This window comes from Rhodoferax sp., from assembly GCF_013297935.1.
Lineage (GTDB): Bacteria > Pseudomonadota > Gammaproteobacteria > Burkholderiales > Burkholderiaceae_C > Allorhodoferax.
In genome coordinates, this window is the sequence record NZ_JAAFIX010000014.1 from 1 (window position 1) to 56,182 (window position 56,182).

Annotated in this window: 55 protein-coding genes (1 of these 55 cut by a window edge); 22 read left to right on the top strand and 33 right to left on the bottom strand. The window is 62.2% G+C overall.

The features are described from left to right. A partial coding sequence (locus QZW03_RS15515) for a methyl-accepting chemotaxis protein (protein WP_296510918.1) occupies window positions 1-736 on the top strand: 736 nt, incomplete at its 5' end. Here the strand turns inward: QZW03_RS15515 and gph are convergent. Genes gph through rpe form a run of 3 tightly spaced genes read right to left on the bottom strand, consistent with a single transcriptional unit; the run spans window position 733 to window position 4,939 of the window. After that, window positions 733-1,440, bottom strand: a complete 708-nt coding sequence (gene gph, locus QZW03_RS15520) for a phosphoglycolate phosphatase (protein ID WP_296510919.1) — start codon at window positions 1,438-1,440, stop codon at window positions 733-735. The two genes, QZW03_RS15515 and gph, sit on opposite strands and share 4 nt — an antisense overlap. Next, the gene (locus QZW03_RS15525) at window positions 1,434-4,232 is read right to left on the bottom strand and encodes a bifunctional diguanylate cyclase/phosphodiesterase (RefSeq protein ID WP_296510920.1); all 2,799 of its coding nucleotides are present in this window, start codon (window positions 4,230-4,232) and stop codon (window positions 1,434-1,436) included. The genes gph and QZW03_RS15525 overlap by 7 nt, the downstream gene beginning before the upstream one ends. Before the next feature lie 32 nt (window positions 4,233-4,264). Beyond that, a complete protein-coding gene (rpe, locus tag QZW03_RS15530) occupies window positions 4,265-4,939 on the bottom strand; it encodes a ribulose-phosphate 3-epimerase (RefSeq protein ID WP_296510921.1) in 675 nt (224 codons plus the stop codon). Window positions 4,940-5,016: 77 nt separating this feature from the next. On the opposite strand from rpe, the gene apaG reads away from it, so the two are divergent. From apaG to QZW03_RS15550, 4 genes are all read left to right on the top strand, one after another. Then, window positions 5,017-5,409: a Co2+/Mg2+ efflux protein ApaG gene (apaG, locus tag QZW03_RS15535; protein ID WP_296510922.1), complete on the top strand. Its 393-nt coding sequence runs from the start codon at window positions 5,017-5,019 to the stop codon at window positions 5,407-5,409. A gap of 1 nt (window position 5,410) precedes the next feature. Then, window positions 5,411-7,396, top strand: a complete 1,986-nt coding sequence (locus QZW03_RS15540) for a site-specific recombinase (protein WP_296510923.1) — start codon at window positions 5,411-5,413, stop codon at window positions 7,394-7,396. Then, window positions 7,393-8,424, top strand: coding sequence for a thiamine-phosphate kinase (gene thiL / locus QZW03_RS15545; protein ID WP_296510924.1), 1,032 nt, complete (start codon window positions 7,393-7,395; stop codon window positions 8,422-8,424). The genes QZW03_RS15540 and thiL overlap by 4 nt, the downstream gene beginning before the upstream one ends. A gap of 101 nt (window positions 8,425-8,525) precedes the next feature. Then, a complete protein-coding gene (locus QZW03_RS15550) occupies window positions 8,526-9,320 on the top strand; it encodes a Crp/Fnr family transcriptional regulator (RefSeq protein WP_296510925.1) in 795 nt (264 codons plus the stop codon). Window positions 9,321-9,385: 65 nt separating this feature from the next. Here the strand turns inward: QZW03_RS15550 and QZW03_RS15555 are convergent, their stop codons facing one another. Further along, window positions 9,386-10,300: an EAL domain-containing protein gene (locus QZW03_RS15555; protein ID WP_296510926.1), complete on the bottom strand. Its 915-nt coding sequence runs from the start codon at window positions 10,298-10,300 to the stop codon at window positions 9,386-9,388. Window positions 10,301-10,436: 136 nt separating this feature from the next. Here QZW03_RS15555 and QZW03_RS15560 point away from each other — a divergent pair, with 136 nt between their 5' ends. From QZW03_RS15560 to QZW03_RS15575, 4 genes are all read left to right on the top strand, one after another. Then, window positions 10,437-10,664: an HNH endonuclease signature motif containing protein gene (locus QZW03_RS15560; protein WP_296510927.1), complete on the top strand. Its 228-nt coding sequence runs from the start codon at window positions 10,437-10,439 to the stop codon at window positions 10,662-10,664. A gap of 123 nt (window positions 10,665-10,787) precedes the next feature. Then, window positions 10,788-11,204 (top strand): PilZ domain-containing protein, encoded by a 417-nt coding sequence (locus QZW03_RS15565; protein WP_296510928.1) that lies wholly within the window; start codon window positions 10,788-10,790, stop codon window positions 11,202-11,204. 303 nt (window positions 11,205-11,507) lie between these two features. Continuing rightward, a complete protein-coding gene (locus QZW03_RS15570; RefSeq protein WP_296510982.1) occupies window positions 11,508-12,002 on the top strand; it encodes a phosphatidylglycerophosphatase A in 495 nt (164 codons plus the stop codon). 74 nt (window positions 12,003-12,076) lie between these two features. Then, on the top strand, window positions 12,077-12,523 hold the full coding sequence (locus tag QZW03_RS15575; RefSeq protein ID WP_296510929.1) for a CinA family protein: 447 nt from the start codon (window positions 12,077-12,079) through the stop codon (window positions 12,521-12,523). A 9-nt stretch (window positions 12,524-12,532) separates the two neighbouring features. On the opposite strand, the gene QZW03_RS15580 is transcribed toward QZW03_RS15575, so the two are convergent. Continuing rightward, on the bottom strand, window positions 12,533-13,384 hold the full coding sequence (locus tag QZW03_RS15580; protein WP_296510930.1) for a transporter substrate-binding domain-containing protein: 852 nt from the start codon (window positions 13,382-13,384) through the stop codon (window positions 12,533-12,535). 121 nt (window positions 13,385-13,505) lie between these two features. Here QZW03_RS15580 and QZW03_RS15585 point away from each other — a divergent pair, with 121 nt between their 5' ends. Beyond that, on the top strand, window positions 13,506-14,417 hold the full coding sequence (locus QZW03_RS15585) for an alpha/beta hydrolase (RefSeq protein ID WP_296510932.1): 912 nt from the start codon (window positions 13,506-13,508) through the stop codon (window positions 14,415-14,417). Beyond that, the gene (locus QZW03_RS15590) at window positions 14,410-15,132 is read left to right on the top strand and encodes an SDR family NAD(P)-dependent oxidoreductase (protein ID WP_296510934.1); all 723 of its coding nucleotides are present in this window, start codon (window positions 14,410-14,412) and stop codon (window positions 15,130-15,132) included. Before QZW03_RS15585 ends, QZW03_RS15590 begins: the two co-directional genes overlap by 8 nt. Window positions 15,133-15,142: 10 nt before the next feature. On the opposite strand, the gene QZW03_RS15595 is transcribed toward QZW03_RS15590, so the two are convergent. Continuing rightward, window positions 15,143-15,964 (bottom strand): UPF0149 family protein, encoded by an 822-nt coding sequence (locus tag QZW03_RS15595; RefSeq protein ID WP_296510936.1) that lies wholly within the window; start codon window positions 15,962-15,964, stop codon window positions 15,143-15,145. 55 nt (window positions 15,965-16,019) lie between these two features. Here QZW03_RS15595 and QZW03_RS15600 point away from each other — a divergent pair, with 55 nt between their 5' ends. Further along, entirely contained in the window at window positions 16,020-17,645 is a 1,626-nt protein-coding gene (locus tag QZW03_RS15600) for an FMN-binding glutamate synthase family protein (RefSeq protein WP_296510937.1), read from the top strand. Between the two features lie 2 nt (window positions 17,646-17,647). Further along, on the top strand, window positions 17,648-20,419 hold the full coding sequence (locus QZW03_RS15605) for a PAS domain S-box protein (RefSeq protein WP_296510938.1): 2,772 nt from the start codon (window positions 17,648-17,650) through the stop codon (window positions 20,417-20,419). Here QZW03_RS15605 and QZW03_RS15610 read toward each other — a convergent pair. From QZW03_RS15610 to argS, 9 genes are all read right to left on the bottom strand, one after another. After that, entirely contained in the window at window positions 20,412-20,828 is a 417-nt protein-coding gene (locus tag QZW03_RS15610) for a putative toxin-antitoxin system toxin component, PIN family (protein ID WP_296510940.1), read from the bottom strand. The genes QZW03_RS15605 and QZW03_RS15610 overlap by 8 nt on opposite strands. Beyond that, window positions 20,821-22,095, bottom strand: a complete 1,275-nt coding sequence (locus tag QZW03_RS15615; protein ID WP_296510942.1) for a THUMP domain-containing protein — start codon at window positions 22,093-22,095, stop codon at window positions 20,821-20,823. The genes QZW03_RS15610 and QZW03_RS15615 overlap by 8 nt, the downstream gene beginning before the upstream one ends. Next, a complete protein-coding gene (rpoN, locus tag QZW03_RS15620) occupies window positions 22,092-23,693 on the bottom strand; it encodes an RNA polymerase factor sigma-54 (protein ID WP_296510944.1) in 1,602 nt (533 codons plus the stop codon). The genes QZW03_RS15615 and rpoN overlap by 4 nt, the downstream gene beginning before the upstream one ends. Next, window positions 23,694-24,470: an LPS export ABC transporter ATP-binding protein gene (lptB, locus tag QZW03_RS15625; protein ID WP_296510945.1), complete on the bottom strand. Its 777-nt coding sequence runs from the start codon at window positions 24,468-24,470 to the stop codon at window positions 23,694-23,696. After that, a complete protein-coding gene (lptA, locus tag QZW03_RS15630; protein ID WP_296510946.1) occupies window positions 24,467-25,075 on the bottom strand; it encodes a lipopolysaccharide transport periplasmic protein LptA in 609 nt (202 codons plus the stop codon). The genes lptB and lptA overlap by 4 nt, the downstream gene beginning before the upstream one ends. Before the next feature lie 72 nt (window positions 25,076-25,147). Continuing rightward, window positions 25,148-26,080: an exopolyphosphatase gene (locus QZW03_RS15635; protein WP_296510947.1), complete on the bottom strand. Its 933-nt coding sequence runs from the start codon at window positions 26,078-26,080 to the stop codon at window positions 25,148-25,150. Between the two features lie 100 nt (window positions 26,081-26,180). Beyond that, a complete protein-coding gene (locus QZW03_RS15640; protein ID WP_296510948.1) occupies window positions 26,181-26,837 on the bottom strand; it encodes a thiol:disulfide interchange protein DsbA/DsbL in 657 nt (218 codons plus the stop codon). Between the two features lie 63 nt (window positions 26,838-26,900). Beyond that, window positions 26,901-27,617 (bottom strand): SPOR domain-containing protein, encoded by a 717-nt coding sequence (locus QZW03_RS15645; RefSeq protein ID WP_296510949.1) that lies wholly within the window; start codon window positions 27,615-27,617, stop codon window positions 26,901-26,903. A gap of 22 nt (window positions 27,618-27,639) precedes the next feature. Continuing rightward, window positions 27,640-29,337, bottom strand: coding sequence for an arginine--tRNA ligase (gene argS / locus QZW03_RS15650; protein WP_296510950.1), 1,698 nt, complete (start codon window positions 29,335-29,337; stop codon window positions 27,640-27,642). Between the two features lie 144 nt (window positions 29,338-29,481). Here argS and QZW03_RS15655 point away from each other — a divergent pair, with 144 nt between their 5' ends. Beyond that, complete coding sequence (locus tag QZW03_RS15655) at window positions 29,482-29,799, top strand: PsiF family protein (protein ID WP_296510951.1); 318 nt, start codon at window positions 29,482-29,484, stop codon at window positions 29,797-29,799. A gap of 47 nt (window positions 29,800-29,846) precedes the next feature. Here QZW03_RS15655 and ubiA read toward each other — a convergent pair whose 3' ends face one another. From ubiA to recG, 5 genes are all read right to left on the bottom strand, one after another. Then, window positions 29,847-30,704 (bottom strand): 4-hydroxybenzoate octaprenyltransferase, encoded by an 858-nt coding sequence (gene ubiA / locus QZW03_RS15660; protein ID WP_296510952.1) that lies wholly within the window; start codon window positions 30,702-30,704, stop codon window positions 29,847-29,849. Window positions 30,705-30,773: 69 nt separating this feature from the next. Beyond that, complete coding sequence (locus QZW03_RS15665; RefSeq protein WP_296510953.1) at window positions 30,774-31,745, bottom strand: hydrogen peroxide-inducible genes activator; 972 nt, start codon at window positions 31,743-31,745, stop codon at window positions 30,774-30,776. Between the two features lie 62 nt (window positions 31,746-31,807). Continuing rightward, window positions 31,808-32,698 carry a DMT family transporter gene (locus tag QZW03_RS15670; protein WP_296510954.1) on the bottom strand — a complete coding sequence of 297 codons (891 nt, stop codon included), beginning with the start codon at window positions 32,696-32,698 and terminating at the stop codon, window positions 31,808-31,810. Between the two features lie 26 nt (window positions 32,699-32,724). Continuing rightward, on the bottom strand, window positions 32,725-33,678 hold the full coding sequence (locus QZW03_RS15675) for a hypothetical protein (RefSeq protein ID WP_296510955.1): 954 nt from the start codon (window positions 33,676-33,678) through the stop codon (window positions 32,725-32,727). Window positions 33,679-33,715: 37 nt separating this feature from the next. After that, entirely contained in the window at window positions 33,716-35,917 is a 2,202-nt protein-coding gene (recG, locus tag QZW03_RS15680; RefSeq protein WP_296510956.1) for an ATP-dependent DNA helicase RecG, read from the bottom strand. A 69-nt stretch (window positions 35,918-35,986) separates the two neighbouring features. On the opposite strand from recG, the gene QZW03_RS15685 reads away from it, so the two are divergent. The 3 genes from QZW03_RS15685 (at window position 35,987) to tgt (ending at window position 39,394) form a co-directional block, all read left to right on the top strand. After that, window positions 35,987-36,970 carry a tripartite tricarboxylate transporter substrate binding protein gene (locus QZW03_RS15685; RefSeq protein WP_296510957.1) on the top strand — a complete coding sequence of 328 codons (984 nt, stop codon included), beginning with the start codon at window positions 35,987-35,989 and terminating at the stop codon, window positions 36,968-36,970. A gap of 84 nt (window positions 36,971-37,054) precedes the next feature. Then, window positions 37,055-38,137 carry a tRNA preQ1(34) S-adenosylmethionine ribosyltransferase-isomerase QueA gene (queA, locus tag QZW03_RS15690; RefSeq protein ID WP_296510958.1) on the top strand — a complete coding sequence of 361 codons (1,083 nt, stop codon included), beginning with the start codon at window positions 37,055-37,057 and terminating at the stop codon, window positions 38,135-38,137. A gap of 27 nt (window positions 38,138-38,164) precedes the next feature. Then, a complete protein-coding gene (gene tgt / locus QZW03_RS15695) occupies window positions 38,165-39,394 on the top strand; it encodes a tRNA guanosine(34) transglycosylase Tgt (RefSeq protein ID WP_296510959.1) in 1,230 nt (409 codons plus the stop codon). Between the two features lie 113 nt (window positions 39,395-39,507). Here the strand turns inward: tgt and QZW03_RS15700 are convergent, their stop codons facing one another. The 10 genes from QZW03_RS15700 to QZW03_RS15745 all read right to left on the bottom strand — a co-directional run bounded on the left by QZW03_RS15700 (window position 39,508) and on the right by QZW03_RS15745 (window position 49,225). Then, on the bottom strand, window positions 39,508-41,088 hold the full coding sequence (locus tag QZW03_RS15700) for a methyl-accepting chemotaxis protein (RefSeq protein ID WP_296510960.1): 1,581 nt from the start codon (window positions 41,086-41,088) through the stop codon (window positions 39,508-39,510). Between the two features lie 98 nt (window positions 41,089-41,186). After that, window positions 41,187-42,962 (bottom strand): methyl-accepting chemotaxis protein, encoded by a 1,776-nt coding sequence (locus tag QZW03_RS15705; protein WP_296510961.1) that lies wholly within the window; start codon window positions 42,960-42,962, stop codon window positions 41,187-41,189. A gap of 73 nt (window positions 42,963-43,035) precedes the next feature. Beyond that, window positions 43,036-44,298 (bottom strand): FIST N-terminal domain-containing protein, encoded by a 1,263-nt coding sequence (locus QZW03_RS15710; RefSeq protein ID WP_296510962.1) that lies wholly within the window; start codon window positions 44,296-44,298, stop codon window positions 43,036-43,038. Between the two features lie 34 nt (window positions 44,299-44,332). Continuing rightward, window positions 44,333-45,001, bottom strand: a complete 669-nt coding sequence (locus QZW03_RS15715) for a PhaM family polyhydroxyalkanoate granule multifunctional regulatory protein (RefSeq protein ID WP_296510963.1) — start codon at window positions 44,999-45,001, stop codon at window positions 44,333-44,335. Window positions 45,002-45,084: 83 nt separating this feature from the next. Further along, window positions 45,085-45,723: a helix-turn-helix domain-containing protein gene (locus QZW03_RS15720; RefSeq protein WP_296510964.1), complete on the bottom strand. Its 639-nt coding sequence runs from the start codon at window positions 45,721-45,723 to the stop codon at window positions 45,085-45,087. A 9-nt stretch (window positions 45,724-45,732) separates the two neighbouring features. Further along, window positions 45,733-47,139: a PepSY domain-containing protein gene (locus QZW03_RS15725; protein ID WP_296510965.1), complete on the bottom strand. Its 1,407-nt coding sequence runs from the start codon at window positions 47,137-47,139 to the stop codon at window positions 45,733-45,735. Between the two features lie 96 nt (window positions 47,140-47,235). Further along, entirely contained in the window at window positions 47,236-47,649 is a 414-nt protein-coding gene (locus QZW03_RS15730) for a DUF2946 family protein (protein ID WP_296510966.1), read from the bottom strand. Between the two features lie 26 nt (window positions 47,650-47,675). Further along, the gene (locus QZW03_RS15735; protein WP_296510984.1) at window positions 47,676-48,119 is read right to left on the bottom strand and encodes a copper chaperone PCu(A)C; all 444 of its coding nucleotides are present in this window, start codon (window positions 48,117-48,119) and stop codon (window positions 47,676-47,678) included. 63 nt (window positions 48,120-48,182) lie between these two features. Next, window positions 48,183-48,731: a YcnI family protein gene (locus QZW03_RS15740; RefSeq protein ID WP_296510967.1), complete on the bottom strand. Its 549-nt coding sequence runs from the start codon at window positions 48,729-48,731 to the stop codon at window positions 48,183-48,185. Between the two features lie 122 nt (window positions 48,732-48,853). Next, entirely contained in the window at window positions 48,854-49,225 is a 372-nt protein-coding gene (locus QZW03_RS15745; RefSeq protein WP_296510968.1) for a DUF2946 family protein, read from the bottom strand. Between the two features lie 103 nt (window positions 49,226-49,328). Between QZW03_RS15745 and QZW03_RS15750 the strand changes: the two genes are divergently transcribed. After that, window positions 49,329-49,934 carry a MarC family protein gene (locus QZW03_RS15750; protein WP_296510985.1) on the top strand — a complete coding sequence of 202 codons (606 nt, stop codon included), beginning with the start codon at window positions 49,329-49,331 and terminating at the stop codon, window positions 49,932-49,934. A 3-nt stretch (window positions 49,935-49,937) separates the two neighbouring features. Here QZW03_RS15750 and fghA read toward each other — a convergent pair whose 3' ends face one another. From fghA to QZW03_RS15765, 3 genes are read right to left on the bottom strand one after another with little or no spacing between them, the layout of a single operon-like run. Beyond that, on the bottom strand, window positions 49,938-50,798 hold the full coding sequence (gene fghA / locus QZW03_RS15755; RefSeq protein ID WP_296510969.1) for an S-formylglutathione hydrolase: 861 nt from the start codon (window positions 50,796-50,798) through the stop codon (window positions 49,938-49,940). Window positions 50,799-50,858: 60 nt separating this feature from the next. Further along, a complete protein-coding gene (locus QZW03_RS15760) occupies window positions 50,859-51,977 on the bottom strand; it encodes an S-(hydroxymethyl)glutathione dehydrogenase/class III alcohol dehydrogenase (protein WP_296510970.1) in 1,119 nt (372 codons plus the stop codon). Further along, a complete protein-coding gene (locus QZW03_RS15765; RefSeq protein WP_296510971.1) occupies window positions 51,974-53,125 on the bottom strand; it encodes a fumarylacetoacetate hydrolase family protein in 1,152 nt (383 codons plus the stop codon). Before QZW03_RS15765 ends, QZW03_RS15760 begins: the two co-directional genes overlap by 4 nt. Window positions 53,126-53,203: 78 nt before the next feature. On the opposite strand from QZW03_RS15765, the gene QZW03_RS15770 reads away from it, so the two are divergent. The 4 genes from QZW03_RS15770 to purU form a co-directional block, all read left to right on the top strand. Further along, window positions 53,204-54,331 carry a DUF3108 domain-containing protein gene (locus QZW03_RS15770; RefSeq protein ID WP_296510973.1) on the top strand — a complete coding sequence of 376 codons (1,128 nt, stop codon included), beginning with the start codon at window positions 53,204-53,206 and terminating at the stop codon, window positions 54,329-54,331. A gap of 20 nt (window positions 54,332-54,351) precedes the next feature. Continuing rightward, on the top strand, window positions 54,352-55,110 hold the full coding sequence (locus QZW03_RS15775) for a DUF3108 domain-containing protein (RefSeq protein ID WP_296510974.1): 759 nt from the start codon (window positions 54,352-54,354) through the stop codon (window positions 55,108-55,110). A gap of 85 nt (window positions 55,111-55,195) precedes the next feature. Beyond that, window positions 55,196-55,498: a DUF3567 domain-containing protein gene (locus QZW03_RS15780; RefSeq protein ID WP_296510975.1), complete on the top strand. Its 303-nt coding sequence runs from the start codon at window positions 55,196-55,198 to the stop codon at window positions 55,496-55,498. A gap of 56 nt (window positions 55,499-55,554) precedes the next feature. After that, window positions 55,555-56,182: the 5' portion of a formyltetrahydrofolate deformylase gene (gene purU / locus QZW03_RS15785; RefSeq protein WP_296510976.1), read on the top strand. It continues 221 nt past the right edge of the window; 628 of the gene's 849 nt are visible here — the first part of the coding sequence; it begins with the start codon at window positions 55,555-55,557; its stop codon lies off the right edge, out of view.

Here is a 56,182-nt window from a genome sequence, read left to right on the forward strand (position 1 = left end):
CGGCATCGCCTTCCAAACCAACATCCTGGCCCTGAACGCAGCCGTAGAAGCCGCTAGAGCCGGAGAACAAGGCCGTGGCTTTGCCGTAGTAGCTTCTGAGGTGCGCTCACTGGCCGGGCGATCTGCCGAAGCCGCCAAAGAAATCAAAATCCTGATCAACGCCAGCGTAGAGCGGGTCGAGCAAGGCAGCAACCTAGTCGACAAAGCCGGCGAGACCATGACCGAAGTGGTCAGCAGCATCCGCAGAGTGACCGACATCATGGGAGAAATCAGCGCGGCCAGCTCGGAGCAAAGTGCGGGAGTCTCCCAAGTGGGAGAAGCCGTCACCCAGATGGACCAAGCCACGCAACAAAACGCTGCGCTGGTAGAAGAAATGGCAGCCGCTGCAAGCAGCCTGAAAAGTCAGGCCAATGACCTGGTGCAGGTGGTGGCGGTGTTTAAGTTGGGGAATGAAAGCCACAGCAGCACCTACACCGGCGCCAGCCACCTGTCGGCACCTGCTGCACCTGCCGCGGTGCGCAGCCAATCACCGGCCAAGAAAACATTCGCAGGCACCGAGCGCAGAGCCGCCGCGCAGACACTCCCCAAGCCCAGCGCCGCCAAACCGGCAAGCACTACGGCTAAGCCGCCTGCGGGCAAGGCACCACCGGTGCTGGTAGCCCATGCGCCGACTCCGCCCAAAACCAGCTTCAAGGCCACGCCCGCAGGTGGTGATGATGACTGGGAGACTTTTTAAACCCAGTGCAGCTGGGCTAGAAAGTCCAGCACACCATCGGCATCCACACGGTCGACCGGCTCGCCGTGGTTGTAGCCGTAGCTGACCAAAATGACCGGGCAACCGGCAGCGCGCGCGGCCAGGGCGTCGTTGCTGGAGTCGCCCACCATCAAGGTCCGGGCCGGCACCGTCTGCAACTGTGCGCAGGCGTGCAGCAAGGGCATGGGGTCCGGTTTTTTGCGGGCCACCGCGTCACCACCAATGACTGCACTGAAGTAAACCGCCAACTGCTTTTCAGCCAACAAAGCCTGCGCAAATGCAGTGGGCTTGTTGGTCACACAAACAAGCTTCAGACCCGCCTGCTGCCACTGTGCAAGCGCCTCCCGCACGCCGGGGTACACCGCGGAATAGTGCCCGTTGACCTCCGGGTAGTGGCGTTGGTAGGCCTGCCATGCCGCCTCGAACAATGCTACGTTTTTTGTAGCTACTTGCGCAGTATCTATATGGGCCAGAAGGCTTTTTATTAAGTGTTCGGAGCCTTTGCCGACCAGCCGCTCCACCAGCGCCTGTTCGACCACAAAGCTCTGAAAAGGCTCCGGCAATTCTGCGAGCATGCGCTGCAAGGCTTGGACAAAGTCGCCCAAGGTATCGACCATCGTTCCGTCGAGGTCGACGATGACCGCATCCGTGGCTGCCAAGGGTAGTTGTATCGGGTCTCTCACCATAGGTGTTCCTGCTTGGGGCGCCCTTGTATCCAGGACACCAATTCATTCAAAGGCATGGGGCGCGCGATCCAATAACCCTGCGCCTTTTCGCAGCCCAAGTCAGCCATCTGCCGGGCTTGGGCTTCTGTTTCAATACCCTCCGCCACCGTGCCGAGTTGCAAAGTGGCCGCCACCTTGAGGGTCGCCTCGATGAGCACACGGTGGTATTCACTCTGGTCGAGCAAGCTCACAAACGAGCGGTCGATTTTGATGGAGTGGACCGGAAGCTCATGCAAGCAGGCCAGTGAGGAATACCCGGTGCCGAAGTCGTCCAATGACAGAGCCACCCCCATGGCGCGCAGCGCCTGCAAGGTGCTTTGCACCAACGCGTCCTGGGCCGCCAGGCTCTCGGTGACCTCCAGGACCAGCTGGTGGGGCTCCATGTGAGCGTTGCGCAAGGCGTCGCGCACCAACTCCACCAAACCGGGCTCACGCAACTGCGCCCGCGACAGGTTGACCGAGACACTGGGGGGCGCTTCCGGCCCGAGCACCCGCTGCAGCTTTTCAAATGCCAGGCAGGACTCTTCCAACACAAATTGGCCCAAGGCTGCAATCAGCCCGCACGACTCTGCCAAAGGAATAAAGTCGACTGGCGACACCGGCCCGCGCACCGGGTGCCGCCAGCGGACCAGAGCCTCCATACCCGCAAGCTCATACCCGGGCAGGCGCACCAGCGGCTGGTACACCACCGACATTTCGTGCTTGCCCAGCGCCTCACGAAGATCGTTTTCCAGGGCCACGGAGTCACTCAGCTCAGAGCGCATGGCAGGGTCAAACACCACATAGCGTGCGCGCCCGGTGCGCTTGGCCTCGTACATGGCAATGTCTGCATCGCGCAGCACGCTGTCCGCGTCGGCTTGCGCATGGAGGCTGGTCACGATGCCGATGCTCACCGTCGAGGTCACCCGGTGCCCTTCCACCTGGTAGGGCACGGCCAGCACATCCAGCAAACGCCCGGCGACGTGGATGGCGTCCAGGTCCCCCCGGATGTCGTCCAGCAACACCACGAACTCATCGCCCCCGATCCGGGCGGCGACTTTCTCAAAATCGTCGGCTTGCACAAACGCATCGCCGGGGCGCAAGCTCTCCTCCAGGCGGCGCGCAATCTGGCGCAACAAAGCGTCTCCCACGGTGTGGCCCAAGGTGTCGTTGACTTGTTTGAAACGGTCAAAGTCCATGAACAGCACTGCGAAGTGGTAGCCGGGCTCCTGGCGGCGGCGCTCAATGGCGGCGCGGATCATCTCCACCATCTCGGTGCGGTTGGGCAGCGCGGTCAGGTCGTCGGTACGGGCGGCGGTGCGCAGTTGCTGCTCCAGCGCTTTCTGCGCGTTCACGTCCATGGCAACCCCCGCGATCCGGAGCACACGCCCTTGGACCGTGCGGTCGGCAGCCCGCCCTGCAAACAATATCCAGACCCACCGTCCGGAGTAGTGGCGCAGGCGCACCGACAGGCGGTGCTCGCGGGATTCATCCTGCAGGTGCATGCGCACCGACTGCTCCCAGGCGGACAAATCTTCGGGGTGGATCAGGCTGCGCCAAGTCGAGGCGTGGGGCACCAACACCCCGTCGGGGTAGCCCAATATCTGCTGCATGCGCCGGTTCCAGCCCACACTCTGGTCCACCAGATCCCAATGCCAGATACCCAGGCCTGCGCCTGATACTGCCAGCGACAAAATTTCCTGCTGTGAGCGCACCTCGCTCAGGTCCGTTGCGACCATGACCCAGCCGGACACAGCCCCGTCCGGCTCCGAGATCGGCTGCATGTCCAGCAACACCCAGCCGAGCTCCCCTTTCTTGGTCACGATGCGCACCTCGCGCTTGATGCCGCGCCCCCGTATCAGCGACTCGGTGAACTCGGTGAAATGGGTGGGGTCAGCACTGCGCCCTTTGAGCAGCGTGCCGATACGGCGACCACAGGCCTGCTCGTCGCTGTGGCCGGTCAGGGCGCTAAAGGCCTGATTCACCCACACCACTCGCAAGCCCGCATCCGTAATGGCGATCGCGTTGGAACTGATCTCCGCCACAGTCGCCATCCGCTTCAGCCGCTCTGCCTGACGGGTCAGCTCCTGGTATTGGCGACGCACTGCCCGCGCCGTTGGCTCCACGACCAACATCGCAAGCGTCAGTGCGAGGATAAGAATCCCGGTGGCAATCGCCCAGACCGTTCCGATAAGGCGACGACTGCGCTGCGCGGTCTCGGCGGTCAACTCCCGGGCTAGCCCATACAGCGCACTCTCCGCACGCTGCAAGGCCTGGCGCAACTCGGCGACTTCGACAGTCTGCACGCTTGCCCCAGGAATCTGTACAGCGTCCAGTGGCACCCACAAGGCCCGGCGAACCGATGCCCATTCGCGGAACGCCGCCAGCACCTCGGCGGACTCCAGCGGCGCGGTTGCAGTCTGGGTCTGCAACAGCGCCTCGGCGACCTCGGTTTCGTTGCGCAGCCGCGCGCTGCTCAAACGCAGGTCTTGGCGTTGTCCTTCAGAGACCTCGTGCGATCCATCAGGCAACAGCAGACTCAAGCGCCCCACCAACACCCGCTGCTCTGCCACGGTTTGGAGCAGCTGCAAATCAACCTGACGGTCGGCCTGCCACTGCAAGGACAAGACCGCCCGGAACATGCCCAGCAACAGCAAGAGCAGCAAGACCCCATACATCGCCACCCGTACCCGGATGTGTGCATGCCGCCCGCCCACCAACAAGTGGCCCAGGGACTCCCGGACGCGAACTGCGATGCGTGTGAGCGTGTTCAAAAGGAGGGTGCCGGGCTAGGCGGCGACGTGCATCAGGCCAGCGCCAGACGCATCGCGTCCACCACGGCCTTGTAGTCCGGCTTGCCGAAAATCGCACTGCCGGCCACAAAGGTATCGGCACCGGCATCGGCCACGCGGCGGATGTTGTCGGTCTTGATGCCGCCGTCCACTTCCAGGCGGATGTCCTTGCCACTGGCGTCGATGCGCTTGCGCACCGCCTCAATCTTGCGCAGGGCGGAGTCGATGAAGCTTTGGCCCCCAAAGCCGGGGTTCACGCTCATGATGAGGATAAGGTCAATGTCGTCAATCACCCAGTCCAGCACATCCAGCGGCTCGGCAGGGTTGAACACCAGGCCCGCCTTCACGCCCTTGCTTTTGATAGCCTGCACGCTGCGGTGCACGTGGCCGGAAGCGTCGGGGTGGAAACTGATGTAATCCGCGCCCGCCTCGGCAAAGCTGGCCGCCAGCGCATCCACCGGCGAAATCATGAGGTGCACATCGATCGGCACGGCCACACCCGCCGCCGTATTGGCGTGGGGTTTGAGGGCGCTGCAGATCATGGGGCCGAAGGTCAGGTTGGGCACATAGTGGTTGTCCATCACATCAAAGTGAATCCAGTCCGCACCGGCAGCGATCACGTTGGCCACTTCTTCGCCCAGGCGGGCGAAGTCGGCAGAGAGGATGGAAGGGGCAATGCGAAAGGTCATGACAACGACGTCCAGAGAGTGGTTTCGGGATTGTGGGGGTATTTCAAGCTGCCTATTTTCGCAGGTAGCATTGCCGGATGGCCAAATATGCTTTTCTGGTGGAAGTCAAACCCCAATACCTCGCAGATCAATCGGCGCCGGACGAGGACTTGTACGTCTTCGCCTACACCATCACCATTGTCAACATCGGTGAAGTGAGCGCCCAACTGATTTCCCGCACCTGGAACGTGAACGACGCCAACGGGCACACCGAGCGGGTCAAAGGCCTGGGGGTGGTGGGGCAACAACCCTTGCTCAAACCCGGGCAGGCCTTCGAGTACACCAGCGGCACCCGCCTGCGCACCCCGACCGGCACCATGCACGGGAGCTTTTTTTGCGTGGCCGAAGACGGCGAAAAATTCGACACCGACATCCCGATGTTTGTACTCGATGCCTTGAGTGACTCAGGCGGCCCGCGCACCCTGCACTGATATGGCAAAAGCTCAAGACGACCTCTCGACCCTGCTGGAGCAGCTGGAACACCCGGCCACGGCGGTGGAGCGGCATATCTGGCTGATCCGCTTGGTGACCTGGGTGCGCGGCACCGAAGAAGCCCCGGAGGCACCGGCAGCCCGTGTGGAACTGCTCCTGGACGTGCTGGCCGCACGCCCCCACACCACCAAGCATTTGCGAAACTGGTGGGCCGAACTGCTGGGCACTGTGGATGGCAGCACCCTGCTCTCGGACTACGGCTTCGGCTCCCGCAACGCCTTTGTGAGCGAGCTGGTGGAGCGCTTGAATCGCAAGCTACTGCCCGCCACGCCCGAAACGCAGGACGCCTCGGAATTGTTTGCCCTGGTGTTGCACCACCCGCGCGATGCCCTCTGGATTGCCGCCCTGCCGGCCCCAACACTGGCTCGCCTCGCTGCGCTGCTCACGCTGACCGCCCCTGCCGAAAGCTTGCCCCGCGCATTGCGCCCTGTCAGCATGTGGCAGCACACCCTGGTCAACGCCTTGACTTTTTGCGTCAGCCAGATCCGGGCCACCGGTTTTTCGCAGGAAATGCGCCTGCGCATGAGCAGCCCGGTCCGCGATGGCAGCCCCTTTCACAGTCTCGCGGCAGATCTGGACCAGGTCATTGATGCCTGGCTGGGCGGCGCCAACACAGACCCGGCCGCGCACCATTTCCGCAACCAGCTCGACGCCTGCCGGCAAGCCGCCTCCACGGTCTACACCCACCTGGATGCGCACGGCATCTCGGTGGACCTGGTGTTTCGCCTGCGGCAATTGCGTGAGCGGGTGCTGCGGGTGCGGGCGCTGCTGGATTGCCTGCTCGACGACACCGGCCACACCAGCGCCGCGCGGCTGCTCTCGCACCTGGCCAGCGTCGGCCAGGAGCAACGCAGCGTCGGCGCCCTGATTGCGTCCAACTCCTCCCTGCTTGCCGCCAAGGTGGCCGAGCGCAGCTCCGAGACCGGCGAGCACTACATCACCCGCAACCGGGCGGAATACCGCGCCATGCTGGGCAACGCGGCCGGTGGCGGCGCCCTGACCGCGCTGACCACGGCCATGAAGTTCGGCATCATGGCCGTGGGCCTGTCGGCCTTTTGGTATGGATTCTGGTCCGGCGTTATGTATGCCGCGAGCTTTGTGCTGATCCAGATGCTGCACTTCACGCTGGCCACCAAGCAGCCGGCCATGACAGCCCCGGCCATGGCCGCCAAACTAAAAGACATCTCCGACTCCCAGGCACTACAGGCCTTTGTGGATGAGGTGACCCATCTGGTGCGCTCACAAATGGCAGCCATTCTGGGCAACGTGATGCTGGTGTTTCCGGTGACAGTGCTGTTGTCCGCCGGCATGATGCTGGCCACCGGCGCGCCCATGATCAGCGCTGAGCGTGCGGACTACGTGCTGCACTCGCTCACCCTCCTGGGCCCCTCCTTGTTGTTCGCCGCGTTCACCGGCGTGCTGCTGTTCTCCAGCAGCATCGTGGCGGGGTGGGTGGAGAACTGGTTTGTGCTCCATCGGCTGGATTCGGCCATCCGCTACAACCCGCGCATCACGGCCCTGCTGGGCTCCCTGAGAGCGGACCGCTGGGCGCTCTTTATGCGCCACCACATTTCCGGGCTTGCCGCCAACATCTCCTTGGGCATGATGCTGGGCCTGGTGCCGGCCATTCTGGCGTTTCTCGGCCCGGCGCTCGATGTTCGCCACGTCACGCTCTCAGCCGGCCAGCTGGGCGCCGCCTGCGCGGCTCTGGGTTGGGAAGTAGTCCGCAACCCGGCACTGTGGTGGGCAGTCGCCAGCATTCCCCTGATTGGCTTGCTCAATGTCGGCGTGAGCTTTTACCTCGCATTCCGGGTGGCTTTGCAGGCCCACAATATTTCCGGCATCGACCGCTCCCGCATCCGCTCGGCCATCTGGCAACGCCTGGGCGCCCGGCCACTGAGCTTTTTGTGGCCCGCCAAAGAATGAGCAGTCCGGGCGAGTTTGAGCTGATCGCACAGTACTTTGCACGCGCCGGGCACCCGCTGCCCACCCGCGTGGTGCTGGGTATCGGAGACGATTGCGCTTTGTTGCAGCCCACGCCGGGCATGCAGTGGGCCATTAGCAGCGACATGCTGGTCAGCGGGCGGCATTTTTTCCCCGACGTGAGCTCCCGCACCCTGGGGCACAAAGCCTTGGCCGTCAACTTGAGTGACCTGGCCGCCTGTGGCGCCAAGCCCGTCGGCTTCACGCTCGCGCTGAGTTTGCCGGATGCCGATGCCGACTGGCTTCGGGAGTTTTCGCAAGGCCTGTTTACGCTGGCCGATGCGCACGACTGCCCTTTGGTGGGTGGCGACACCACCCGGGGCCCGCTCAATATTTGCATCACCGTGTTCGGTGAAGTGCCACCCGGGCAAGCTTTGCTGCGCAGTGGTGCCCGGGCGGGTGATGACATCTGGGTCAGCGGCACCCTGGGCGATGCTGCGCAGGCCTTGCATTGCCTGTGGGGCCGCGATGAACTGCCCGAGCCCGAAAAAACCCGGGCCCGCCAGCGCCTCGAACAACCCAGCCCCCGGGTCGCACTCGGCCAAGCTCTGCGCGGTGTGGCCCATGCCGCTGCCGATGTGAGCGACGGGCTGCTGGGCGACCTGGGTCACATCCTCAAAGCAAGCGGAACAGGCGCAGAACTGCAGGCGGATGTTGCTATTACTTTAATAGCCAACTGCGCATATTCCAATTGGGCTAGCGGCACTTTTGACCTAAAAACTGGGCACCAGGCCCGTGACCTGCGCTATGTCTTGTGCGGTGGGGACGACTACGAGCTGGTCTTTACCGCACTGCCCGCTCGGCGCGAGGCGGTAGCGGCTGCGGCCGCGCAGAGCCAGACCCCGGTCACGCGCATCGGCCGGGTGGTCGCCGGCACTGGAGTACGGGTGCTCGGGCCGGATGGTCAGCCTTTGCAGGGGGACTGGGCGAGTTTTGACCACTTCAAGGCGGCGACTGGGTCCGGTCTGTAAAAAAGCGTAAACCGGACATTGTTCCTACGACCGCGCGGGACTTTGTTTGACAATACCCTGGCCGCCGCTTGGCGGTACCGAATATCTGCTCAGGAGCGTTTTTGCCCGCCGACACCCCCGCCGCTCAAGGCTATGTTTACAAGCAGCTCAAGCGTTTGGGGTTGTCCGACACCTTGGCCTTGCAAACCGCTCCCATGGTCAAGGTGCAGGCCTTTGACGCAGGTAAGCGCTTGTGGAGCAAGGGCAGCGAGGTAAAGCAGTGGATGTTCATCATCCAAGGCCTGGTTTCCGCTTCGGTACCCACCACCAACTCGGAGTCCACCCCTATTTCGGTGTACGGGCGCGGAGCGTGGTTCGGTGAGCAATCCATCATCAACCGCAAGCCCAGCTTTGCCGACTACGTGTGCCTGACCGCCACGGAAGTACTCACCCTGCCGGCTGCGCAGTTTGACCACTTGTTTGTGACGGAGCCGAACTTTGCCCGCTTCGTTGCCAAGCTCATGGCCTGGCGGGTGCAAAAAACCTCGGAAACCCTGACGCTGATGAAGCTGGGCAACCCGTGCATGCGGGTGGTTATGGGCCTGGCCCAGTTTGCGGAAGCCCTGGCCTACCGCTCAGACCGGCCACCTACCATCGGTTTCGGGGAAGGCGTGGAGATTCCGATTCCCCAGAACACCCTGGCCTCACTCTGTGGGGTGTCGAGAACTTTGTTTTCCGAGTACGTGCAACAACTCGCGACCCACGGCTGGCTCAAGCTGTCTTACGGGAAACTGGAGATTTTGTCTATCCACACCTGGCACGCCTTTGCCCGCAGCCAGCGGGAGGACAACCAGAACACCCTGAATGCCAGTATCCCGGACCTCCTGGCTTTGCTCGAGCGGCTGGACCGGGCTTAGCTCCCGATCGCAGCCTCAGTGCCCTCAGGCTGCGATCCAGCTCCAACTCCAACTCCGGCCCAAGCTCAAGACAAGAGGGAGAAGCGGGTTTCGAGCACTGGCGGGTTCAGCGGTGCGGCCGGGGGCACAAGCGGCGCGGGATAGGACGGCACGGCCGTGGTGGTTCCCAGGATGTCCCGGGCCCGGAGGTTCAAGCTCCGCACCGGCTCTGGCGAAGGGCTTCCCAAGAAAAACCCTTGGGCTATGTCGACCCCGAGGCTCGCCATGGTGCGCAGCTCCGCTTCGGTTTCCACCGACTTGGCAACGAGCAGTGCGTTGTGGTTGCGGGTGAGCCGCACCAGGCTGCGAACCACACGGGTGTTTTCAGCGTCCACCGCAATGTTGTGGGTCCAGCGGGGCGCCATCTTGACGACATTGGGTAGGACTTTGCCCCAGACTTTCATGCTATTTTCCGAGGCCTTGAAGTTGTCCAGCGCAATGCTCACACCCGCTTCGCGGAGTGGTGCCAAGGCATTCAACAACACGTCGATCTTGGGAATGCGGGTGTAACCCGCCAGATCCAAGCCCACACGGCGCGGCGACACCTTGTGTTTGTGCATCAGGTGCAGCAACATGCCGGCCGCATCAGACTCCTGCAACTGCACGAGCGACTGCGCACTGAAGTTCACGAACAGCTGGCCCTTGCCCCCGTGGGTGGACCAATGGGTCAGGGCCAGTTCCAGGCAAGACAGCTCAAAGTTTTTCAGGCAGCGCTCGCGGGTCGCGGCTTCGAGCAAGGCCTCTACGCTCGCATCCGTCAGCCTGCGTGGTGCGCGCACCAAGGCCTCCTGGCCCAGAAGCACGCCGCTGCGCAAATCCACCATGGGCTGGAACATCGGCTCCAAAGCCCGCTCCGCTAGCAAGTCCATCACCCGCAAGGGGGCCTGTCGCGCCTCAGAGCGGCGCAGCCACTTGGGCAACCGGGACAACCATTCAGACATACCTATCCATTCCAAAACTCTAACTTTCAGCCTGGCTATGGTCAGACCGAGGATTCATGTCTGGATTACACGGCCCACCGCTGAAACGGGCAAACCCAACCGTCCACCGCTGAACATTTGCCCTGAAAATGCCCGCATGAGCCGACTCTCACTCACCAGAACCAAGATTTACAACACCGTTGCGCGCCAACTGCATGGGCAAGTGCCCTGCTGGGTGTGTGGTCTGCATGTCGCCCCTGAAGACGCGACGCTGGAACACATCCGCCCCCAGAGCGAAGGGGGCAGCAGTCACTTGGAAAATCTGGCCATCAGCCATGGCACCTGCAACCGGGGTCGCCACCTCCCGGCCACGCCGCTCGCCTAGCCGCATAGTCACCTCCAAGGCCTGCCAACAGCGCTGACAGATCCGCCCCGTCACACGACTGTCACGCCACTGCCATGTACCAAAGGCAGCATCGCGGCAACTAGATACTTCAGGAGGCACGCCATGGCGAGATCAGAACAACGCGTACACACGCGCGCAACTTTTTTCCGTATCGGTTCGGGCAGTCAGGCCGCAACCTATTTCGCTTTTCGCGATGCGAACCAACCCCAAGCCCTTGCGGCACTGATTCTGGATGTCAGCGAAGGGGGCGTGCAGATCTTGTCACAGGCCGGCTCGCAATTGACCGGCAAGTCCTTCCAACTGGAGATGCACTTCGCCACCGACCAAGGTATTGAGACGCTGGACGGGGGTGAAATTCAGTGGGTCTGGTCGGAACCCGATGGCATCTACACCCGCAGCGGCTTTGTGGCGCGCGCAGAAGGCCACAGCCTCGCGACCTTTATTCAGGGCCTACCGGCTCAGAAAGAGCACATCATCCGCTGCGCCCTCTACCCCGTGGGCCACTTGGCAGTGGCCTAAGCCACCACGGCCCCGGCAAGCGCGCGGGCGAATTCATCCCCCTGCTGCAAACGCAGTTTGACGGTGGCCGGGTTCCCATTTACGCCGTGACGCCGCAAGAGCGGCACCGCTTGCCCAAGATCCGCGCCTGCATGGACTATCGGGCGGAGTGGAAATCACTGCACGACTGAGCATCAGCCAACGGCGCCGTTGAATAATCGGGGTATGAGCGAACCCGTTACCCTGATCCCACTCGACACCCAAACCGGCGAGCCGCTGTACCCGCCGCGCCCCAGCAAACCGGCCGGGCCCACCGCCAAATTCATGTTTTCGCACCCCGCGCATGTGATTGCGCTGGGCTTGGGCTCCGGCCTGTCGCGCATCGCACCAGGCACCTCGGGCACCTTGTGGGCCTGGGCGGCGTTTATTGCGCTCTCGCAGTGGCTGGGGGAGTTCGGCTGGGGGGTGCTGATTGCTGCCAGCATTCCGGTGGGCTGGTGGGCCAGCACGGTGACCGCACGCAACATGGGCGTGCTGGACCCGGGCAACATCGTCATCGACGAGGTGGTGGCCTTCTGGCTGGTGCTGTGGCTGGTCACACCCACCTCGCTGGTGGGGCAGGCACTGGCCTTCGGCCTGTTTCGCTACTTTGACGCGGCCAAGCCCGGCCCGGTGGGCTGGGCCGACCGGCTCTTTCACGACCTGCAAGCAGACACCGACCGCCACGCCTGGACCAAGGCAGGCTGGGGCATCATGCTCGACGATCTGGTAGCCGCCGGCTGCACCTTGCTGGTGATCGCCATCTGGAGGTTCGTGTGAGCTTCGCAACGGACAATTTGCTATCAAATGAGGAGCTGTCTGCGCATACTCTACCTGGGCTAGTGGCCGATTTGATGCTAAAACGCCCATGGATGCTCGCCACCGCCGAGAGCTGCACCGGCGGCATGATTGCCGCTGCCTGCACCGACCTCGCGGGGTCGAGCGCCTGGTTTGAACGCGGCTTGGTGACCTATTCCAACGAAGCCAAGACCGAGCTTTTAGGAGTGCCGGCTGAGTTGATTGCCGCCCATGGCGCGGTGAGCGAGCCGGTGGCACGGGCTATGGCAAGCGGAGCTTTGCAGCACTCGCGGGCCCAAGTGGCCCTCTCGGTCACCGGCATTGCCGGCCCCGGCGGAGGTAGCCCGGACAAGCCGGTCGGCACCGTCTGGTTCGGCTGGGCCACGCCCCACGGCGTGTGGAGCGAAGTGCAGCATTTTGCAGGAGACCGCGCTGCCGTGCGCGCGGCCACGGTGCGGCACAGCCTTACACGGCTGGTAGCGCTACTCACACCTCAAACCTGAGAGTCCGCGTCAGCGCTTGCCTTTGGGGGCCGGGCGCTCGGGCGCCGCAGCAATGGCATTCAGGCGGCAACCGGGCCAGTTGAGCTTTTCGGCATAGGCAGGCGTTCGCTTCAAGGCCCGCAAGCCCCGGTTGAAGGCCTGTAAGCGGGCGGCACTGGCCGGGAGCTTGTCGCTGAACATCACATGGGTGGTGAAGTTCGGGGCGAACAAGCGTGGGTGGGCACGCAAATCCTGCACATCGCTGTCCGCAAAGTGGTGCTGCAACAAGTAACACGCCACGTTACGCTCCATGGGCACGACATCCACACGCCCGCCCAGGAGCAGGCGCAGGTGGGCCAGGTCATCCGGGGCGCTCACGGTGGTCAGTGTGCCGGCCCGCAGCAGGCTCCAGAACTCCGGGGTGTAGGTGTAAGACTGCACGATGCCAACGCGCAGGCCCTTCAAGTCAGCAAGCACCTTCCAGTCGAAGGGGGTGTCTTTGAAGGCCGACTGCCGGTAGACCAGCACCCATTGCTCGGTGAGCACGTTGTCGCTGATCAAAAAGCCTTTGTCCCGCTCAGGGTTGCGCCCCCAGTAGGCGGTGGCGTCCCACAGCCCTGCACGGGACTCCTCTAGGGTGCGGGTCCAGGGCTTGAAGCTGTACTGGACCTCCAGCCCTTCATGGGCAAAGGCCCTGCGGACAATGTCGAGGGCTATCCCTTGGTCGGGGCGCTCCTGCGTCGAATACGGTGGCAACTCACCGGTCGCAAGGCGCAATACCTCGGCAATCGCTGGCATCCAAGCACCGGCCAGCCACAGCAGCGCGGCCCCCGCCAGGCTGCGAAAAAGTGGCTGTTGAGAACTGTGGCGTCCCATCGTCATCGTGCCTGTCTGTGTTGTCGGATCATCATAGTGCGGACTGTGGCTATTGGCTGCAATACGGGCCCACTTTTACAAATCACGTAGCCTCGGGACCCAGCATTGCACTACGAGGAACACACCCATGCCTTGGTTTGACGGTTTTGTGGAACGCGACTTCATGGTCAACGGCGTGCGCATCCATGCGCGGGTGCCCCGGGAGGCGCAAGGCGCGCGACCCGCACTACTTTTGCTCCACGGCTTTCCACAAACCCATGTGCTGTGGGCGCGGGTCGCCCAGCTACTGGCGCAAGATTTTTACCTCGTTATGCCAGACCTGCGGGGCTATGGCGACTCCGACAAACCGGCAGGTCTGCCCGACCACAGCAACTACAGCAAACGCACCTTGGCCGCAGACATGGTCGCGCTGATGGATGCGCTGGGGGTGCCGCGCTTCGGCGTGTGCGGGCATGACCGAGGCGGGCGCGTCGCCCACCGGCTGGCTCTGGACCACCCGCAGCGGGTGCAGGGGCTGTGCGTGATCGACATCGCGCCCACGCTGGACATGTACGCGGCGACCGACTTCGCCTACGCGAGTGCTTACTACCACTGGTTTCACCTGATTCAGCCCGCGCCCTTGCCCGAGACCATGATTCTCGGGGCGCCCTTGCCCTACCTGCACACCAAGTTGGGCGGCTGGGGCGGCAGCGGGACCGGCTTCATCGAGCCACAGGCCATGGCGGAGTACGAGCGGTGCTTTCAGCTGCCAGGCACCGTGCACAGCATGTGCGAGGACTACCGCGCAAGCGCAGGTATCGACCTGGAGCACGACCGCGCCAGCCGCGCCCTGCCCGACGCGGCCGGGCGCATTGCCTGCAACACGCTGGTGCTGTGGGGCGAGCGCGGGGTGGTGAACCGCTTGTTTGACCCCGTGGCCTTGTGGACGGCCCAGTGTGCCGCCACCGTGAGCGCTCAGGTTCTACCCGCGGGTCACTTCATACCCGAAGAGCTGCCGGACGTGACAGCCCGGCAGTTGAAGGAGTTTTTCCATGCATGAAAGTGCCCCCCTTCAGAGTTTTCCCTCAGGCGGCATGGCGGTAGTGATCGGTGCCGGCGGGGGTATCGGTGCGGCCTTGGTGCAGGCACTGGAAGCCACTGGCGGCCTGGAGGCCGTGGTGGGCTTGAGCCGCCACACCAAGCCCGCGCTGGACCTGTTGGATGAGGACAGCATCTGCACCTGTGCGCAGCAGGTGCAAGCGCGGCAACTCCCCGTGCGCCTGGTGCTAGATGCCACCGGTTTTTTGCACAACGACATCTGGAGCCCCGAGAAAAGCTGGCAGCAACTGGACCCGGCCCACATGGCCCACAGCTTTGCGGTGAACGCCATCGGCCCCGCCTTGCTGATGAAGCATTTTTTGCCGTTGCTGCCCCGCGATGGCAAGAGTGTGTTTGCCACCTTGTCCGCCAAAGTGGGCAGCATTGGCGACAACCGGCTGGGCGGCTGGTACAGCTACCGCGCAGCCAAAGCGGCGCTCAACCAGCTGGTGCACACCGCCGCCATTGAGTTAAAGCGCCGGCACCCGCAGGCGATGTGCATCGCCATGCACCCGGGCACGGTGGACACTGGCTTGTCCACCCCGTTTGCCAAAACAGGCTTAGAGGTGCGGACTCCTGCAGCCGCCGCCGAGCGCCTGCTGGCAGTCATCAACGCGCTTCAAGCTGAGCACAGCGGCGGATTTATCAATCACGACGGCACCGAGTTGCCGTGGTGAACGTGCGCACTTAAGCGCCGTGGCACTTTTTGTATTTCTTGCCGCTGCCGCAATCGCACGGGTCGTTGCGACCGGGCTCGGCTTCCTTGCGCACGGTTTCCACACGCGGGCCGAAATTGCGCCACAGCTCGCGCAAGTCATACACCGCCCAGACAGCGTCTGAAAAGTCGTTAATGCGGCTCTGGCTCACGCTGGCCGGGCCGTTGTCGTCGAATACCGAAATGGTGGGTTCGTCGGTGTCGTCTTCGGTGAGGGCGACGATGGCTTGCAAGGAAGCATCGAGCCACTTTTCCGCTTCTTTGTCGCGGGGGGCAGCCCACTCTTCGGGCCAGGATTCCACCGCAAACATAAAGCCCAGCGCCCAGACTTGTCCAAAGGAGGGCAAGTCTTCGCCTTCCATTTTGGCGCGATCTTCCTCGGACAATGAGGCAATGGCACCACGGACATCCATCACCTCGGGGTGGTAGGCGTTTTCGTCATCCAGGCCATTGATCTCCACACCCAGTCCGCGCACTACGTCGTCCCAGCGGCGCATCCACAGCGCCATGAAGCGGGCAGCTTGCGCGGCGTCAGCAAACCCGCCGGCCTCGCCCGCTGAAGGAACCTCCATATCCAACAGGACAGGGAAGTATTCCTCTACCGCAATCGGGCGGCGGCACACCACCAGCGCGGCCATGAAGCCTTCGCAGAATTCCCACTGCGGGATTTCTTCTTGGCGGGTGCGCAGATCGTCCAGGATGGTGTCAATTTCATCAAATTCCTGGGGACTCAGGGTGAGTTCGGCACCCGCATCGGGGCCGGTTGTAGATTCGTTGGGGGTATAGGTAGTCATAAGCTGTGCAAAGAGGGTGCAGGCTGGTATTGTCTCTCCGAAGGAGTCTCCTGCCATGCTCAATACCTTGAATGCCGTTTTCCCCATCCGCTACACCGTCTTGGGGTTGAGCGCTTTTGCTCTGCTACTCAGTGTGTTCAGCCTGCTGGTTTTTGGTGTGGGCCTGGGCACCTTTCTGCTGGCAGCGGTACTGGTGGGGGTGGGGGTGTATGACCTGCGCCAGACCAAGCGCTCCATTCTGCGCAACTACCCCATCATCGGGCACCTGCGATTCATGCTGGAGTTTGTCCGGCCGGAGATCCGCCAGTACTTTATTGAGAGCGATAACGAAGCCACTCCGTTCTCCCGCTCGCAGCGTTCGCTGGTGTACCAGCGGGCCAAGGGAGACCCGGACAAGCGCCCTTTCGGCACGCAGCTCGATGTGCACGCAGATGGCTATGAGTGGGTCAACCACTCCGTGTCGCCCACCAAAATCGCGTCGCACGACTTCCGCATCACCATTGGCGAGCACACGGCCCACCCCTACTCCGCCAGCGTATTCAATATCTCGGCCATGAGTTTTGGCGCCCTGAGTGCCAACGCAATTCTGGCGCTCAACAAGGGCGCGCACCGCGGCAACTTTGCCCATGACACCGGAGAAGGCTCCATCTCCGCCCACCACCGGGTGCATGGCGGTGACCTGATCTGGGAGGTGGCATCGGGCTATTTCGGTTGCCGCAATGACGACGGCAGCTTTAACGCCGACAAGTTCGCAGTCAACGCCCAAGACCCGCAGGTCAAGATGATTGAGCTCAAGCTCAGCCAGGGTGCCAAGCCGGGCCATGGAGGCATGTTGCCCGGTCCCAAAGTCACCCCCGAGATTGCCGAAGCCCGTGGCGTGCCGGTGGGGGTGGACTGCATTTCCCCCGCCTCGCACAGCGCGTTTTCTACGCCGGTAGAAATGATGCAATTCATTGCCCGCTTGCGCGAGCTCTCGAGGGGCAAACCCACCGGCATGAAGCTGTGTATCGGCCATCCGTGGGAATGGTTTGCCATGGTGAAGGCCATGATGGAAACCGGCATCACCCCCGACTTTATTGTGGTGGACGGCGCAGAAGGTGGCACCGGAGCCGCCCCTCTCGAATTCACCGACCACGTGGGAGCCCCGGTGCAAGAGGGACTGCTGCTGGTACACAACACCCTGCGAGGCGCAGGCCTGCGGGATCGCGTGAAAATTGGTGTGGCCGGCAAAGTGGTGAGCGCCTTTGATGTGGCCCGCTATATGGCGCTGGGTGCCGACTGGTGCAACAGTGCCCGGGGCTTTATGTTTGCGCTGGGCTGCATCCAGGCGCAGCACTGCCACACGGGCCACTGCCCCACTGGCGTGACCACTCAAGACCCGCTGCGACAGCAAAGCCTGGTCGTGCCTGACAAGGCGGAACGGGTCTACAACTTTCACCAACAGACTTTGTTTGCGCTCAAAGAAATGGTGCAAGCCGTGGGGGTGTTCCACCCCAATGAAATCACGGCTCACCACATCGTCCGCCGCAGTGACAACAAGGTCCGCTCGCTGGCGCAGTTCATACTGACCCAGCTGCCCAACGGGGCACTGCTAGGTGAATCGGTCGCGAGTTTGCCCTTGATCTACCGCCACACCTGGCCACGGGCGCAAGCGCACAGCTTTGCCCTGCGCCCCGAGTAAGCATGCGGCACGGGATGCTTCGAAAGCTCAAATGGTGGGTGCTGGCGACCTTACTCATCGCCACGCCAGTAACTTGGGCTGTAGAGACTACGCGCGTGCTCATGTTGGTGTCCTACCATCCGGGAATGGCTTGGAGCGATGCCCAGGTGGCGGGCGTTCGCGCCGAACTCGAGGAAATAGAGCCGCCGATCGACCTCCAACTGGAGTACCTGGATACCAAGCGTGTCAGGCCCTCTGACCGCTATTACCAAGAACTAGAGGCGGTATTGCTGACCAAAATCGGCAGCTCTCCGCCAGCCATGATTCTCGCGTCTGACGATGACGCACTGGATCTTGCCTTGCGACTCCGCAAAGCCCATTTCCCACGCATGCCGGTTCTGTTTTCGGGAATCGCCATCAGTCGTTTGTCGGCGTTGGAAAGAGAGGCCAACATCGGTGGAGTTTTTGACGACATTGACGTAAGCAGCAGCCTTTCAGCAGTGCTGCGCATGTTGCCGAAAACACGCCGGGTTGTCGTCATTCATGACCAGAGCCGCACCAGCCTGGCCCAGATTGAGACACTGCGCCGTGGATTGACGGCACAAGCACAGTTGCAAATTGAATACCTCACCGACATCAGCGCTGAAGCGGTACAAGACCGGTTGGCCCAGTTGGGAGCACAGGACTTGGTGTTCGCACTGCCATTCAATCGCGACTCCCGCGGCAAAATTCTCACCCATGAAGAGGCCGCCGATTTGTGGGCTCGCGCATCTGGAGCCCCTGTCGCCGTGACCCGCGATGTTGCGATGCGGCCGGGGATATTGGGCGGATTTTTGATTTCGGGCCGGGAACAAGGCCAAGCGATTGGACGCTTGGCGCAGCAGCTAATCAGCGGCACCGCATCGACGCCTTTACCCATGACAACTGGGCCCAGTCATGCGACATTTGATCACCAGCAGATCGAGCGCTGGGGTATTGACCGTGACCTCCTGCCGGAGCAGGCGACCGTGGTCAACGTGCCAATCCATGCTTGGGACGAGTTACGACCGCACTTTGCCTGGCTGGCCACACTGTTCGGGAGCTTGTTAATCATCATCGGCCTGCTTGTTTACGGCATGCAAAGTCGCAATGCGGCAGCACGCGCAATCCGGCAAAGTGAAAAAAACTTCCGTGACCTTTTTGACCATAGCCCGGACGCTATCGTCGTCCGCGACATGGGGAATGGACAGATAGTCGATACCAACCCGCGATTCGAAGCCATGTTCGGGTATACCGCTGCCCAAGCCCGACTTTTGAAGCCGCAAGACTTGACGGCTCTAGGCCCGCAATTCAATGCGGACTCTGCTAGAGAAATATTCGAGAAAGTGTTGCGCGAAGGAGAACATTTTTTCGAGTGGCACCAGCAGCGCAAGGACGGAAGTCAATTCTGGTCCGAAATTTCCATGGTGCGCGTGGATATGGGATCACATACCCGGACGGTATCCACGGTCCGTGACATCAGTGATCGCAAGCACGCAGAGCAACTTGCCCGAGATCTGGAATACCGGATCCGCCAGATCTACGAGAACTTGCCGATTGCCGTTTTTGCTATCGATGCCGACCACAAAGTGACATTCTGGAATCCAGAAATGACCCGACTCACAGGGGTTCCCGCCCATGAAGTCGTCGGTACCAGGGATAGCTGGCGTGGCATCTACCCGAGCCCACGGCCCTGCTTGCTGGACGTGCTAGTGGATGGCGCGCAACCTGACGATTTAGAACGCTACTATGCAGGTCGCTTGCGCAAAAGCAGCCAGATACCTGGTGCACTGGAAGGCGAAAGCTACTTCACCAACCAGCAGAAAACTCAGGGGATGTGGGGGCGATTTTGTGCAGCCCCGTTACGCGATGAGCACGGCACGATTACCGGCGCCATTGAAACGCTTATCGATGTAACGCAGCTTAAGCGCGTTCAGACCAATCTGGAGGATTTGAACCGGGAGCTGGAAGCCCGCGTGGACTCGCGCAACCAAGAGTTGCAACGCGCCATGGGCCAACTGGTGCAAAGCGAAAAGCTAGCCGCCTTGGGTAGCCTGGTGGCGGGTGTGGCCCATGAGCTCAATACCCCTATCGGCAATGTCTTGGCGGTCGCCAGCACACTCACGGAGGAAGCAAGCTCATTCAGCCAGAAATTACTCTCTGGCTCGGCCCGCCGGAGCGATGTGGAACGAGGTGCACAGCGAATTCAGGAGGCCAGTCTTCTGATTGAGCGTAACGCAGCACGGGCCGCCAAACTGATCAACGACTTCAAAGAAGTCGCCGTCGACCAGACCAGTTCCCGCCGACGCAGATTCCGGCTGTTGGCCATCGTGCAAGAGGTACTGCACACGACCAGGCCGATGTTCAAGCACGCAACACAAGAGGTGCGGTTGCTCATCGACGAAGATCTTGAGTTGGACAGCTATCCCGGCCCGCTGGAACAGGTGTTAACCAACCTCTTGGCGAACTCCATCGCCCATGGATTTGAGAACCGAGACGAGGGCCGCATCGACATCACCGCTCAGCTTGATGGCGCCGGCGTTCTGCTCCACTACTCTGACGATGGTCGCGGAATCCCTGCGACCCACCTACCCCATATTTTTGAGCCCTTCTACACCACCAAACTGGGAAGGGGCGGCAGTGGCTTGGGCATGTACATCGTCTACAACCTCGTGACCAATGTACTGGCCGGACATATCGGCATAGAGAGCCAGGAGGGTGTGGGCACCCAGATCCGCATGGCTATTCCGCAGTCAGCGCCGCTATCAATTACATAGCGCATCGCGCATGTGCGCCGAGGGCCAGAAGCCTTTTTGCCATACAAAGTACCGCGTGGTCTTTGCTCAGTACCGCACAGCGATGCGCGACCGCGAGGTCGATAAAGCGCTGATCGTCCGGGTCTTTGCAGGTGACCGGCGCCTTGTCTGCCACGAGTACGGTGTGGACCAGGGCATCCCGCGTAGCCAGCACGGCCTGCGCCTGCAAAGCATAAAAATCAAGCCGCTTGGCGATTTGCGGGTAGGCCAGCACCCGCTCCAGCTCATCACGCATAGCGGCTGTGCCAATCCAGCGCACCTGGCCTGATGCCAGGGCAGCCCGCAGGGGTTCGGTCAAGGGGTCTTTGAACACCAACAGATCGAGCACGATGTTGGTGTCGAGCACGATACCCGGCGCCATCTCAGGCATCGGGCGACGCCGTGCCGGGTTTGGCCAGGCGGCCCTTGACCATGTCGAACTTGAACAGGCGGCACTCCAGCGGCCCGTTCCACATGGGCACGCGGCGGGATTCTTTGAGTCGCATCTTGCCGGGTAGCTTCAAGTCCGGGGTGAGCATCCAGGCGGTCCAGCCGCTGTAGTTTTTCTTCCAGTGGCTGGCCAACTGGTTGAAGAAGTCCACCCCCTCGTCGGCTTCCGCCAGGTCGCGGGCGCCGAAGCGGGCGCCCTCGCCCTCGCCGGCCACACCGCCGATACCGATACGCTCGCCATACGGCGGGTTGATTAGCATCACGCCACCGCCGGTCTCGCTCACCTCCAAGGGAGGCATGCGCTGGAGCGCATCGCCGCCGCGGAACTCAATCACGTCCGCCACCCCGGCGCGCTGTGCATTGCGCTCGGCAAAGTCGACCATACGGAACGACACATCGCTGCCGTAGATCAAGGCCTTTTGGCCTGGCTCCGGTTTCATGACGGCGTCTGCAGCTTCTTTTTTCATAGCAGCCCACGCGTCAGGGCGGAAAGGCTTGTACTTCTCAAACGCGAAGCGGCGCAGCGAGCCGGCTGCGATATTGCACGCAATCTGGGCGGCCTCAATGACCACCGTGCCGCTACCGCAGCAGGGGTCGTACAGGGGCAGCAGATCGTCGTCACCCGATGCCCAGCCGCTGGCGGCAATCATGGCCGCGGCCAGGGTTTCTTTCAGCGGGGCGTCGCCCTTGTCTTCGCGCCAGCCCCGCTTGAACAGCGGCTCGCCCGAGGTGTCGATGTAGAGCGAGCATGCATCGGTGGTCAGATGGGCGTAAATGCGCACATCGGGCCATTGGGTATTCACGTCCGGCCGCACACCGCCCGCCACTTCACGGAAGCGGTCGCAGACGGCGTCCTTCACCTTGAGCGCTGCAAAGTTCAGCGAGGTCAGCGGGCTGTGCTGGGCAGTGACCTCCACCTTGATACTTTCGCGCGGCGTAAACCAACGCTCCCACGCTACCTGCATGGCTGCGCGGTACAAGTCCTGCTCGCTGCGGTACTCGGTGTACGACACCAGCACCAGCACCCGCTGCGCCAAGCGGCTGTAGAGGTTGAGCAGCATCGCATGCTCAAACCCGGTGCGCACGGCCACGCCGCCACGTTGTTTGGTAATGCAACCGGGAGGCAGCCCGGTGATCTGCAAAATTTCGGGGGCCAGATAGTCCTCCACGCCGGCAGCGCAGGGGAGAAAAAGAGTCAGTTGGTTCATAGCGCTTTGCGGAGTGAGGCGGGGGCAATCTTCAGCCCCTCGCGGTATTTGGCCACGGTGCGCCGGGCGCATTCAATGCCCTGCTCTTTGAGCATGTCGGAAATCTGGTTATCGCTCAAGGGCTTTTTAGAGCTCTCGGAGGCAATAAATTGTTTGATCAGCGCCCGTACCGCGGTGCTGGAGGCATTGCCTCCGCTCTCGGTGCCCAGGCCGGAGCCGAAAAAGTACTTCAACTCAAAGGTGCCGAAGGGCGTGGCCATGTACTTGGCGGTGGTGACCCGGCTGATGGTGGACTCATGCAGGCCCAGCTCATCGGCAATTTCACGAAGCACCAGAGGGCGCATGGCCAGCTCGCCATGGGTGAAGAAATTCTTTTGTCGCTCCACAATTGCGGTGCTGACCCGCAGAATCGTGTCGAAGCGCTGCTGGATGTTCTTGATGAACCAGCGCGCCTCCTGGAGCCGCTGCTGCAGGCCGGCGTGGCTGGAGCTGGCTTTGTGGTTGCGCAGCACATTGGCATAGATGTCGTGCACCTTGAGGCGCGGCATCACATCCGGGTTGAGCTGCACGCGGAACTTGGCAGCACCACCGACCCGGCCGATGGGTACGACCAGCACATCGGGCACCACAATGTTGCGCTCCACATCGACAAAGCGGCGACCTGGCTTGGGTTCCAGCCGGGCAATCAGGGCAATGGCTTCGCGCACCAGCGCGTCGCCCCCCACCCCGGCCTGCACCAGGCGCTTGATGTCCCGGCGAGCCAGCAGCTCCATGGGTTGCTTGCAAATAGCCAAGGCCACTTGCAGTACCTCGATGCGGCTCCACTCCCCGTCCTCGTCGGCAATGCGCAGCAAAGACTGGATCTGCAGGCGCAAACACTCCCCGAGGTCGCGGGCCCCGACCCCCACCGGCTCCAGGCTGTGCAGCAAACCCCGCGCTACGGTGAAGTGGTGCACGAGCTCGTGAAGCTGCTCTTCATCAGCAGGGTGCAGACTTTGAGCCAATTCAGCCAGTGGCTCTTCGAGGTAACCGTCGTCATTCAACGACTCGATCAAGAAACGCAGCGCAGCAGCATCTTCAGGGCTCAAACGCAAACCAGCCGCCTGGCGGTGCAAATAGGCCTGAAGCGACTCGCCGGAGCGGGCCAGCTCGGTGGCGTCCTTGTGCTCGTCGTCGTCCAGATTGTTGGTTTTGGCCTTGGCATCGACGCCCCACTCCCCATCATCCGGGGTCATTTCTGTGGTGCCATCGCCTTCCCAGTTCGGCTCGTCACTGGTCGACAAAGGCGAGGATTCTTCGTCAGAAGTACTGCTGGCCGAGGTAGCGCTTGCGTAGTCAGCTATCGAATTAGTGGCAAAATCAGACTCTTGCTCGCTCAGCCTGTCGCCATCGCTGACCGTGGCATCGACGGTATCGAGGCCGAACTCCTCCCGCTCCGCACGCTCCTCTGTGAGCTCCAGAAACGGGTTTTCGTCGAGCATCTGTTCCACTTCCTGGCTGAGCTCCAAGGTGGAGAGTTGCAGCAGGCGGATAGATTGTTGCAGCTGGGGCGTGAGCGCCAGATGCTGTGAAACACGGAGCGAGAGACCTTGTTTCATCTACATCTTGAAGTGTTCACCGAGGTACACCCGGCGCACATCGACGTTGTTCACAATATCGGCGGGCGTGCCTTCGGCCAGCACATGCCCGTCGCTGATGATGTAAGCATGATCGCAAATACCCAAAGTTTCACGCACGTTGTGGTCGGTAATCAGCACACCGATGCCACGGGCTTTCAGGAAATTGATGATGCGCTGAATCTCAATGACCGCGATCGGGTCAATCCCCGCGAAGGGCTCATCCAACAGAATGAAACGCGGCCGGGTCGCCAGGGCGCGCGCAATCTCAACGCGGCGACGCTCGCCGCCCGATAACGCCAGCGATGGCGATTCCCGCAAATGCTCCACGCGGAGCTCTTGCAGCAAATCGGTGAGGCGGCGTTCAATTTCGTCAGACTTCAGCGGTGCACCTGCATCATCGCGCTGCAACTCCAGCACAGCGCGCACGTTGTCTTCCACATTGAGCTTGCGGAAGATCGACGCCTCTTGCGGCAAATAGCCCAAGCCCAACCGTGCCCGGCGGTGGATGGGCATGTGCTCGATACTTTCCCCATCGATCGTGATGTCGCCGGCGCTGGCGCGCAGCAAACCCACAATCATGTAAAACGAGGTGGTTTTGCCGGCGCCATTCGGGCCCAGCAAACCCACCACTTCACCCGTGCGCACCGCCAGCGATACGTCTTTGACGACCTGGCGCTTGCCATAGTACTTTTGCAAATGGCGGGCTTCGAGCCGCCCGGCACTGCTGTCCGGGGTGTTGGGGGCACGCTCACTCACTGGACGGCCTTCTCAACCTGGGGGGTGATTTTCAGTGCTGCGCCGCCGTTGGACGGAGCGGCAGAGACGGGTTCCGGCTTGGGCGACAGCATGGCACGCACCCGCCCGGCAGGCGCTGCGGCGGTTTTCGGTGCGCCGTCGACCGTAAAGCGGTCGGTCAGGTTTTCGTAGACGATGACCGCCCCGGTGACCTCATCGGCCAGCACAGCGCCACGCAGACGCCGCATCTGGGCTTTTTTGATGAAGCGCACGGTGTCCGCTTTGCCGTCGTATTCGATGGTGTCGCCCTCGCCTTCGATGTATTCATCAATACCATCGCGCTTCTGGCGGAAAAAGGCCTGCTTGTCCGGCGAGCCGGTGACCAGTCCGAACTGGTAGCCTTCCGGGTCCTGGCGGACCTCGATCTGACTACCGCGAATCAGGATGCTGCCCTTGGTCAACACCACATTGCCGCTGAAGATGCTGATCTGCTTGAGATCGTCATAGCGCAACGCGTCGGACTCCACATTCATGGGCTTGTTGCGGTCGGCTTTTTCAGCACGAACGCCGTCGGCCAGACCGGACAAGGCCAACAGAACCGACAGGGACAACACAGTTTTTTTCATAAGGGCACGAAACTTGCTCGACAAGCGCTCGGCCCATTGTACCGAGCGCGGTGTAGCTCCTGCCCTCTGCGCTCAGCCGTCGGCGTTAATTTTGTGAATCAAGGCCTGCAGCACCTCCGGCGCTTGGGCGTTGTCCACCTGGCAGGTGCCCGCATTGGCGTGACCGCCACCGCCGTAGCCCAGCATAAGCTCGCCGATATGGGTGTTGGAACTGCGATTTGTGATGGACTTTCCGGTCGCAAACACGGTGTTCTGCTTCTGCAACCCCCACAGCACGTGGATGGAGATATTGGTCTGCGGGAAGAGGGCGTACACCATGAACCGGTTGACCGCGTAGATGACCTCCTCATCGCGCAAGTCCAGCACCAACAAATTGCCGTGCACGGTGGAACATCGCAGCAACTGCTCCCTGGCCTTGGCGGCATGCTCAAAATACAGTTCCACGCGCTCCACCACATCGGGCAGTTGCAATATTTCGTCAATGCCGTGGTTGCGGCAGTACTGGATCAAGTCCATCATCAGCTGGTAGTTGCTGACCCGGAATTCGCGGAAACGCCCCAGGCCTGTGCGCGAGTCCATCAGGTAATTCAGGAGCACCCAGCCCGTGGGGTTCATGATTTCGTCGTGGCTGAACCGGGCGGAGTCGCCTTTGTCCACGGCTTCCATCATGTCAAAAAAGCGCGCGGGGAAACGGCTGGCGCCGCCGTAGTGGTCATAAACCACGCGGGCTGCCGAGTCTGCGTGCGGCAGGATGATGTGATTGGGCCGCTCGCCGGTATTGCGGATCGTCTCGGATTCGTGGTGATCAAAGGCCAGATGGACGCCCGGGACATAGGGCAGATTGGTGGTGATATCGCGGTCGGATACCTCCACCTTCCCGTCTTGCATGTCTTTGGGGTGCACGAACTTGATGTCGTCAATCATGTCCAGCTCATTGAGCAGGACGGCGCACACCAGCCCATCGAAATCGCTACGGGTAACCAGACGGAATTTCTGACTCGACATAGAACGAACCCCTTGACGCAAAGATAAGGAAATTCATTCTAGCCCTGCCCCAGGCAGCGTGGGCAGCAAGTGCAACAGTAGCCCTTGCTGCCGGTGGCGATCAGCCGCGTCCGGCGCGCTGGTCAGCCACCAGCGCATCTACCACTTGCAGAGCGCGCTGCATGTTGCCGGCCATCGAGCCATCAGTGTAGAAGCGCCCGGCCACGCCCAGTGCGGGTACGCCTTCCACTTTGTAGGCATTTTGCAATTGCAGGGCCTTGCTTGCTTTCGTGGCAACCGTAAACGAGTTGTACTGGGCGGCGAACTTCGCTTTGTCTACCCCTTGCTGAGCCACCCACTCCAGAATGGCTTCGGGGCGGGCCAGGTTTTGCTTCTCGACGTGAATCGCAGCAAAGACCTTGGCATGCAGCTTTTCGACCAGGCCCATGGCTTCCAGCGTGTAGTACAGGCGCTGCTGTGGAACAAAGCTTTCCTGGAACGCAATGGGAGCCCGGCGGAATGACACCTCTTTGGGCAGATTTTTAACCCATGCCTGAAGCGCAGGCTCGAAGGCGTTGCAGTGCGGGCAGTTGTACCAAAAGAACTCAACGACCTCAATCTTGCCGGCAGCGGCTTCGGTGGGGGCGCGTGGGTCCAGAACCTGGTAGTCCGTGCCGGCCTGCGGCTTTTTGACTTGCGCGTGAACCAAGCCGGACCATGTGGAAGTGGCTGCAATAGCAGCACCGGTAGCAACGTGGGTGAATGCGCGACGTTTCATAGTGATGATGTTTCCGTAGAGGTGCAGTGTGAGCTCGCGCTGCACTGAAAGTTCCGGCAATGGTTAGCGCTGTACGCGCACCAGTGCTGTTTCGAGACCGGCTTTGTCGAGCTTGTCTTTGGCTTTGTCGGCGTCTTCCTTCTTCTCAAACGGACCGACCCGCACCCGGAAAACCTGTTTGCCGGAGAGCTCACGCTCGGAGATTTTGGTTTCGATACCGCTCAAAGAAAGCTTGGCACGCTGGCTCTCCGCATCTTCGGCACTGCGGAACGAGCCCACCTGCACCCAGAAGGTGAAGACATCGCTGTCCGACGCGGCCGCTCTGGCTTTGGCCAAATCACCGAGAGGATCGGCCGAATCCTTGGGATCTGCCTTGGGATCTGCTTTCGCGTCAGGCTTGGCATCCGCTTTGGCGGGGGCCTTGGCGTCCGCTTTGGCGTCGGGCTTAGCATCTGGTTTTGCCGGGGCTGCATCGGCCTTGACCTCTGCTTTGGCATCCGTCACTTTGCCGTTGGCCTTGGCACCGGATGCCGCGGCACCCGGCACGGTTGCCGTAGGAACGGCGGGTGCGGGGTTCTTGCCGTACATGGGGGCGTTCGGGTCCCAGTTTTTATTTTTCTGACTCTCCGCGGCGTCCTGGTCGGCGCTGCGACTCTGGCTTTTGTTCATAAAAGGCACGGGCACTTTGGTGACGTAAACCGCCACTGCCAAAGCGGCTGCCAAGCCCACCACCACGCCTACGATGAACCCGACCAGGGTTCCGCCACGCTCGTTCTTCATTCCATGCTTTCTGTGAGAGAAATTACATCTTCTGGGGCGCACTCACGCCCAGTACTGCGAGGCCATTGTGCAGCACCTGCGCCGTCGCGGCGACCAGCGCCAGACGGGCGAGCTTGACTGCCTCGTCATCCACCAGAATGCGCTCGGCATCGTAGTAGCTGTGGTAGCTGGCAGCCAGTTCGCGCAAGTAGAAAGTCACATCGTGCGGCGCCTCGCCTTCAGCGGCAGCGGTCAACATTTCAGGGAACTTGGCCAACAGCAGCATCAGGGCCTGGGCTTGCGGGCTTTCCAGCGCGGACAGGTCCACACTCTTGAGTGCGGCCGCATCGCCACCCCAGCTGGCCAACACCGAGCAAATGCGGGCGTGTGCGTACTGCACGTAGTAGACCGGGTTGTCGTTGTTTTTGGCCACCGCCAAATCCACATCGAAGGTGTATTCGGTGTCGGGCTTGCGGCTCAGCAGGAAAAAGCGCACGGCGTCTTTGCTGGTCCACTCGATCAAGTCCCGCAGGGTCACATAGCTGCCCGCGCGCTTGCTGATCTTGACCTCTTCGCCACCCTTGACCACGCGCACCATCGTGTGCAACACGTAGTCGGGGTAGCCCTGGGGAATGCCCACGTCGGCGGCCTGCAAACCGGCGCGCACGCGGGCAATAGTGCCGTGGTGGTCGGTGCCCTGGATGTTGACCACCTTGCTGAAGCCGCGCTCCCACTTGGCGATGTGGTAGGCCACATCGGGCACAAAGTAGGTGAAAGTGCCGTCCTTCTTGCGCATGACGCGGTCTTTGTCGTCACCGTAGTCGGTGCTCTTGAGCCACAGCGCGCCGTCTTGCTCGTAGGTTTTGCCGTTGGCGACCAAGGTGTTGACCGTTTTCTCCACACGCCCGCTGGTGTACAGGCTCGACTCCAGGTAGTACTGGTCAAAGTGCAGGTTAAAGGCTTGCAGGTCCTTATCCTGCTCATTGCGCAGGTAGGCCACGGCGAACTGGCGGATGTTGTCGTAGTCTTCTATGTCGCCATTGGCGGTAAATTCGCGGTCATCGGCCTTGACCGAGGCCTTCGTCTTGAACGCTTCGGCAATGTCGGCAATGTAGTCGCCGTTATAAAAAGCCTTGCTCTCCGGGTTGTCCGGGTCGGTGGGCCAGCAGCTGTCACCGGGCTTAAAGCCTTTGGCGCGCAACTGGGTGCTTTTTGCCAGGGTTTCAATCTGCACACCCGCGTCGTTGTAATAGAACTCGCGGTGTACTTTGTAGCCTTGGGTGGCAAACAGGTTGCAAATGGCGTCGCCCAGCGCGGCCTGGCGGCCATGGCCCACATGCAGCGGACCGGTGGGGTTGGCAGACACAAACTCCACCAGCACCGGCTTACCGCTCTCGGGCTGGTAGCCGAACCGTGCAGCTTGACCGAGCACTTCCCGCACAATTTCTTGCTTGGCAGCGGGCTTGAGGCGGATGTTGATGAAGCCTGGGCCGGCAATTTCCACGTCCTGCACCCACTGCTGGTACACCGGGGTCGCCAGCATCTCGGTGCGCAGGGTTTCCGCCAGCTGGCGGGGGTTCATTTTGAGGGGTTTGGCCAGTTGCATGGCTGCGGTAGTGGCGAAGTCGCCATGGGCCGCGACCTTGGGCGACTCAAACGCAGCCTTGGGGCCCGCGCCGGGGGAGAGTTTTTCCAGGCAGGCGGCCAGCGCCTGCAGAAGTTCGTGTTTGACAGTAAGCATGGCCCGATTTTACGGGGCACCGAAATCTGTTGTTTCTGTGACTTTGTCATCGTGGACTGTCTTCCGCCCGTTGTATCCTGAGCCACCCTCAACGGGGTCTTTGCAACGGCAGGTCGCTGCCAACTTTTTTTCACAGGACTACAAATGAAGCAACTGATTTCTCTCATGGCTTTGGGTTTGGCTCTGGCAGTGGGCGGCGCACACGCTGCAGACGAAAAGGCACCCACCGCCCAACAAGGCAAGATGAAGACCTGCAATGCCGATGCCAAAACCAAAGACCTCAAGGGCGATGAACGCAAGGCCTTCATGAAAGACTGCTTGAGCGCCAAACCCGCCATGGCAGAAGACGGCAAAACAGCGCAGCAAAACAAAATGAAGACTTGCAACGCCGACGCGAAGACCAAAGACCTCAAAGGCGACGACCGCAAGAAATTCATGAGCAGCTGCTTGAGCGCCAAGTAAGCTCAACCCGCTACCACCGGAGGCCAGTCAGACATGACTGGCTTTTTTTATAAGCCTACGCTCAGCACCACGCCCACAAACACCGAGAAGCCCACCCAGTGGTTGAGCCGGAAGGCTTTGAAGCAGCCTTCCCGTGAACGGTCGCGTATCAGGGTGCCGTGCCACACCACCTGCACTGCCGCCCCGGCCACCCCTAAGGCCCAGCCCCAAGCGGACGCCAGCTCCGGCAACACCAGCCACGACCAGATGGCCAGATAGGCCACATAAAACGCGAGCACCGCCGGCACGTCCCAGCGCCCCAAGGTGATAGCGGATGTTTTCATGCCGATGCGCAAATCATCGTCCCGGTCGACCATGGCGTATTCCGTGTCGTAGGCCAGCACCCAAAACAAATTGCCGACCAACAAGGCCCACGCCTGCCAGGGAATGTCTGCACGCACGGCGGCATAGGCCATGGGAATTCCAAAGCTAAACGCCACCCCCAGCACCGCCTGCGGCATCGACACATAGCGCTTGGCGTAGGGGTACACCAGGGCGACTGCCAGCGCGGCAAAGGACCAGGCAATCGTGACCGCGTTGGTCGTCAACACCAGCCCGAAGGCTGCTGCCGCCAACACCGCGCCCAGCCCCAGCGCCTCGCGACTCGTGATGCGCCCGCTGGTCACCGGGCGTTGCGCGGTGCGCTTGACGTGCTTGTCGAACTCCCGGTCTGCCACATCATTCACGCAGCAGCCGGCGCTGCGCATCAGGATGGTGCCCAGCGTGAACACCACCACCAGGTGCCAGCCCGGAAAGCCGCCCTGGGCCAACCACAAGGCCGACAGCGTGGGCCACAGCAAAAGCAACCAGCCGGCCGGCCGGTTCCAGCGGATCAAGTCCAGGTAGAGAGCGAGTTTGTTACGCACAGTATTACTATTAAATTCATAGCTATCCGCGCACTATTCACGGGGACTAGCTACTGTTTTTATCCAAATTTACGATAAGCGGGTCACACCCGGGAGCTCGCAGCTGTAAATCGCGTTGCGCAGCGCAGCGATGGCCTCGTAGCGGGTAAAGCTGCGGCGCCAGGCGAGCACCACCCGGCGTGTGGGCGGAGGCAGGGGGCTGCCATCGGGTTTAGCGTCCTGCACGGGCAGGTATTTCACAAAACCGGGCTCTGCACCGCGCTTCTGCGGTGCCAGCGCTTCTTTGGGTACGCTCAGGCGCGGCACCAGCGTCATGCCCATGCCGGCCGCGACCATGTGCTTGATAGTCTCCAACGAGGAGCCCTCGAAACTCTTGCGGATGCCCTCGGCATCGCTGGAGAAGCGGGCGAACTCGGGGCAGACCTCCAGCACGTGGTCGCGAAAACAATGGCCATTGCCGAGCAACAGCATGGTTTCGCTCTTGAGCTGTTCGGCCGTGACCGAGCTTTGCTTCGCCAGCGCGTGCCCGGCGGGTACCGCGGCGTAAAACGGCTCGTCATACAAGGGGGCCAGCGCGAGGCCAGTATCCGGAAAGGGCTCCGCCAGGATGGCGCAGTCAATTTCACCGGTGCGCAGCATTTCCAGCAACTTGACCGTGAAGTTCTCTTGCAACACCAGCGGCATCTGGGGGCTATGCGTGATGACTTGCCGCACCAATGCGGGCAGCAAATAGGGCGCAATGGTGTAGATCACCCCCAGTTTGATGGGCCCGGCCAAAGGGTCTTTGCCGCGCTTGGCGATGTCTTTGATGTTGGCCGCCTGCTCCAGCACGCTCTGGGCCTGCCGCACAATTTCTTCGCCCAGCGGGGTCACCGTCACTTCGTTGGCACTGCGTTCAAAGAGCTTGCAATCGAGCTCTTCCTCCAGCTTTTTTACTGCCACCGACAGCGTGGGCTGCGAGACAAAGCAGGCGTCGGCCGCCTTGCCGAAGTGGCGCTCGCGGGCCACCGCCAAGATGTATTTCAGTTCTGTCAGCGTCATACCGTCGCCTCCTTATCGTCAACCATGATGCCACGCCCGATAGTCAGAATCAATCCGGGCGCTCAATGGGCATGCCCCTTGGGCTCAATGATGACCAGCGCAATGCCGCACACCAGCAGCCCCGCACCGCCCCAGAACGCGGTGTCGGGCGTCTCTGCAAAAAACACAGCGCCCAGCGCGGGGCTGAACAGCAACAGCGAGAAGCTACCCGCCTCCACGGCAGAGGCGTCCCCGGCCCGGTAGGCAAAGAAATAGCCCAGGTAAATGCCTGCGGCGGCCAGGCCGACGACCGGCAGCAGCGGCCACAAATTCTGCGGCACGACCGGCAAGGCAAAGCCGGTAAAGGCGCCAAACGTGAGCCAACAGGCCACCTGGCTCCAGGTCAGGACCGCAATCGGGTGCTCGGAGCCGGAGTATTTTTTCAACACGATGCCCAGCATCGACTCCATCAGCGCCCCCAGCAAGGCCACCAAGGCAGCCGGATGAAACGCCTCGGCCCCCGGCTTCAGAATGACCAGCACCCCGCCAAAGCCGACCACCACCCCGGACCAGCGCAGCCAGTGCGGCTTTTCTCCCAGAAAAAACACTCCCAGCGGCAACATGAAGAGCGAGCCGGTCATCAAAAACGCACTCACCTCCGCCAGGGGCAGGTGCGACACGGCGTAAGCCGCACACCATGCCGACGTGACGATAAACACCGCGCGCAGCACATGAATCAAAGGCTTGCGGCTGCGCACCACCCGGCCCCGGGTGCCCAGCCACACCGGCACCAACATGCACAGCACCACAGAGGCCTGCAAAAACAGCACCTGCTTGGGCTGCAGCCCTTGGGACATGAGTTGCTTGTTGCAAGCGTCCAGCACCGCCCAGCACAACATGGCCAGCACCACCAAGACCACACCACGGGTATTGCCCGCCAGCGCCTGCCAGCGGCGAAACATCGTTTGAAACATAGGCTAAGACGCGCTACCCACCACCCTCAGGTCGTGGCGGGCAGGGATTTTTTGAGACTGTCGCGAAGAATTTCCATGCGCTCTTTCCAGGCGCGGCGAACGTCCGGCGGCATGTTTTTCAACACCCGGAACGAGTGCGGATCGGGCTGCCCCTCGGCGTCCATCACCGTGAGTTCGAGCTCTCCGCCCAAAGACGTGATCGTGGCGCCCGCCAGGGTGGTGTGCGCCGTCTGGCGCCCCGAGTGCAGGGTAATGCGCCCCGCAGGGTCGAGGTCAATGAACCACTCGATACCGCCCTTGCCGTCCAGACCGACTTCGCTACTGCTGCCGGTGAAGCCGGCCACCCTGCGCCACTGGGCAATCTGCTCTTCGGGCGACATGGCAGCAGCCTTGCCTTTGGCTTTGAGCGCAGCCTTGGCTGCCGCCGCTTCCTCGGCCTCGCGCTTGGCCGCTTCTTCGGCCTCCAGGCGGGCCTGTCGCTGGTGCTCCAGGCGTTCGATCCACAACTGAATCTGTTGGGCAAAACCGATGAACTGGTCAGCCACCTTGGTCGGCAGGTGATCAAGGTGCAGCTCCGCTTGCTCCTCGGTGGCCAGAAATGCCAGGCTGTGCCAGCCGGTGGGCTGGGTCGCATCCTGGCCGGGCTTGGGGTTGTTCAGGGTGCGCACCATGCGGGCGAGTTCAATGCGCAAGCCCAGGGCGTCAAAGGTCACATCCAGCGCCCCGCTTTTCTCCATGGCGCTCTGGCCCTCGCGGGCCTGTTGGCTGTAGCGGGCGTTGCGGGCTTTGACCCGCACTTTGCCGGCGCGGCGCAGCATGTCCACACTGAAACTGTGGGCCTCAAAGCGTTGGCCTCCGGGGATTTTGGTCACCGACGTGCGCATCCAGAACGCCTGCAGCTCCGCAAATAAATAGGCGCCGATCGACAACACGAAAATCGCGCCCAGGCTCCACCAGATCCAGTCCATTTGTCCACTCATAGTGCGATGTTAACGGGCGCAGTCTAACGGGCCCCCACTACGCCTTCAGGTACTCCGCCTTGCCGCCCAACCAGCGGGCCACATGCTTGGCGGCCAGGTGCGGGTAGGTGTCGAGCAGCATGGGGGCTTCGGCCTTGGCCCACTCCAGGAGTTCCACGTCGACGGCCAGGTCGGCAAAGCGCAGCATGGCCTCGCCGCTCTGCCGGGCGCCCAAGAACTCTCCGGGCCCGCGAATCTCCAGGTCGCGCCGGGCGATCTCGAACCCGTCGTTGGTTTCCGCCATGGCCCTGAGCCGCTCACGGGCCGCCTCGCCCAGGCGCGGCGCGTCGCCGGTGGAGTACAAGAGCACACAGGCCGAGGCGGCCGCTCCGCGCCCCACCCGCCCGCGCAATTGGTGCAGCTGGCTGAGACCAAACCGCTCGGCGTGTTCAATCACCATGAGCGAGGCGTTGGGCACGTCCACCCCCACCTCAATCACCGTGGTGCTCACCAGCACCGACATCAGCCCGGCGGTAAAGGCGCCCATGACGGCCTTCTTGTCGTCGACATGCATGCGCGAGTGCAGCAGCCCGATCAGCACCGGCTGGCCGTCCGCGCGCGTAGCACCTTGCAGCGCTTCGGCCAGGTCGGCGTGGGTCTGGGTGGCGTTGCTCAGATCGAGCGCTTCACTCTCTTCAATCAGCGGGCACACCCAGTAGACCTGCCGCCCTTGGCTGATCTGCGCGCGGATGCGTTCTATCACCTCGTCGCGCCGGGCCTCGTTCACCACCTTGGTGACGATGGGGGTGCGCCCCGGCGGCAGTTCGTCCAAGGTAGACACATCGAGGTCGGCGTAGTAGCTCATGGCCAGCGTGCGCGGAATCGGCGTCGCTGTCATCATGAGTAAATGGGGTTCCCCCCCCGTTGCTTGCTCACTGCGTGTAGCCGCCTCCCCCCTCAAGGGGGCGGCACCCTGCGGCCCGGCGGAGCCGGTTCCGTGGTGCCCCTGGCTTGCATCCAACTCCCCCTCGGTGACTGTCATTTTTTTGCGCAAAGCCAGGCGTTGCGCCACGCCGAAGCGGTGCTGCTCGTCGATGATGGCGAGTGCCAGGTTCTTAAACTTCACCTTGTCCTGGATGATGGCGTGGGTGCCCACCACCAGCTGGGCTTCGCCGCTCTCAATCAAGGCCAGCATGGCGCGGCGCTCTTTGGCTTTTTGGGTGCCGGTGAGCCACGCGGTGGTAATGCCCAGGGGCTCCAGCCAGCCCAGCAGCTTGCGAAAGTGCTGCTCGGCCAGTATCTCGGTAGGTGCCATCAGGGCGCATTGCCAGCCGGCGTCCATACAGGTAGCGGCGGCCAACGCCGCCACCACGGTCTTGCCCGCGCCCACATCGCCTTGCAGCAGGCGGTGCATGGGAATACGGCGCGCCATGTCGTGGGCAATTTCTTCCCCCACGCGGTGCTGAGCGCCGGTCAGGCCGAAGGGCAGCGCTGCCAGCAAGCGGGCATGCAGGGTACCGCCCTCCACGGCTTTGAGCTGGGGCGCCCGCAGAGCGGCCCGCTCGCGCCGGCTTTGCAGCTGGCTGAGCTGCTGGGCCAGCAGCTCCTCGGCCTTCAGGCGCTGCCACGCCGGGTGGCTGTGGTCCATGAGCGCGTCGATCGAGACATCCGGCGTCGGGTGGTGCAAAAACTGTAGCGCGTCGCGCAGTGTCCACAAGGGCTGGCGGCCGTTTTCATGCCGAATCACGTCCAAGTCACCCGGCGCAAAGGTGTCACTCAAATCCGCCCGGGCCAGGCCGGACAGCACGGCCTTGCGCAAATACGCTTGCGGCAGCCCCGCCACCGTGGGGTACACCGGCGTGAGCGCCGTGGGCAGGTCGCCGCCGGCAGCCTTAAAGCTCGGGTGCAACATGGTGCGGCCCAAAAATCCGCCCTTGACCTCGCCACGCACCCGCACCGTATTGCCCACGGCCAGGGCTTTTTGCTGGGAGCCGTAGAAGCTGAAAAACCGCAGCGTGCAGGTGTCGGAGCCGTCATCCACCGTCACCACTAGTTGCCGGCGCGGCCGGTAGCTCACCTCCTGGTGGGTCACGGTGGCTTCTATTTGCACGGGGTAGCTGTCGCGCACATCCCGCAGCTTGACGATGCGGGTCTCGTCTTCGTAGCGCAAAGGCAGGTGCAAGGCCAGGTCGATGTCACGGCGCAGACCCAGTTTTTCGAGGGCTTTTTGCGACTCGGTTTTGGGCTTGGCTTCGGGCATGGGCGCATTGTGCCGCACTACACTGAAGAATTTTCCGGCCGACACCGGCCCATCACCCGAGGAGAGACCATGAAAAAACTGATCGCACCGCTGACCATTGCGGCCACCCTGCTGGGTGCCCTGGCGGGCGCTCCGGCACACGCCCAAAGCGCCACCTACCCTGCCAAGCCCATCCGGCTGGTGATTCCCTTCCCACCCGGGGGTGGCACCGACATCCTGTCCCGCCTGGTGGCCAACAAACTGACCGAGACCTTCCAGTGGACCGTGGTGCCCGACAACAAGGCGGGTGCCGGTGGAACCATCGGCATTGCCGAGGCCATCAAGGCCGCGCCGACCGGCTACGACATGGTGATGGGCCAGAAGGACAACCTAGTGGTCGCCCCCTGGCTCTACGGCAACCTGCCCTGGGACCCCACCAAGGACCTGGTACCCGTGGCCCACGTGGCCTACACGCCGGTGGTAATTGCCACCGCCGCCAACTCCAAGTTCAAGACCCTGGCCGATGTGGTGGCCGCGGCCAAAGCAGCGCCCGACACCATTACCTACGGCTCGCCGGGCAACGGCACCACGATTCACCTGGCCGGCAACCTGTTTGAAAAGGCCGCCAGGATCGACATCCGCCATATCCCCTACAAGGGCTCCAACCCGGCGCTGATGGACGCGCTGGCCGGTAATGTGGACCTGTTGGTCTCGTCCGTGCCCTCGGCGATTGCCCAGATCAAGGCCGGCAAGTTGCGCGCGCTGGCGGTGACCTCTGCGGTGCGCAGCACGTCGCTGCCGGATGTGCCCACCGTGGCCGAGTCCGGCTTTAAAGACTTTGATGTGAGCACCTGGTACGGCCTGTTCATGCCCGCCGGCACCCCCGCCCCTGTGGTGGCGCTGGTCAACAGCCGGGTCAATGAGCTGCTGGCCAAGCCCGAGTTCAAAGACGCCATTCACGCCCAGGGCGCAGAACCCCAAGCCATGAAAACGGAGCAATTCGGCAACCTGCTGAAGACTGACTACGCCAAGTGGAAGGGCATTGTGCAAGCGTCGGGCGCCAAGATCGAATAGGCCAGCGCAGCCCCCGCAACACAGAGGCTGAGATAATTCAGCCTCTTTTTTACTTGGAACGGGCCTGTCCGGCCCTCAAGCACCATGTCTTTACCCTCCTCCGACGCGGCACGCGTCTTCACCCTCAGCGACTTCGACTTCGAACTCCCTGAATCCCTGATTGCCCAACACCCCACCGCCGAGCGCAGTGCCTCCCGCTTGCTGGACGGCACCGGCGCCACCCCGGTGGACCGCATCTTTAAAGACCTGCCCGGCCTCTTGCGCGCAGGCGATTTGGTGGTGTTCAACGACACCAAGGTCATCAACGCCCGCCTCTTCGGCGAAAAAGCCACGGGCGGCAAGGTGGAGCTGCTGATCGAGCGGGTGCTGGGCGGCAACCAGGTCGCGGCCCACATGCGGGTCAGCAAAAAGCCCGAGGTGGGCGCCACCATCAAGCTGACGTGTGCCCCCGGCTTTGAGGACGGCCTGTGCGCCACCCTGCTGGGCCGCTGGCCGAATGTGGATGGCCCGATCTACCGCTTTGTGCTCAGCAACGACCAAGGCGACGACCCCTACACCCTGATGGAGCGCCACGGCCACGTGCCCCTGCCCCCCTACATCACCCACAGCGACTCGCCCGAAGACGTGCAGCGCTACCAGACGGTGTTTGCCAAAAACCCCGGTGCCGTGGCCGCACCGACTGCCGCCTTGCACTTTGACGAAGGCGTTTTTGCGCAACTGGACGCCATGGGCGTGCACCGCGCGCACGTAACGCTGCACGTGGGCGCAGGCACTTTCCAGCCGGTCAAGACCGAAAACATCGCCGAGCACCAGATGCACAGCGAGTGGTACAACGTGCCCCCCGAAACCCAGGAAGCCATTGCCGCCTGCAAGGCGCGCGGCGGGCGCATTGTGGCGGTGGGCACCACCAGCGTGCGCACGCTGGAGAGCTGGGCCAAAACAGGAGTTGCCAGTGGCGACACCAACATCTTCATCACGCCCGGCTTTGACTTTAAGCTGGTCGATGTGCTGGTCACCAACTTCCACCTGCCCAAAAGCAGCCTGATGATGCTGGTCAGCGCCTTTACCGGTTACGACCACATCATGGGCCTGTACCGCGAGGCGATTGCGCGCGGCTACCGCTTCTTCAGCTATGGCGATGCGATGCTGCTGACCCGCAGCGCCTGATTCACGACTTCTGACACGAGCACCACCATGCTGAAATTTGAACTTCTTAAAGACGACCCCGCCACCCCAGCCCCAGCCGGGGGCACCGAAGGCGCCAACCTCGGCAGCCATGCGCGCCGCGGCCGCCTGACCCTGAACCACGGTGTGGTCGAAACGCCCATCTTCATGCCCGTGGGCACCTATGGCACGGTCAAAGGCGTCACGCCGCAAAGCCTGCACGACATGAACGCCCAAATCATTCTGGGTAACACCTTCCACCTGTGGATGCGCCCGGGCCTCGACGTGGTGGAAAAATTCGGCGGCTTGCACCAGTTTGAGAAATGGGACAAACCCATCCTCACCGACTCGGGCGGCTTTCAGGTCTGGTCGCTGGGCGAGATGCGCAAGATCAGCGAGGAAGGCGTGAAGTTCGCCAGCCCTGTGAACGGCGACAAGCTGTTCCTCACGCCTGAGATCAGCATGCAGATTCAGACCACGCTGAACTCCGACATCGTGATGCAGTTCGACGAGTGCACGCCCTATTTGTCGGTGGAGCCCAAAACCAAGGGCCAGATCACCACCGAGCGCGAGGCGCGCAGCTCCATGGAACTCTCCCTGCGCTGGGCCAAGCGCTGCCAGGACGAGTTCGCCCGCCTGAACAACCCCAACGCGCTGTTCGGCATCGTGCAGGGCGGCATGTTCGAGCACCTGCGCGACGAGTCGCTGGCCGGTCTTGAAGCGCTGGACTTCCCCGGCATTGCCGTGGGCGGCCTCTCGGTGGGTGAGCCCAAAGAAGACATGTTGCGCGTCTTGAAGCACATCGGCCCCAAGCTGCCCAAGCACAAGCCGCATTACCTGATGGGCGTGGGCACACCGGAAGACCTGATTGCGGGCGTGCAAAACGGCATCGACATGTTTGACTGCGTGATGCCCACCCGCAATGCGCGCAACGGCACCCTGTTCAGCCGCTACGGCGACCTGAAGATTCGCAACGCGCGCCACAAGAGCGACAAGCAGCCGCTGGACGTGACCTGCACCTGCTACGCCTGCGCCGGCACGGGCGGTGTGGCTTGGGCAGACGGCGGACGCGAAGGCTTCAGCCGCGCCTACCTGCACCACCTGGACCGCTGCGGCGAGATGCTCGGCCCCATGCTGGCCAGCGTGCACAACCTGCACTACTACCTGAACCTGATGCAAGAAATTCGCGATGCGCTGGACGCCGGTCGCTTCGGCGCCTTTGTGCAGCAGTTCCACACCGACCGTGCGCGCGGCGTGTAGACAGCAAAGTTGCGCGTACTGACATGACAACGGGGCCGTGAGGCCCCGTTTTTTTTGCTATTGATTAAATAGCTACTCGCGCATATTCCATGAGGGCTAGAGACCTATTTGACTCATAACTTGAAGGTTGCCACCACCTGCACCAGGTCGTTGGCCTGACTCTTCAAGCTGCTTGCAGCGGCTGCCATTTCTTCTACCAGCGCAGCGTTTTGTTGCGTGGCTTGGTCCATCTGGGTGACGGCTTCGCCTACTTGGTTGACGCCTGCGCTTTGCTCCGAGCTGGCTGCGCTGATTTCGCCCATGATGTCGGTCACTCTGCGGATGCTGCTGACCACTTCGGTCATGGTCTCTCCAGCTTTGTCGACCAGGTTGCTGCCTTGCTCGACTCGCTCTACGCTGGCGTTGATCAGGGTTTTGATTTCTTTGGCGGCCTCTGCACTGCGTCCAGCCAGTGAGCGCACTTCAGAAGCTACGACGGCAAAGCCACGGCCTTGTTCTCCGGCTCTGGCGGCTTCTACGGCTGCGTTCAGGGCCAGGATGTTGGTTTGGAAGGCGATGCCGTCAATCACGCTGATGATGTCTGCAATTTTGCGGCTGGCTTCGTTGATGCCTTTCATGGTCTCGACCACTTGGCCGACGACTTCTCCACCTTGAATCGCGACGGTAGAGGCGTTCATGGCGAGTTGGTTGGCCTGGCGGGCGGAGTCGGCGTTTTGTTTGACGGTGGAGCCGAGTTCTTCCATGCTGGCTGCGGTTTGCTCCAAGGCGCTGGCCTGGCTTTCGGTGCGGGCGCTGAGGTCGTGGTTGCCTTGGGCGATCTCAGAGCTGGCGGTGGCCACGGCTTCGGAGCCTTGGCGCACGTTGGACACCACGTCGGCCAACTTGGCTTGCATTTGCTCCAAGCTGCCCAAGAGGCGCCCGAGTTCGTCCGTGCCCTTGACCGTGACCGGTTGACTCAAATCGCCGCCCGCAATCCGCTCGGCCAGCTGCACCGCCTGCTGTACCGGCTGAATCACGCTGGTCGGTATCAGCCAGATCAAGCCCAAGCCCACCACCACAATGATCAGCAAAGCCCCCAAGGTAGCCTGCTCGGCCGCAGTGACCGTGTCTTTGACTTTGAGTGCCGCACTGGCCGTGCCGTCGAGGTTGAACTTGAGGATTTTTTCCATCGCGTCGTAGGTCTGGCGAAAGGCCTGGGGCGCCTTCGCTGCGAAGTCCTGACGGGCCATGGTCAGCATTTCCTCTGCGCCTTGTGCGCTGTCGATCACCCCCAGCCCCACGCTGACAATCTGAAAATAGGCGTCGCGCTTGGCTTGGTAGTCGGCAAACAAGGCTTTTTCAGCATCCGCCTGCGGGTCACCTGCCTCATAGGTCAGCAAAGTAGCGGCATACACCTCGGTGGCTTTGCTCAGGGAGGTGGTTACTGCCTGCATGCGCTTGGCAAAGGCAGTGGCGTCTTCCAGGTCACGCCCCCCGATCCGGTCGCTGACCAGCAGGTAGTGGTCGGCCACAAAGCCCTTCATATTGCCCAGATTCTCAATCGCCGGAATCCACGAAGTGGCGACTTCCCCTGACTCAAATTTGACGGACAGGTTGCGGTACAGCGCATTGGCGGCACTCAGAACCGCCAAAGCCAAAATGAGTGCCAACCCCAGCGTAATGCGGGCTCGTATGCCCAATCGGTTCAGATACATAGTGCTCCTTGCTGCTGAGCGCTCCAACGCGCTTTGATTAGATTCCTGACTACTCTTCGCAATATCGGCCACCACCACAGCTCAAAGGGCGGCAGGCCTCAAAAGGTTTCCCAGTCATCGTCCGCGCCTGCCGCAGGGGCTTTGCTGGCGATTTTGGGTGCTGGTGCGTGGGCGACTTGCGTCAAGCGAGGTGCGCTCGATGCTGGCGATTTCTTAGCCGCCGGCGGCAGTGCGGCAGCCGGTGCCCTTGGTGCCAAGGCCCGTGGCGCCAGTACCGGGCGGGCAGAAGCCTTGGGGGGCGCGGGGCTTGCGACCACCCGGGTCATTTGCTGCCCACCGGAGAGCTTAAACACCGACACCACCCCCACCAGATCGCCAGCTTGGGCCTTGAGGCTGCTGGCAGCCGCGGCCATTTGCTCAACCAATGCAGCGTTTTGCTGGGTAGCTTGGTCCATTTGGGACACTGCTTCGCCCACTTGGGCCACACCGGCACTTTGCTCGCCGCTGGCCGCGCTGATTTCGCCCATGATGTCGGTCACCCGCCGGATACTGCTGACCACTTCAGTCATGGTGGTACCCGCTTTGTCCACCAGTTGGGTACCTTGCTCCACCCGCTCCACGCTGGCGTTGATCAGGTTCTTAATCTCTTTGGCGGCTTCTGCCGAGCGACCGGCCAGGCTGCGCACCTCGCTCGCCACCACTGCGAAACCGCGACCTTGCTCACCGGCACGGGCAGCCTCTACCGCAGCGTTGAGCGCCAAAATATTGGTCTGGAAAGCGATGCCATCAATCACGCTGATGATGTCGCTGATCTTGCGGCTGGCGTCGTTAATACCCTTCATGGTGTCCACCACCTGCCCCACGACTTCGCCGCCCTGGACGGCCACGGTCGAGGCATTCATAGCAAGTTGGTTAGCCTGCCGCGCGTTGTCGGCGTTTTGCTTCACCGCCGAGTTCAGCTCTTCCATGCTGGCTGCGGTTTCTTCCAGGGCACTCGCCTGGCTTTCGGTGCGGGCGCTCAGGTCGTTGTTTCCTTGGGCAATTTCTGCACTGGCACTGGCCACGCTTTCCGAGCCAGTGCGGACTTGGGTCACCACGCGCACCAAGCTGTCTTGCATGCCTTGCATAGCTTGTAGCAGTTTGCCGACCTCGTCCTGCCGGTTGCTGTCAATGTGCCTGCTGAGGTCTCCCCCGGCTACGCTCTCGGCAGCGCTGAGCGCCTGCCCGAGCGGCTGGGTGATAGAGCGGGTGATTGCTGTAGCGGTCAGCACCCCGACGACCAAGGCCAGCAAGAAGGCAGCGCCCAGCATGTTGCGCGAGGCTTGGTAGGCAACTTGAGATTCCTCGATGCTTTTGTCAGCTTCGCTCCGGTTCAAATCAATGATTTTCAGCAGCGTTGCCTTGGAGCGCTCGAACATGGCTTTGGACTCCGAGTCCAGCAGCATCGCTGCCCCTGCTGCATCGTTGCGCCTTGAGTAGTCTTTGATGTCTTTGTGAAGATCGAGGTACTTCAGCCGGAATTTCGCAAACTCGTCATAGAGTCGTTTTTCTTCGTCAGAACTGATTAAAAGTTCGTATCGATCCCGGCTTTCTTTGATGCGCACTTGAATGCCATCGATAACCTTCTCGATGTCTTGCTTGGCGCCGTCTTCAATGCTCAAGGCATGCTGCATTTCAAAAACACGGAAGTCTGAAATCAGGGTGTTGAGTTGATTCGCCTCTTGAACGCTGGGCAGCGAGTTCTTGGCAACCACCTCGGCAGCATCCTGCAAGGCCGCCAAGCGGTTGAAAGCGACTCCCACGATCAGCAAAATCAACAGCAGCAAAACACCGAATCCGGCGTAAAGCCGTGTGCCGATTTTTAAATTTCCCATCGTGGTCTCCTCGTAGTCATTTCCGAGCGTACCGCCATGCAGTCGCGGTTTTCAATTATCTGTAATTAAATACTTATTCATGGAATACGGTCAAAACACCCGTATAGCCATACAACTGATCACCGGCAATTTCCCCACCGGCAAAGAAGCCAACCAAGGGCACGTCGCCCAAAGCCCGCCGCACAATGTGCATTTCGGCACTCGGTGCGCCAAAGTGAGGGCCGCCCCGGCCTGAGCAGCTCACATACACCGCGCCGGCAATACGCCGCGCCGGATGGGGCTCCGCCAGGGCATCTTCCGGGTGGAGCTCGCTGGCCATGGCAAAACTCAACTCCCGGGGCTCTAACTCTTCCCGTATTTCTGCGCCGATGCGCATCAAGTCAGCCCGGGCCGCCTCGCGGTCGCGCCGGCAAAAAGCGAGCTGCTGGCCCACCTGCACGTGGTCGGCCACCGCAATGCCGCGACGCCCCGGGTCCAGCCCGATGATGTGCCGCACCATGACCTCACTGCCGAAGTTGCCGGTGCTGCGCACCATGCGGGCCGCATCCCCCACCGCACCCGCGGCCAGCGCCACCAGCGTCTTGCGCACCGTGTCCAAGGCCTCCTCGGGTTGATCCAAAGAAATAGCAAGGTCCCGCAGGAGCACATAGAGGGCGGGCTCACCGTCCAGGGCGACCACCACGTTGTGGTCGGCCTCAGTAATGGTGCGGGTTTTGGAGACCGGGCTGCACCCCTGCGTTACCCGGGAGACGAGCGCCACCTCTTCGGTAAAAGCCACACCGCTCAAGCCGCCTGAAAACACCCCGCTAGCGGTGCCATGGCCGCTCAAATTGCCATCGGCTGCCACCGCAAACTGCACACTGCGATAGCGGCTGCTGCTCAGCCCGCCAAACACATAGCCGGCGCCGGTCCGGCCGGCCATTTCTTGAACCAGATCACCCAGATCTGCCGTGCTGCCATCGGCGTGCACCAGGGCGGTATGGGCTTCAAAGCCCAAGCCCAGCGGAGCCACACCGGAAAACACGCGGTACTGGTCTGCCGGCACGTCCAGGAGCATCACGGCCAGTGCAGGCTCATCAAAGTACTCCACGTTGTTACTCGCGATACCCACCCCCACGGTGCCCGACCAGTCGGTCACCAGCGAAAGCTCTCCGCTCAGGTGCTCCAGGATGGCTTGCGCATGCGGCGCGTAGTGGTCGGTGATGTAGAGCAAGGCCAGGGTCGGCTGGGCGGCATAGCCCGGCAGCGCCATTTGGGCCCGCAACTGGGCCAACACCAAGGCCGCGGCCATGGGCCACTGCGGGTGGGTGGCATGGGCATAGGGAAACAAGCGCATACCCGGGCCCTGTTCGTTGCGACGCGCCGGCAGCCTAGCGGCTGCCTGTTTTGCGCGCAGGTGTTTTGCGGGGTGCGGCGCGTTTAGTCACAGCTTTTTTGGTCGCGGCTTTGGCGGTCTTCAGGGCATCTTTGGCCAAGCCGGCTGCCATGTTTTTGGTGATGTCCACCGCCGTCTTGCTGGTGGCCTCTTTCAAGGCGTTGGCCGCAATGCTCTGAAACTGCTGGGTCAGCGCACCCCACAGCTGCAAAGGGTCACCGAGCGGGCTGGCAGATTCTGATTTGGGCGCTTTGTCTTCCGACTTTCCGGTTGCCGTGTCGGCAATCGATTTCGCTGTCTCCGCCGCTTTTTCAGTCACTTTTTGGACTCCGCTGTACACCGAGTCCGCAGCCTTGAGCTTGAGGGCGTTGGCCATGTCGCCCAAGTTGAAGTTCATGCCCTTGAGGGTGGCCAGCGTCATCTTCTGGACTTCCAAGGCTTGAATCGTGGCGGCCAGGGCCCGTGAGTTTTGCTCCAGCCAGAAGTGCACGTTTTTGAGCTCGTCGATACGTTTGTCGAGCTCTTCCACATTCAGGGTGGGCGCAACCCAATTCCCGAGGTTGGGCATCTGGGGAATATTGGTGCCAGCGCCTTTGGCCAGGTTCTGCAAAAAGTCAAAACCCGGAACGAACTTGCCGAAACCGGTGGTGTCTGAATCGCTCATGAATGCTCCTCGGGCCTGCCAGCGAGACCACGGGCACAGCTTACTCCAAGCGACTCCCCCTTAGTAGGGGAAAAGCAGGGGTTTCACGTCCGTGTCAGCGGCGCAGCCCGGGTTCGGGCCACACTGGATGTCATGCCCTGTGAGAACCTGACCTCGCGCAGATGACCGATATCCAGCGCCCCTTCACCACGACGCCGCTCTGCCAGCAGGTGCAGGTCTTTCAAGTGCCCGAGCACGCGGCACACGGTTTCGGGTGCGGACCCCACCAGCTCGGCACACTCTTTGATGCTGGGCAATGCACGGCCTGCAGCACCGCCGGAGCCCTCGGCCAGTAGCAAGAGCAATGAACGCACGCGCTCCGCGACCGGGCCGGTGCGCACGGACACCATGTCTTTGGCGCGCTGGCGCGCGGTCAGCAGCGCCTCGCGCAGCACCGCCTCCATGGAAATGCGACGCATGTCCACCGGCACCAGCCGGCTGGGCACCAGGGCGCTCACTTGCAGGGCCACGCGCTCGCCAGCCCAATACTCCACGCCCACCAGGTCGCCCGGTAGCACCACGCCCACGAGCTCAATTCGCCCGTCGGCCTGCAGGTGGCCGATACGAAGGGCGCCGCTCTCCAGGCGCCAGATGGTCTCCATGTGTACCAGGAGCATGACGCCCGCAGCAGGCATGTCGAGTGCGACGCGGTCATCGACCGCCTGTACTGGATGTAGTTTCATCACACCCCCTCAGGACAAGGCCGTTTTCAGCGCCGGCCAGCGCGACACCACGGCGTAGTCCAGCAGCACAGCCAACAACATAACCCCACCGGCCAAGGGGAACACCAAGCCGGTCAGCAACATCACGACTGCACCGCCCTTCCACAACGGAGCCTGCGCCGGTACCGAGGGCGCTGCAAGGCGGCTGCTGCCGGAGGGGCGGCGAATCCACCACATGACAACACCACTGACACACAGCAACACAATCGCCAGGCAAAACACCACGTTGGCCAGCGCGCTCCACAGGCCGACATCGCCCTGGTGCAAGGCGATCCCGATCGCCATCAGCTTGGCCACCACCGAGTAGTCTGCAAATGCAGCCTCTGCCAACACGCGGCCGGTGTAGCGATCGACGTGCACCGTGCGGTCCTGGAAGGGGTTGCTCAGGTCGCCGCTCATGGTGTCGGCGGAGAGGGTGTACACGCCCTTGGCGTCTTGCGGCACGTTGATATGAAACTGCCCCTTGAAGCCCAGACGCTGTGCCAGGGCAGCCATGCCGTCCAGATTCACCGGCTCGCCAGCTCGCACCCCTGGCGTGCCGGCCAAGGTGCCGGATTGCGGCAACGGGGTTTGCTCCAGCCCCCAAGGAACGTCGTGCCCACCTGCCGTATTCAAACTGGCGTGGGTGAGATCGGACGTAGGCACCGCATCCCATTTAGCGGCTGGAAACGTGGCCCACGGTTGCACCAGTTTGCCGCCCCAGATGCCGGTCCACGACATACCCGTCAGTAAAAAAGCCAGCAGCACCACGCTGACCCAGAAGCCGACGCTGGTGTGGATCGATTTCCACCACCGCCGCCCGGTAGCACTCCAATCGGGTACCACCACGTCACGCCAACTCGCCCCGTTGCGCGGCCAGAACAAGTACAGCCCGGTCACGATCATCACCACGGCCAAGCCCGCTGCCACCTCCAGAATGCGGTCACCCGCATCCCCCAGCAGCAAGGTGCCATGGATTTTTTCAGCCCACGCAAAAATGGTGCTGTCTTTGTCTACCGACTGGAGCACCTGGCCCGTGTAGGGGTCCACCGCAACGGCCTGTGTCGCACCCTCGCGGGTCACCACCACCCATGCCGCGATATCCGGCGCTTTAGGGGCAATGTATTCCTTAAGCACCGCACCCGGAAAGCGGCTCATTGCCGCCTGGGCCTGGGCAGTAACCGCCACGGCGGTGGCCTGCGGCTGCACGTGCACCAGGTTGCCCAAGCGACTTTGAAAGCCGGTGAAATAGACCATGACCAGCCCGGTAATGGCCAGCATCAGCAGGAAAGGAACGACAAACAGCCCGGAGTAAAAGTGCCAGCGCCAGGCCGTGGCGTAAAGACGTGAAGTCGATGGCGCGCGCACCGGCGCCGCCTTGGAAGCAAATGTAGACATAGTTCAACCATCCGCAAAACATGAAGCACCGCAGCGCGCCGGAAGCCGGCTCCGCGCCACGGGAGAGGCCTGCGCGCGCAGCGCACAGGCAGGTGCTTACACGGGGCCGGGCGGCCCGCGCGCCGGAGGCGCTTGCGAAAGATGTTGAAGAACCCGGGGCGAGTCGCGGTCCGCCACCCACAGCGCTGCAAGTGCCACCACCGTGTGCCGGGGTTGCGCGGGGGGCGGACCGGCTCCCCGCTCAGAAGACTGAAGACAAAACAGGCAATGGTCCAAGGACAGCGCTGCGGTCCCCTCACTGCCCGAGCTCTCCGGGGTCGCGGCCTCAGCGCGGATCCAACGGGCAGACCCACTGGCACTGCAAATTTCTAGCCAGTTGCCCCCACCGGACCACGCCACGGCCCGCGACACCGTAGGAAGTGCCGCGCCCACCAACACCGCGCACAGCATGAGCCAGACCGCCCATCGGCGGTAGGCGGGTAGGCTGTGCGAGAGGCGCAAGGTGAACACGGTGAAACCTATGGTGCGAGAGTGGCTTAGTGCTTATGCGCGCCGTGGGCAGGTGCAGCGGCACCGGCAGGAGCGGTTTGGGACACCGGCACTTTGAGCTCGGTTTTGGTCTCTGTGCCTTTGGCGTCTTTGAAGACCAGCGTCACAGGGATCGTGGTGTCCTTTTGCAGGGGCAGCTTCAGGTCCATAAGCATCACGTGGTAGCCGCCAGGCTTGAGTTCTACTGGCTTGCCCGCGGGCAGCTCCAGCCCGCTGGGGAGGGCGCGCATTTTCATGACGTCGCCCTCCATCTTCATTTCGTGCACTTCCACGACACCGGCAACCGGCGAGCTCACGGAGACCAGCCGCCCTGCGGACTTGGCAGTCAGGGTCATAAAGGCACCCGTGGCTTTTTGCCCTTGCACGGTCGCCCGTGCCCAGGCGTTTTGCACCTCCACGGTCTGCGCCTGCGCGAGCGAGGCGAACGCCATTCCGGAGAAACATACGGTGGCCGCAGCCCAACGAATCAAAGTCATAAGAACTCCAGTAGTGAATTAGTGGGCATGGTCGCCAGCGGCCTGAACATCCAGCACATCCAGACGGGCGGCAGGCGATTTCAGGCTGTGGGCATCTTTGCCCGGTGCGGGGATTTCGACCCATGCGTTTTGCCCGGTGACGCAGCCTTGCACCACTTTGAACCATAGCGTGCCTGGTTTCTTGGGTGTGGTGCCGCGGAATACAAACTCGTCGGCGAAGGCATCGGGCAGGGCGTTTTCTGCGCCTTTGGCGGTCCAGGTAATTCCCTGCACGCCTTCGGTGTAGGTGGTGCCATGGGCCACATAGGGTTGGTCTAATTTGCCTACTTGGGTGCTGACGGTCCAGCCCGCTTTGACCAGTGGCTGCGCGCCATTAAAGCCCGACGGCATGGACACGGTAATAGACGTGGTGGCCGCGCCGGCGCAGCCGTGCCCGACCTTCAGCACACCCCGGTAGCTGGCACCGGCTGCGGCCGCTTGGTCCGCCAGCGTTACATGAGAAAAAGCAGCACTAGCCCCCATCAGCATTGCCCAAGCAGCTACTATTTTGATAGCAAAACGTTTCATAAACACCTCAAGATAAACCCGCCCGGCCCTCGTGCGAACGCGCACCGACCCGGCAAAACACACTGTCAAACGAAAAGGGAGAGTTGTGGCTTCAAGGCGGCCGCAGGCCGCCAGAGGCACGCTCAGGCGTGTGCGGGCGGGCCGCGGGCCGAGGCAGGCTCGGTATCTTGAGGGGTGGCACTGCGGAACGTGCCCGGTGGTAGGGCAGCCGGACTCGCAGGAGCCCAAGCCGCCACGGTGGCGGACGGGGGGGCCCCGGCGGGCAAACACAACACGCAGTCCAGCGTGTGGGCCATCCGCTCGGGGCTTGCACCGGTGTCGGGGCCTTCGTCACTGGCGACAAACTTCACCGCACCGGCGGTGGTGCATACCAGGGTCAAGGCTTGCGGATTGACCACCGGCGCTGCGATCGCGACGCCAATCGACAGCGCAAACCACACCAACATCCAACGGACGATGGAGCGGGCTTCGCGCAGGGATTGGAGGGAGACCATGGTTGGCGATTATGACGCATAGCACACTGTGCCCCGCCAGTGCAGACTGGTATTCTCGGGCGCTCTAAGGAACACGCTGGCACCACCAGCGTTACGCGCCATGATGAATTACACCTTTGCCTCTGCCACCATTTTGCTGATCCTGATCACGGATCCGGTCGGCAACATCCCCATCTTTGCCAACGCGCTCAAGCATGTGGCGCCCGAGCGCCGGCCCAAGGTCATCTTGCGGGAGATCTTGATTGCGTTTGGATTGCTGCTGACCTTCATGTTTGTGGGCGAGAGCTTCTTGCGGGTGATGAACTTGAGCGAGTTGTCGCTACAGATCGGCGGCGGCGTGATTTTGTTTTTGATCGCACTGCGCATGGTGTTTCCACCGCCGTCGACCGCCGAGAGTGAAATCACGACGGAGCCGCTCATTGTGCCCTTGGCGGTTCCCGCCATTGCCGGCCCGTCGGCGCTGGCGACCGTCTTGCTGTTGGTGTCGCAACAGCCCGACAAGCGCATGGAATGGATAGGCGCCCTGTGCGTGACCATGTTGGTCAGCGCGGTGGTGCTGGTGTCGGCGGAGCGGATTCAGCGCTGGATCGGCACCCGGCTGGTGGTCGCTGTGGAGCGGCTGATGGGCCTGGTGCTGGTGTCGGTCGCCATTGAGATGATGCTGCGCGGCATCAAAACCTTTGTGCAGCAGGTGGCCGCCGCCACCTGAGGCTCAGCCGGCCAGGCCTTGCGCGTGGTGGCGCAGGTGGTCTTCGATGAAGGTGCTGATGAAGTAGTAGCCGTGGTCGTAGCCCGCATGTCGGCGCAGGGTGAGTGGTTGGCCCACTTGGGCGCAGGCCGCTTCCAGCAAGTGCGGGTGCAGCTGCTCTTCCAGAAACTTGTCGCCCAAGCCCTGGTCCACCAGAATGCCGCCGGGGTAAGGGGAGCTGGCTTGCGCCGCCATCAGGGCGCTGGCGTCGTGCGCGGCCCACAGGCTTTCGTCCTGGCCGAAGTAGCCGGTGAACGCCTTTTTGCCCCAAGGGCACTGGGTAGGCGCGCAAATGGGCGCCAGGGCCGACAAGGTTTTGAACACGCCCGGGTGGCGCTGCGCCAGCGTGAGCGCGCCGTGGCCGCCCATGGAGTGGCCGCTGATGCCGATGCGCGCCGCATCTATCGGCAGGTCTTGGGCGATGTGCGGCAGCAGCTCCTTGACCAGATAGCTTTCCATGCACCAGTGGCCGCTCCAAGGGGCTTGGGTGGCGTCTAGGTAAAACCCGGCCCCCACACCAAAGTCCCAATGGTCGGCCTCGCCCACCAGCCCTGCGCCGCGCGGGCTGGTGTCGGGGGTGATGAGCGCCAGCCCCAGCTCGGCCGCTACACGCTGCGCACCGGCTTTGAAGGCAAAGGTTTCCTCGGTGCAAGTCAGCCCCGCCAGAAACACCAGCGCTGGCACCGGCCCGGCAGACGCCTGCGGTGGCAAAAACAGGCCGAAGCGCATGGGCAAGCCGATCTCGGTGGAGAAGTGCTTGTAGAAACGCTGCACGCCGCCAAAGCAGGCGTGCTCACTCTGCAGTTCAAAGTTCGGGTTTTGCATAATCCGCTATCAAAATAAGAGCTTCTTGCGCAATATCTACAAGGACTAGATGCTTTTTTGTTAATAAATAACCACGCCACGGATGGATTCGCCACGCTTCATCAAGTCGAAGCCCTTGTTGATGTCTTCCAGCGGCATGGTGTGGGTGATGAGGCTATCGATGTTGATCTTGCCTTCCATGTACCAGTCCACGATCTTGGGCACATCGGTGCGGCCGCGTGCGCCGCCAAAGGCCGAGCCTTCCCACCTGCGGCCGGTGACCAGCTGGAATGGGCGTGTAGAGATTTCGGCACCGGCTTCGGCCACACCGATGATGATGCTGCGACCCCAACCCTTGTGGGTGCTCTCCAGCGCCTGGCGCATGACCTTGGTGTTGCCGATGCACTCGAAGCTGTAATCGGCGCCGCCGTCAGTGAGCTGAACAATCGCGTCGACGATGTTGCCGCCCGCAGCTTCGATGTCTTTGGGGTTCAAGAAGTGCGTCATGCCGAATTCACGCGCCATCTTTTCGCGCGCAGGGTTCAGGTCCACACCAATGATCTTGTCCGCGCCCACCATCTTCAGGCCCTGGATCACGTTCAGGCCAATGCCGCCCAGGCCGAACACCACCGCGTTGGCACCGGCTTCCACCTTGGCGGTAAAGATCACTGCACCAATGCCTGTGGTCACACCGCAGCCGATGTAACACACCTTGTCAAACGGCGCGTCTTCGCGGATTTTGGCGAGACTGATCTCGGGCGCCACGGTGTAGTTGCTGAAGGTGCTGGTGCCCATGTAGTGAAAGATGGGCTCACCATTCAGGCTGAAGCGGCTGGTGGCGTCAGGCATCAGGCCCTTGCCCTGGGTGCCGCGGATCAGCTGGCACAGATTGGTTTTGCGGCTCAAGCAAAACTTGCAGGTGCGGCACTCGGGCGTGTAGAGCGGAATGACGTGGTCGCCCTTTTTGAGCGTGGTTACGCCCGGGCCCACGTCCACCACAATGCCGGCGCCTTCATGGCCCAGGATGGCGGGGAAGATGCCTTCGGGGTCGGCACCGCTCAGAGTGTAGTAGTCGGTGTGGCAGATGCCGGTGGCCTTGATTTCGACCAGCACCTCGCCGAATTTGGGGCCTTGCAGGTCCACGGTTTCAATGGTGAGGGGCTGGCCTGCTTTCCAGGCGACGGCGGCACGTGTTTTCATTCGGAGGTCTCGGTAGAGGAGTCAGTAGAGGAGTCGGAAGCGCTCCCGGCGGAGGACGCGAAAAAAGATCCGGCAGGGGCCAGCACTGCAGTATCGCCAGAAACCGATGCCGCAGCGGTGCCGGGGGCTGCGCGTCCGCGGCTCTCAGACGGCACCACCTCTTGCAGGATGGCACCGAACACGCTGGCCCCATCGCGGCCCTTGACCTCGATGCGGATGGTGTCGCCGAATTTCATGTACTCGGTGGTGGGCTGGCCGTCCTGGAGGGTTTCCATCGCGCGCTTTTCAGCAATGCAGCTGTAGCCATGGGGCCAGTCGATGCGGTTTTTACGGGCTACGCCCTTGTTGCTGATCGTGCCCGAGCCCACGATGCTGCCTGCCCGCAAGCGGCGGGTTTTGGCGGCGTGGGCAATCAGTTGGCCGAAGTGAAAGTGCATGTCCGAGCCGGCTTCGCACAGCCCGACTTTGCGTCCGTTCCAAGTGCATTGCACCGGCAGGTGCACCCGACCCCGGCTCCAAGCCTCGCCCAGCTCGTCCGGGGTGACCATGACAGGCGCGAACGCAGTGGCCGGTTTGCTCTGCACAAAGCCAAAGCCTTTGGCCAGTTCGTCAGGCACCAGGTTACGCAGGGTCACGTCATTGACCAAGGCCAACAGGCGCACAGCGTCCAAAGCGCGGTCGGAGGCACAGCCCGCCGGGACATCCCCGGTAACCACGGCCAGCTCCGCCTCAAAATCCACGCCCCAGGCCTCGCTGGCGCAAACGATGTCGGCATGCGGGCCCGCCAAGTCATCGCTGCCGCCTTGGTACATCAAGGGGTCGGTCTGCGCGCTTTCAGGCATGTCGGCGCCCCGGGCTTTGCGCACCAGTTCCACATGGTTCAGATACGCGGAGCCATCCAACCACTGGTAGGCGCGGGGCAAGGGCGCCATGCACTGCGCGGGGTCAAACGGAAACGCATGGCGCGCACGCCCTTGGTTGAGCTGGTTGTAGACCTCCTCCAAGGCGGGGGCGAGGTAATTCCAGTCGTCCAGCACTTGCTGCAAGCGGTTGGCGATATGGGTGGCATAGTGGGCCTGGCTCAGGTCCCGCGAGACCACGACCAATTGGCCGTCACGGGTACCGTCCTGGTAGGTGGCAAGTTTCATGGCTGCATTTTCGCTGGGTTTGCGGCCCCTTCGACAAGCTGCGTCTACCGTACACTGCCCCGCAACGTTCTAGACACTATGACGGTTACCGATTGCGCCCCGACTGCGCGCCCCCCACTCCCCCCCCGACGCACTTGGCAGGTGCTGGCCGTGGGCGCTTTGGTGCTCGCGCTGCACTGGGGCCTGCTGGGTGGCGCGCTACATTGGGTGCCGGGCCCGGAAGCGGGCAGCGAGGCGGCCACCCCGCCGCAATCGCTCTCCACCCGGCTGGTGACGGCCACGCCACCGCCCGCGGACGCCACCGTGCAGCCCGCCGCCGCTGCACCCGCACAACCCCCTGTGCCACCGCGCCCCCGCCCTGCGGAGGCCGCCCCCCAACACACGGATATTGCGGCAGCCCTAGCACCCGACACGCCGGTGGCCCCGCCGCCCGGCGACACCCATGCGCCGCCCGCAAATGCGCCGGCGCAGGACACAGCGAGTGCGCAAAGCGGCACCGAGGCCACGCCCCCGCCCGTGATTGAGACGGCGCCCCCCAAACCCGCCGAGTGGCCTTTGCAGTTTGCGTTTCCACCGTCCATGCAACTGAACTACGACGTCACCGGCTTGACCGATGGCCAAAAAAATGTCGTGAGCGCGAGCATTGTGTGGCGCCACGATGGTGCGGCCTACCAGGCGAGCCTTCAGGTCACCAAGTTCATGGTGAGCTTGCGGCAATGGAACAGCAAAGGGGCGCTGACGGTGGCGGGCCTGGCCCCTGCCCGGTTCGGTGAGAAGGGTTTCCGGCGCGCCGAAGTGGCCTCGCACTTTGTGCGTGAAGAAGGTCGGGTGATTTTCAGCGCGAACTCGGCCCCCGCAACCCTGCTTCCCGGGGCGCAAGACCATATGAGCGTGTTCATACAACTGGCCAGCATGTGGGCGGGCGAGCCACAACGGTTTGGCGCCGGTGACACGCTGTCCTTCCAGTCCATTGGCCCGAGGCAAGCTGAGACCTGGACTTTTGTCGTGTCGGCCGAGGAGCGCATCAGCCTGCCGGGCGGCACCGTGCAAGCCGTCAAGCTCACCCGCGAGCCCAACGGGGAGTACAGCACCAAAGCAGAAATCTGGCTGGCTCCTCAACTAGCCTACATGCCGGCACACATCAGGCTGTCTGAGCCGAATGGCAATGTGCTGGACATGGTCTGGACCGACACCCTTCCCCTATGAAAAGCCCTGTAGCAACCACCATGCCCCCCACTCGCCGGGCGCGTCGTACAGCACTATTGATGTGCGCCACCGCGCTGCTCCCTGCTTTTGCCCAAACCACTGCAGCAGACGCTGCAAGCAGCCCGGTGGCGACCTACCTCCCGCCGCCCTCTCTGCGCGTGGCGTATGAGGTGAATGGCAGCATCGCTGGGTCGTCTTTTGACGGCAGCGCAGAGCTGGTGTGGAGCCAAGATGGCAAGACCTACCAGGCGCAATTGCTGATCCGCAAATTCGGGCTCACGCTCCAGGCGTGGACCAGCGCAGGCAAGCTCACCCCCCGGGGCCTGGAGCCGGAGACATTTAGCAGCAAGAAGATCGGTCAAGCCGAGATTCATGCGTACTTTGAGCGGGACGCCCAGCGCGTGCGCTTCAGCGCTGGCAGCCCGAATGCTCCGCTGCTGCGCGGTGCGCAAGACCAACTGAGCGTCTTCATGCAACTGGCTAGCCTGGTGGGCGGCGGCAGCGCCCTAGCGGCGCCGGGCAAACACATCGCCATGCAAGCCATCGGGGACCGTTACGCAGAGCAGTGGAGCTTTAACGCCTCTGGGCCGGAGACCGTAAAGCGCTCTGGCGCGGTCCTTCAGGCGCTCAAGATGACGCATGAACCCACGGCTGATCGCAAACAGCGGCTGGAGCTCTGGTTCGCACCGGCACCGGAGGTGGTGCCGGTACGAATCCGCATTACGGAATCCAATGGGGATTACCTGGATTTAGTGGGGGCAAACACCCAATTCCGCTGAGGTTTGCACGCAGCGGTATTTTTGCTGCTACTCTTGAACTGGCGCAGATGGCATCTATGTACGGCTCATCTCTCAGGTAACACCTATGCAAACGCTCTACGAATCCGATTCTTTCTCCGTCACCCACATGCTCGCCAATGGCGAGGACGAGGGCCAGGCACCGGAAAAAACCGAGCGCTACCCCTTGGGTATTCCGAGCCTGGCGCGCCACGGCTTCGAAATTGTGGACAAACGCTCCAACAAAGAGGTGTATCTGGACGGCTCATGGGCTGAGCTCTTTCAGCAACACATCATGGCCTGGCAGGTGAACACCCCGACCCAGGAAGAAGTGGAAGACACCCTGGAGCAATACGCTGAGCTGGCGCAAACGCCGGTGCAGATTCACTGACTCGGGCCATTGCCGGCGGCTCTCCCCGGGTGACGCGGAACTGCGACAATCGGGGGATGAGCCAGACCTACATCCTTACGTTTTCCTGCCCCGACCGCCTGGGGCTTGTCCATGCTGTTTCGGGTTTTTTGCTGGAACGCAGCGGCAATATTGAAGAGGCAGCCCAGTACAACGACCACGACACCGGTTTGTTTTTCATGCGGGTGCAGTTCAGCTGCGACACGCTGAGCGCAGAAGAACTAAAAGCGCAAATCGGCACCCTGGGGCAGACCCTGCAACTCGAGTGGAGCCTGCACACCCAAGCGCAGCCTGTGCGGACTGTCATCATGGTCAGCAAAGAAGGCCATTGCCTGAACGACTTGCTGTTCCGTTGGAAGAGTGGTTTGCTGCCCTTGGATATCCGAGCGATTGTGTCTAACCACCGCGAGTTTTACCAACTGGCGGCCAGCTACAACGTGCCGTTTCACCACATTCCGGTTACCGCCGCCACCAAAGTGCAGGCCGAAGCCAAGCAACTGGAAATCATCGAGGCCGAAGGTGCGGAGCTGGTGGTTCTGGCCCGCTACATGCAGATCTTGAGCGACGACATGTGCCGCCAACTCAACGGGCGCGCCATCAACATTCACCACAGCTTTTTGCCAAGTTTCAAGGGCGCTAAGCCCTATTACCAAGCGCATGACCGGG

Bases quoted from the DNA above. Each gene is read 5' to 3' on its own strand.
- fghA (WP_296510969.1), bottom strand. From the start codon at position 50,798: ATGCAAAACCCGAACTTTGAACTGCAGAGTGAGCACGCCTGCTTTGGC.
- QZW03_RS15645 (WP_296510949.1), bottom strand. From the start codon at position 27,617: ATGAAGAACGAGCGTGGCGGAACCCTGGTCGGGTTCATCGTAGGCGTG.
- QZW03_RS15610 (WP_296510940.1), bottom strand. From the start codon at position 20,828: ATGCCTGAGATGGCGCCGGGTATCGTGCTCGACACCAACATCGTGCTC.
- QZW03_RS15600 (WP_296510937.1), top strand. From the start codon at position 16,020: ATGCTCAATACCTTGAATGCCGTTTTCCCCATCCGCTACACCGTCTTG.
- apaG (WP_296510922.1), top strand. From the start codon at position 5,017: ATGGCCAAATATGCTTTTCTGGTGGAAGTCAAACCCCAATACCTCGCA.
- QZW03_RS15725 (WP_296510965.1), bottom strand. From the start codon at position 47,139: ATGTCTACATTTGCTTCCAAGGCGGCGCCGGTGCGCGCGCCATCGACT.
- lptA (WP_296510946.1), bottom strand. From the start codon at position 25,075: ATGAAAAAAACTGTGTTGTCCCTGTCGGTTCTGTTGGCCTTGTCCGGT.
- QZW03_RS15700 (WP_296510960.1), bottom strand. From the start codon at position 41,088: ATGTATCTGAACCGATTGGGCATACGAGCCCGCATTACGCTGGGGTTG.
- thiL (WP_296510924.1), top strand. From the start codon at position 7,393: ATGAGCAGTCCGGGCGAGTTTGAGCTGATCGCACAGTACTTTGCACGC.
- rpe (WP_296510921.1), bottom strand. From the start codon at position 4,939: ATGACCTTTCGCATTGCCCCTTCCATCCTCTCTGCCGACTTCGCCCGC.
- QZW03_RS15580 (WP_296510930.1), bottom strand. From the start codon at position 13,384: ATGACGATGGGACGCCACAGTTCTCAACAGCCACTTTTTCGCAGCCTG.
- recG (WP_296510956.1), bottom strand. From the start codon at position 35,917: ATGCCCGAAGCCAAGCCCAAAACCGAGTCGCAAAAAGCCCTCGAAAAA.
- tgt (WP_296510959.1), top strand. From the start codon at position 38,165: ATGCTGAAATTTGAACTTCTTAAAGACGACCCCGCCACCCCAGCCCCA.
- QZW03_RS15605 (WP_296510938.1), top strand. From the start codon at position 17,648: ATGCGGCACGGGATGCTTCGAAAGCTCAAATGGTGGGTGCTGGCGACC.
- QZW03_RS15540 (WP_296510923.1), top strand. From the start codon at position 5,411: ATGGCAAAAGCTCAAGACGACCTCTCGACCCTGCTGGAGCAGCTGGAA.
- QZW03_RS15720 (WP_296510964.1), bottom strand. From the start codon at position 45,723: ATGAAACTACATCCAGTACAGGCGGTCGATGACCGCGTCGCACTCGAC.
- QZW03_RS15615 (WP_296510942.1), bottom strand. From the start codon at position 22,095: ATGAACCAACTGACTCTTTTTCTCCCCTGCGCTGCCGGCGTGGAGGAC.
- QZW03_RS15670 (WP_296510954.1), bottom strand. From the start codon at position 32,698: ATGTTTCAAACGATGTTTCGCCGCTGGCAGGCGCTGGCGGGCAATACC.
- QZW03_RS15745 (WP_296510968.1), bottom strand. From the start codon at position 49,225: ATGGTCTCCCTCCAATCCCTGCGCGAAGCCCGCTCCATCGTCCGTTGG.
- QZW03_RS15750 (WP_296510985.1), top strand. From the start codon at position 49,329: ATGAATTACACCTTTGCCTCTGCCACCATTTTGCTGATCCTGATCACG.
- QZW03_RS15635 (WP_296510947.1), bottom strand. From the start codon at position 26,080: ATGTCGAGTCAGAAATTCCGTCTGGTTACCCGTAGCGATTTCGATGGG.
- QZW03_RS15740 (WP_296510967.1), bottom strand. From the start codon at position 48,731: ATGAAACGTTTTGCTATCAAAATAGTAGCTGCTTGGGCAATGCTGATG.
- queA (WP_296510958.1), top strand. From the start codon at position 37,055: ATGTCTTTACCCTCCTCCGACGCGGCACGCGTCTTCACCCTCAGCGAC.
- QZW03_RS15760 (WP_296510970.1), bottom strand. From the start codon at position 51,977: ATGAAAACACGTGCCGCCGTCGCCTGGAAAGCAGGCCAGCCCCTCACC.
- QZW03_RS15555 (WP_296510926.1), bottom strand. From the start codon at position 10,300: ATGTCTGAATGGTTGTCCCGGTTGCCCAAGTGGCTGCGCCGCTCTGAG.
- QZW03_RS15675 (WP_296510955.1), bottom strand. From the start codon at position 33,678: ATGAGTGGACAAATGGACTGGATCTGGTGGAGCCTGGGCGCGATTTTC.
- QZW03_RS15590 (WP_296510934.1), top strand. From the start codon at position 14,410: ATGCATGAAAGTGCCCCCCTTCAGAGTTTTCCCTCAGGCGGCATGGCG.
- QZW03_RS15655 (WP_296510951.1), top strand. From the start codon at position 29,482: ATGAAGCAACTGATTTCTCTCATGGCTTTGGGTTTGGCTCTGGCAGTG.
- QZW03_RS15780 (WP_296510975.1), top strand. From the start codon at position 55,196: ATGCAAACGCTCTACGAATCCGATTCTTTCTCCGTCACCCACATGCTC.
- QZW03_RS15595 (WP_296510936.1), bottom strand. From the start codon at position 15,964: ATGACTACCTATACCCCCAACGAATCTACAACCGGCCCCGATGCGGGT.
- QZW03_RS15585 (WP_296510932.1), top strand. From the start codon at position 13,506: ATGCCTTGGTTTGACGGTTTTGTGGAACGCGACTTCATGGTCAACGGC.
- QZW03_RS15560 (WP_296510927.1), top strand. From the start codon at position 10,437: ATGAGCCGACTCTCACTCACCAGAACCAAGATTTACAACACCGTTGCG.
- QZW03_RS15705 (WP_296510961.1), bottom strand. From the start codon at position 42,962: ATGGGAAATTTAAAAATCGGCACACGGCTTTACGCCGGATTCGGTGTT.
- QZW03_RS15735 (WP_296510984.1), bottom strand. From the start codon at position 48,119: ATGGCGTTCGCCTCGCTCGCGCAGGCGCAGACCGTGGAGGTGCAAAAC.
- argS (WP_296510950.1), bottom strand. From the start codon at position 29,337: ATGCTTACTGTCAAACACGAACTTCTGCAGGCGCTGGCCGCCTGCCTG.
- QZW03_RS15665 (WP_296510953.1), bottom strand. From the start codon at position 31,745: ATGACGCTGACAGAACTGAAATACATCTTGGCGGTGGCCCGCGAGCGC.
- gph (WP_296510919.1), bottom strand. From the start codon at position 1,440: ATGGTGAGAGACCCGATACAACTACCCTTGGCAGCCACGGATGCGGTC.
- rpoN (WP_296510944.1), bottom strand. From the start codon at position 23,693: ATGAAACAAGGTCTCTCGCTCCGTGTTTCACAGCATCTGGCGCTCACG.
- QZW03_RS15710 (WP_296510962.1), bottom strand. From the start codon at position 44,298: ATGCGCTTGTTTCCCTATGCCCATGCCACCCACCCGCAGTGGCCCATG.
- QZW03_RS15770 (WP_296510973.1), top strand. From the start codon at position 53,204: ATGACGGTTACCGATTGCGCCCCGACTGCGCGCCCCCCACTCCCCCCC.
- QZW03_RS15575 (WP_296510929.1), top strand. From the start codon at position 12,077: ATGCTAAAACGCCCATGGATGCTCGCCACCGCCGAGAGCTGCACCGGC.
- QZW03_RS15570 (WP_296510982.1), top strand. From the start codon at position 11,508: ATGTTTTCGCACCCCGCGCATGTGATTGCGCTGGGCTTGGGCTCCGGC.
- QZW03_RS15715 (WP_296510963.1), bottom strand. From the start codon at position 45,001: ATGAGCGATTCAGACACCACCGGTTTCGGCAAGTTCGTTCCGGGTTTT.
- QZW03_RS15775 (WP_296510974.1), top strand. From the start codon at position 54,352: ATGCCCCCCACTCGCCGGGCGCGTCGTACAGCACTATTGATGTGCGCC.
- QZW03_RS15640 (WP_296510948.1), bottom strand. From the start codon at position 26,837: ATGAAACGTCGCGCATTCACCCACGTTGCTACCGGTGCTGCTATTGCA.
- QZW03_RS15565 (WP_296510928.1), top strand. From the start codon at position 10,788: ATGGCGAGATCAGAACAACGCGTACACACGCGCGCAACTTTTTTCCGT.
- QZW03_RS15765 (WP_296510971.1), bottom strand. From the start codon at position 53,125: ATGAAACTTGCCACCTACCAGGACGGTACCCGTGACGGCCAATTGGTC.
- QZW03_RS15685 (WP_296510957.1), top strand. From the start codon at position 35,987: ATGAAAAAACTGATCGCACCGCTGACCATTGCGGCCACCCTGCTGGGT.